The sequence below is a fragment of the Mesorhizobium neociceri genome, assembly GCF_013520985.1.
GTDB classification, from domain to species: domain Bacteria; phylum Pseudomonadota; class Alphaproteobacteria; order Rhizobiales; family Rhizobiaceae; genus Mesorhizobium; species Mesorhizobium neociceri.
In genome coordinates this window covers 283607-340747 of the sequence record NZ_JACDTY010000004.1, presented here as the reverse complement: position 1 = coordinate 340747, position 57141 = coordinate 283607, and the positions used below count along the sequence as shown (strand labels likewise).

At 63.3% G+C, this 57141-nt stretch carries 52 protein-coding genes (2 of these 52 only partly in view); 15 read left to right on the top strand and 37 right to left on the bottom strand.

Annotated elements, in window-relative coordinates; genetic code table 11:
* From H0241_RS11820 to H0241_RS11805, 4 genes are all read left to right on the top strand, one after another.
* Window positions 1-658: the 3' portion of a FecR domain-containing protein gene (locus H0241_RS11820; RefSeq protein WP_181057583.1), read on the top strand. 68 nt of this gene lie to the left of the window's left edge; only the last 658 of its 726 coding nucleotides appear in the window; its start codon lies off the left edge, out of view; it ends in the stop codon at window positions 656-658.
* Between the two features lie 60 nt (window positions 659-718).
* Entirely contained in the window at window positions 719-2719 is a 2001-nt protein-coding gene (locus H0241_RS11815; protein ID WP_181057582.1) for a CHASE2 domain-containing protein, read from the top strand.
* A gap of 127 nt (window positions 2720-2846) precedes the next feature.
* Window positions 2847-3506 carry a L,D-transpeptidase gene (locus H0241_RS11810; protein ID WP_181057581.1) on the top strand — a complete coding sequence of 220 codons (660 nt, stop codon included), beginning with the start codon at window positions 2847-2849 and terminating at the stop codon, window positions 3504-3506.
* A gap of 10 nt (window positions 3507-3516) precedes the next feature.
* Entirely contained in the window at window positions 3517-4029 is a 513-nt protein-coding gene (locus tag H0241_RS11805) for an OmpA family protein (protein ID WP_181057580.1), read from the top strand.
* 75 nt (window positions 4030-4104) lie between these two features.
* Here the strand turns inward: H0241_RS11805 and H0241_RS11800 are convergent, their stop codons facing one another.
* From H0241_RS11800 to H0241_RS11785, 4 genes are all read right to left on the bottom strand, one after another.
* Window positions 4105-4863 carry a bestrophin-like domain gene (locus H0241_RS11800; RefSeq protein WP_235984233.1) on the bottom strand — a complete coding sequence of 253 codons (759 nt, stop codon included), beginning with the start codon at window positions 4861-4863 and terminating at the stop codon, window positions 4105-4107.
* 170 nt (window positions 4864-5033) lie between these two features.
* Window positions 5034-5552 (bottom strand): 4-vinyl reductase, encoded by a 519-nt coding sequence (locus tag H0241_RS11795; protein WP_181057578.1) that lies wholly within the window; start codon window positions 5550-5552, stop codon window positions 5034-5036.
* Between the two features lie 11 nt (window positions 5553-5563).
* Window positions 5564-6838, bottom strand: a complete 1275-nt coding sequence (locus tag H0241_RS11790; RefSeq protein ID WP_181057577.1) for a metal-dependent hydrolase family protein — start codon at window positions 6836-6838, stop codon at window positions 5564-5566.
* Between the two features lie 27 nt (window positions 6839-6865).
* Window positions 6866-7750 (bottom strand): fumarylacetoacetate hydrolase family protein, encoded by an 885-nt coding sequence (locus H0241_RS11785; protein ID WP_328824663.1) that lies wholly within the window; start codon window positions 7748-7750, stop codon window positions 6866-6868.
* Window positions 7751-7895: 145 nt separating this feature from the next.
* Between H0241_RS11785 and H0241_RS11780 the strand changes: the two genes are divergently transcribed.
* Complete coding sequence (locus tag H0241_RS11780) at window positions 7896-8597, top strand: GntR family transcriptional regulator (RefSeq protein ID WP_181057575.1); 702 nt, start codon at window positions 7896-7898, stop codon at window positions 8595-8597.
* Window positions 8598-8669: 72 nt separating this feature from the next.
* Here H0241_RS11780 and H0241_RS11775 read toward each other — a convergent pair whose 3' ends face one another.
* The 10 genes from H0241_RS11775 to H0241_RS11730 all read right to left on the bottom strand — a co-directional run bounded on the left by H0241_RS11775 (window position 8670) and on the right by H0241_RS11730 (window position 18840).
* Window positions 8670-9716: an extracellular solute-binding protein gene (locus H0241_RS11775; RefSeq protein WP_210284860.1), complete on the bottom strand. Its 1047-nt coding sequence runs from the start codon at window positions 9714-9716 to the stop codon at window positions 8670-8672.
* A gap of 27 nt (window positions 9717-9743) precedes the next feature.
* Window positions 9744-10547, bottom strand: coding sequence for an ABC transporter permease (locus tag H0241_RS11770; protein ID WP_181057574.1), 804 nt, complete (start codon window positions 10545-10547; stop codon window positions 9744-9746).
* Window positions 10544-11413 carry an ABC transporter permease gene (locus tag H0241_RS11765; RefSeq protein ID WP_181057573.1) on the bottom strand — a complete coding sequence of 290 codons (870 nt, stop codon included), beginning with the start codon at window positions 11411-11413 and terminating at the stop codon, window positions 10544-10546. The genes H0241_RS11770 and H0241_RS11765 overlap by 4 nt, the downstream gene beginning before the upstream one ends.
* Before the next feature lies 1 nt (window position 11414).
* Complete coding sequence (locus H0241_RS11760; protein ID WP_181057572.1) at window positions 11415-12413, bottom strand: ABC transporter ATP-binding protein; 999 nt, start codon at window positions 12411-12413, stop codon at window positions 11415-11417.
* 178 nt (window positions 12414-12591) lie between these two features.
* Window positions 12592-13683, bottom strand: a complete 1092-nt coding sequence (locus H0241_RS11755; protein WP_181057571.1) for an ABC transporter ATP-binding protein — start codon at window positions 13681-13683, stop codon at window positions 12592-12594.
* A gap of 4 nt (window positions 13684-13687) precedes the next feature.
* The gene (locus H0241_RS11750; protein WP_181057570.1) at window positions 13688-14617 is read right to left on the bottom strand and encodes an ROK family protein; all 930 of its coding nucleotides are present in this window, start codon (window positions 14615-14617) and stop codon (window positions 13688-13690) included.
* Entirely contained in the window at window positions 14617-15660 is a 1044-nt protein-coding gene (locus H0241_RS11745; protein ID WP_181057569.1) for an SIS domain-containing protein, read from the bottom strand. Before H0241_RS11745 ends, H0241_RS11750 begins: the two co-directional genes overlap by 1 nt.
* 40 nt (window positions 15661-15700) lie before the next feature.
* Complete coding sequence (locus tag H0241_RS11740) at window positions 15701-16576, bottom strand: carbohydrate ABC transporter permease (protein ID WP_181057568.1); 876 nt, start codon at window positions 16574-16576, stop codon at window positions 15701-15703.
* Between the two features lie 8 nt (window positions 16577-16584).
* Window positions 16585-17439: a carbohydrate ABC transporter permease gene (locus H0241_RS11735; protein WP_235984232.1), complete on the bottom strand. Its 855-nt coding sequence runs from the start codon at window positions 17437-17439 to the stop codon at window positions 16585-16587.
* Between the two features lie 132 nt (window positions 17440-17571).
* On the bottom strand, window positions 17572-18840 hold the full coding sequence (locus H0241_RS11730; protein WP_181057566.1) for an ABC transporter substrate-binding protein: 1269 nt from the start codon (window positions 18838-18840) through the stop codon (window positions 17572-17574).
* A gap of 176 nt (window positions 18841-19016) precedes the next feature.
* Between H0241_RS11730 and H0241_RS11725 the strand changes: the two genes are divergently transcribed.
* The 3 genes from H0241_RS11725 to H0241_RS11715 all read left to right on the top strand — a co-directional run bounded on the left by H0241_RS11725 (window position 19017) and on the right by H0241_RS11715 (window position 22155).
* The gene (locus tag H0241_RS11725) at window positions 19017-20051 is read left to right on the top strand and encodes a Gfo/Idh/MocA family protein (protein ID WP_181057565.1); all 1035 of its coding nucleotides are present in this window, start codon (window positions 19017-19019) and stop codon (window positions 20049-20051) included.
* A 5-nt stretch (window positions 20052-20056) separates the two neighbouring features.
* Window positions 20057-20818 (top strand): GntR family transcriptional regulator, encoded by a 762-nt coding sequence (locus tag H0241_RS11720; protein ID WP_235984249.1) that lies wholly within the window; start codon window positions 20057-20059, stop codon window positions 20816-20818.
* A gap of 470 nt (window positions 20819-21288) precedes the next feature.
* Window positions 21289-22155: a hypothetical protein gene (locus H0241_RS11715; RefSeq protein ID WP_181057563.1), complete on the top strand. Its 867-nt coding sequence runs from the start codon at window positions 21289-21291 to the stop codon at window positions 22153-22155.
* Window positions 22156-22232: 77 nt separating this feature from the next.
* Here H0241_RS11715 and amaB read toward each other — a convergent pair whose 3' ends face one another.
* From amaB to H0241_RS11675, 8 genes are all read right to left on the bottom strand, one after another.
* Window positions 22233-23747: an L-piperidine-6-carboxylate dehydrogenase gene (amaB, locus tag H0241_RS11710; protein WP_181057562.1), complete on the bottom strand. Its 1515-nt coding sequence runs from the start codon at window positions 23745-23747 to the stop codon at window positions 22233-22235.
* 200 nt (window positions 23748-23947) lie between these two features.
* The gene (locus H0241_RS11705) at window positions 23948-25222 is read right to left on the bottom strand and encodes an RNA polymerase sigma factor (protein ID WP_181057561.1); all 1275 of its coding nucleotides are present in this window, start codon (window positions 25220-25222) and stop codon (window positions 23948-23950) included.
* A complete protein-coding gene (locus tag H0241_RS11700; protein ID WP_181057560.1) occupies window positions 25219-25593 on the bottom strand; it encodes a YciI family protein in 375 nt (124 codons plus the stop codon). Before H0241_RS11700 ends, H0241_RS11705 begins: the two co-directional genes overlap by 4 nt.
* Before the next feature lie 81 nt (window positions 25594-25674).
* Window positions 25675-26775 (bottom strand): DNA topoisomerase IB, encoded by a 1101-nt coding sequence (locus H0241_RS11695; RefSeq protein ID WP_181057559.1) that lies wholly within the window; start codon window positions 26773-26775, stop codon window positions 25675-25677.
* Between the two features lie 98 nt (window positions 26776-26873).
* Window positions 26874-27758: a transglutaminase family protein gene (locus tag H0241_RS11690; RefSeq protein WP_181057558.1), complete on the bottom strand. Its 885-nt coding sequence runs from the start codon at window positions 27756-27758 to the stop codon at window positions 26874-26876.
* 50 nt (window positions 27759-27808) lie between these two features.
* Complete coding sequence (locus tag H0241_RS11685) at window positions 27809-30220, bottom strand: circularly permuted type 2 ATP-grasp protein (protein WP_181057557.1); 2412 nt, start codon at window positions 30218-30220, stop codon at window positions 27809-27811.
* A 6-nt stretch (window positions 30221-30226) separates the two neighbouring features.
* Window positions 30227-33586, bottom strand: a complete 3360-nt coding sequence (locus H0241_RS11680) for a transglutaminase family protein (protein WP_181057556.1) — start codon at window positions 33584-33586, stop codon at window positions 30227-30229.
* Window positions 33587-33961: 375 nt separating this feature from the next.
* A complete protein-coding gene (locus H0241_RS11675) occupies window positions 33962-35158 on the bottom strand; it encodes an acyl-CoA dehydrogenase (protein WP_181057555.1) in 1197 nt (398 codons plus the stop codon).
* A gap of 108 nt (window positions 35159-35266) precedes the next feature.
* On the opposite strand from H0241_RS11675, the gene H0241_RS11670 reads away from it, so the two are divergent.
* The 3 genes from H0241_RS11670 to H0241_RS11660 are packed head-to-tail and all read left to right on the top strand — an operon-like array spanning window position 35267 to window position 36787.
* On the top strand, window positions 35267-36163 hold the full coding sequence (locus tag H0241_RS11670; protein WP_181057554.1) for a LysR family transcriptional regulator: 897 nt from the start codon (window positions 35267-35269) through the stop codon (window positions 36161-36163).
* 54 nt (window positions 36164-36217) lie between these two features.
* On the top strand, window positions 36218-36472 hold the full coding sequence (locus H0241_RS11665) for a type II toxin-antitoxin system ParD family antitoxin (RefSeq protein ID WP_181057553.1): 255 nt from the start codon (window positions 36218-36220) through the stop codon (window positions 36470-36472).
* Between the two features lie 3 nt (window positions 36473-36475).
* Window positions 36476-36787 carry a type II toxin-antitoxin system RelE/ParE family toxin gene (locus H0241_RS11660; protein WP_181057552.1) on the top strand — a complete coding sequence of 104 codons (312 nt, stop codon included), beginning with the start codon at window positions 36476-36478 and terminating at the stop codon, window positions 36785-36787.
* A 40-nt stretch (window positions 36788-36827) separates the two neighbouring features.
* On the opposite strand, the gene H0241_RS11655 is transcribed toward H0241_RS11660, so the two are convergent.
* The 8 genes from H0241_RS11655 to H0241_RS11620 form a co-directional block, all read right to left on the bottom strand.
* Window positions 36828-39149 carry a Tex family protein gene (locus H0241_RS11655; protein WP_181057551.1) on the bottom strand — a complete coding sequence of 774 codons (2322 nt, stop codon included), beginning with the start codon at window positions 39147-39149 and terminating at the stop codon, window positions 36828-36830.
* 122 nt (window positions 39150-39271) lie between these two features.
* Window positions 39272-40453 (bottom strand): serine hydrolase domain-containing protein, encoded by a 1182-nt coding sequence (locus H0241_RS11650; protein ID WP_181057550.1) that lies wholly within the window; start codon window positions 40451-40453, stop codon window positions 39272-39274.
* A 33-nt stretch (window positions 40454-40486) separates the two neighbouring features.
* Window positions 40487-41683, bottom strand: coding sequence for a serine hydrolase domain-containing protein (locus H0241_RS11645; protein WP_181057549.1), 1197 nt, complete (start codon window positions 41681-41683; stop codon window positions 40487-40489).
* A gap of 61 nt (window positions 41684-41744) precedes the next feature.
* Window positions 41745-42779, bottom strand: a complete 1035-nt coding sequence (locus tag H0241_RS11640; protein ID WP_181057548.1) for an ABC transporter substrate-binding protein — start codon at window positions 42777-42779, stop codon at window positions 41745-41747.
* A gap of 23 nt (window positions 42780-42802) precedes the next feature.
* Window positions 42803-43603 carry an ABC transporter permease gene (locus tag H0241_RS11635; protein ID WP_181057547.1) on the bottom strand — a complete coding sequence of 267 codons (801 nt, stop codon included), beginning with the start codon at window positions 43601-43603 and terminating at the stop codon, window positions 42803-42805.
* Window positions 43596-44516 (bottom strand): ABC transporter permease, encoded by a 921-nt coding sequence (locus tag H0241_RS11630; protein ID WP_181057546.1) that lies wholly within the window; start codon window positions 44514-44516, stop codon window positions 43596-43598. The genes H0241_RS11635 and H0241_RS11630 overlap by 8 nt, the downstream gene beginning before the upstream one ends.
* Window positions 44517-44518: 2 nt before the next feature.
* Window positions 44519-45619 (bottom strand): ABC transporter ATP-binding protein, encoded by a 1101-nt coding sequence (locus H0241_RS11625; RefSeq protein ID WP_181057686.1) that lies wholly within the window; start codon window positions 45617-45619, stop codon window positions 44519-44521.
* A gap of 156 nt (window positions 45620-45775) precedes the next feature.
* A complete protein-coding gene (locus tag H0241_RS11620; RefSeq protein ID WP_181057545.1) occupies window positions 45776-47449 on the bottom strand; it encodes an amidohydrolase in 1674 nt (557 codons plus the stop codon).
* A 246-nt stretch (window positions 47450-47695) separates the two neighbouring features.
* Between H0241_RS11620 and H0241_RS11615 the strand changes: the two genes are divergently transcribed.
* Together H0241_RS11615 and H0241_RS11610 are read left to right on the top strand one after the other, a co-directional pair.
* Window positions 47696-48349: a TetR/AcrR family transcriptional regulator gene (locus tag H0241_RS11615; RefSeq protein ID WP_181057544.1), complete on the top strand. Its 654-nt coding sequence runs from the start codon at window positions 47696-47698 to the stop codon at window positions 48347-48349.
* A gap of 24 nt (window positions 48350-48373) precedes the next feature.
* Window positions 48374-49405 (top strand): histone deacetylase family protein, encoded by a 1032-nt coding sequence (locus H0241_RS11610; RefSeq protein ID WP_181057543.1) that lies wholly within the window; start codon window positions 48374-48376, stop codon window positions 49403-49405.
* Between the two features lie 40 nt (window positions 49406-49445).
* Here the strand turns inward: H0241_RS11610 and H0241_RS11605 are convergent, their stop codons facing one another.
* Entirely contained in the window at window positions 49446-50639 is a 1194-nt protein-coding gene (locus H0241_RS11605; protein WP_181057542.1) for a TMEM43 family protein, read from the bottom strand.
* A 474-nt stretch (window positions 50640-51113) separates the two neighbouring features.
* Between H0241_RS11605 and H0241_RS11600 the strand changes: the two genes are divergently transcribed.
* Both H0241_RS11600 and H0241_RS11595 read left to right on the top strand, forming a co-directional pair.
* Entirely contained in the window at window positions 51114-51824 is a 711-nt protein-coding gene (locus H0241_RS11600) for a helix-turn-helix transcriptional regulator (protein ID WP_181057541.1), read from the top strand.
* Window positions 51821-52591: a helix-turn-helix transcriptional regulator gene (locus H0241_RS11595; RefSeq protein WP_181057540.1), complete on the top strand. Its 771-nt coding sequence runs from the start codon at window positions 51821-51823 to the stop codon at window positions 52589-52591. The genes H0241_RS11600 and H0241_RS11595 overlap by 4 nt, the downstream gene beginning before the upstream one ends.
* 55 nt (window positions 52592-52646) lie before the next feature.
* On the opposite strand, the gene H0241_RS11590 is transcribed toward H0241_RS11595, so the two are convergent.
* The 6 genes from H0241_RS11590 to motA form a co-directional block, all read right to left on the bottom strand.
* Window positions 52647-53084, bottom strand: a complete 438-nt coding sequence (locus tag H0241_RS11590; protein ID WP_112559347.1) for a hypothetical protein — start codon at window positions 53082-53084, stop codon at window positions 52647-52649.
* Window positions 53081-54163, bottom strand: coding sequence for a flagellar biosynthesis protein FlhB (gene flhB / locus H0241_RS11585; RefSeq protein ID WP_181057539.1), 1083 nt, complete (start codon window positions 54161-54163; stop codon window positions 53081-53083). The genes H0241_RS11590 and flhB overlap by 4 nt, the downstream gene beginning before the upstream one ends.
* A 12-nt stretch (window positions 54164-54175) precedes the next feature.
* Window positions 54176-55195: a flagellar motor switch protein FliG gene (locus H0241_RS11580; protein WP_181057538.1), complete on the bottom strand. Its 1020-nt coding sequence runs from the start codon at window positions 55193-55195 to the stop codon at window positions 54176-54178.
* A 108-nt stretch (window positions 55196-55303) separates the two neighbouring features.
* Complete coding sequence (gene fliN / locus H0241_RS11575) at window positions 55304-55693, bottom strand: flagellar motor switch protein FliN (protein ID WP_181057537.1); 390 nt, start codon at window positions 55691-55693, stop codon at window positions 55304-55306.
* A 33-nt stretch (window positions 55694-55726) separates the two neighbouring features.
* Window positions 55727-56656 (bottom strand): FliM/FliN family flagellar motor switch protein, encoded by a 930-nt coding sequence (locus H0241_RS11570; protein WP_181057536.1) that lies wholly within the window; start codon window positions 56654-56656, stop codon window positions 55727-55729.
* Window positions 56657-56691: 35 nt separating this feature from the next.
* Window positions 56692-57141, bottom strand: partial view of a flagellar motor stator protein MotA gene (gene motA / locus H0241_RS11565; protein ID WP_181057535.1) — the 3' portion only. It continues 426 nt past the right edge of the window; the window shows 450 of its 876 coding nt (coding positions 427-876); its start codon lies beyond the right edge, outside the window; its stop codon occupies window positions 56692-56694.

Here is a 57141-nt window from a genome sequence, read left to right as displayed (position 1 = left end):
ACTCGGCGACCAGCTGCGCAGCGATCCCACCGGTCTTGGAATGCTGGTGTTCCGGGATGAATCGAGCGCCAAGATAGGTCCGAACACCAGCCTGACGATCGATGAATTCGTCTACAATCCGGGCTCCGGATCGGGAAAGATCGACATCGGCATGAACAGCGGCCTGGCCCGTTTTTATGGCGGCCAGGTTTCGAAACGGGGCGTCATGCAGGTTGCGACGCCGCATATGGTGCTCGGCGCGAGGGGCGGCATCATCGAAGTGCTGGTGGCAGCCGGCCAGACCGTCGGCATACTGCGCGCCGGCCGTATGACCTGCACGATCAATGGCAAACGGCTGGTCATCACAAACCCGGGCTACGCCTGCACGTCGGAAGATGGCAAGCTGCTGGCCGGCTACGGCGGAATCGACACCTTCCCGATATTGGACAGTATCGACCGGATAGCCGGCACCGGCCTGCCAGGCGCACCGGGTCCTGGATTGGACGTAAGCGCAATTTGTGCGTCGGCACTCGGCGGCTCGCTCAAAGTCTGCGACTCCACGGACGGCGCATTGCCAGGAGTGGTGATGGAATTCCCTGACAGCCCAACGCCACCTGTGGGCAGCGGGGGGCGGAGGGGCGATGGCGACGGCGATGGCTGCTCCCGCTTCTGCAATTAAGCCCGGTCGTCCGGTATGAGCCCCTGGGCTGATTGGCGCTGGGCCGATTGGCGCTGGACCGTGAGGCGCAAGATATCCGGTCTCGTGCTCATTCTTTTGCTGCTCGCTTGCCATTTGGCTTTCGACGGGCCGCTGTCGCGCCTGCGCGAAAGCACGTACGACTTCTACCAGTTTCTCGCCCCACGCCAAGCGACGAGCAATCCTGTCGTGATCGTCTCGATAGACGACCCCAGCCTCAATGCACATGGGCGATGGCCCTGGAACCGTGGCCTCTTGGCCGATCTGGTCGATGGCATCACCCAATCCGGCGCGTCGGTGGTCGGGCTTGCGCTGGTACTCCCCGAAGCCGACACCTCGCCTGAGGGCATCGCCGGAGACAAGCGCTTGGCCGCAGCGCTGGCCAAAAATCGGACGGCGCTTGCCGTCAGCCTGGGCAACGAGGCGACGGTTTCAGAAGCAGAACCCAAAGCCGGCTGGTCGATCGTCGGGCAAGTCCCGAATACACTTCCCGGCTTCACCGGCCTGACCGGTTCGCTTGCCGAATTCTCGAACGCGGCCGTGGGCCTCGGCGTGATTCGCACCTTGCCCGATCCCGACGGCGTACTGCGCCATGTGCCGCTGCTCTGGATTCGCAACACCGCTCAAGGCGTGCAGCTGTGGCCGTCCTTCTCACTCGAGCTCCTGCGCCTTTACGCCGGACAGGACGGTTACATAGCCCGCATGAATGCAGCCGGGTTCGACGCGCTCAGGATGGCCGGCGCCATTGTGCCACTCGAGCCGGAGGGGGGCATCCGCCTCTGGGAAACCGTCACCGATACGCCCCGCCTGTCTGCCAGCACCATCCTTTCGGGCCATGGCGATCCGCGGCTACGGAACGCTATCGCCATTGTCGAGCTGTCGGCTGTGGGACTGACGCAGTACCTGCCCACGCCGACGCATCCAACGCGACCAGGCGCGGACATCCACGCCGATGCGATCGCCCAGATGCTTGCCGGGCGCTACCTGGCAGAGCCAACGCACGCGCGAATGCTCGAGCGGCTCTGGTTTCTCCTCAGTGCCGTCGTTTTCATCGGGCTTTCCGGAGTGCTCGCCGGGCGTGTCGTGGTTGGCGCCCTCGCCCTGACACTGCTGGCCGTCACGCCGTTCGTGTTCGGCGCTCTCGAGTACAGCCTGCAGGGCGCACTCTATGACCCGCTGCAGCCGGCGCTTGCAACGATCATGGTTGCGGGCTTCGAAGGCTATGTCCTCTACAGGCGCAGCGAGCAGCGCCGGTCCACCCTGACGCGACAGTTCTCGCAATATCTTTCGCCCTCCGTGGTACAGCGCCTCGCAAGCTCGGACACAGAGGCAATCCTGTCCGGCGAAAAGCGCGAGATCACAATCCTGCTCAGCGACATACGCGGCTTCACGACGATGAGCGAACAGCTCGACAGCCAAGAAATCGCCAAGGTGGTCAACCATTTCCTCGGCATTGCTACCGATGAGATCCTCAAGCGCGACGGAACCATCGACAAGTTCATGGGCGATGCGGTGCTGGCCTTCTGGAACGCACCGCTTGATCAACCCGATCATCGCGAGCGTGCGCTCGACGCGGGCCTTGCCCTGATCGAGCGGGTGAAGCGCGAAGACGCCGCCTTCACCGCGGATGGCCATCGCTCCATCGAAATTGGCGTCGCCATCGAGACCGGCATCTGCTCGGTAGGCAATTTCGGCTCCGAACGGCGCTTCGATTACACCGCGATCGGCTCCCCGGTGAACCGCGCGGCACGGCTCGAATCGACGACCAAGAAGCTGGGCATCCCCCTGGTGCTTGGACCCGGCTTTGCGGCAGGAGCATCGATGCCGGTTGTCCAGGCAGGCGCCTTTGAGCTCCAGGGTTTCAAGGGCGAGGTACCGGTTTTCACCGTTCCGGAGATGCAAACTGCTCCCCAAGGTATGAGCCGCGAAGCAGAGAGCCAACGTGGTGAGCAATCTGGCGCCCCCGCCGGGGTGGTTGGTTCGCCGCCATCCGTGCAAATGGCACCGCCTGATGTTGCACCCGGGACCCGAAGCACCCGCTGACCGGATCCAGGCCAACTTTCGATCCCGAAAGCTGCCGGTCCGCTCTCGGCCAACTGCAGCATTTTCCACTTTGAGGCGAAGTAATTCCCAACTATGATCCGCCAGCTTAAGGCATGGGGGATTGCCGATGGTTTTGTCACGCAGGGGTGTCGTGATCGGTGGCCTGGCGCTGGTCGCGGCCGGTGCAACCGGCAATATTGCTCAAGCCGCGACGGCAAAATCCTTTTTCGCCGGTACCGCCAGCGACAACGATTTTGTCTATCGCAAGACCAACTTCGCCAAGATCGACAAGAGATGGCATCGCCAGATCGTCAAGTATTTCAGCAGCGAGTCGGTCGGCACGGTCGTGGTCGATACCCGTCACCACTTCCTCTACCTCATCATGGAAAACAAGACCGCTATCCGCTACGGCGTCGGCGTAGGCAAGGAGGGCTTCAAATGGTACGGCCGCGCGACGATCGACCGCCGCGCGCTGTGGCCGCAATGGGTCCCGCCCCCCGAAATGCGCAAGCGCAGGCCGGAACTACCGCCCATGATCGCAGGCGGCGCGTCCAACAATCCGCTCGGGCCGCGCGCGCTCTATCTGTACCGCGACGGCGCCGACATCGGCTACCGCCTGCATGGCACGCTGGAGCCATGGAGCATCGGCACCGACGCTTCCAGCGGCTGCATTCGCATGTTCCCGGAAGACATCATCGACCTCTACCAGCGGTGCCCGATCGGCACCGCGGTGGAGGTCCTGCCGCACATCGCCGACCAGGCGCCCGCTTCCACCACTGTCGAATGATTGGCGCATCATGAACCGCATGATTGAAAACACGCGCCGGCTGCTCGCCGCCAGCCTGCTGGTGCTGACCGCATCCTGCTCGACCAGCAACACGCTGGCCCCTTCCACGCCCGACGTCACCAACGCCGAGATTGCCGGCTTCCAGAACGTGCAGCCGGGCAGCGAGGAGGATTTTATCCTCAATGTCGGCCGCCGCACCTATTTCACGAAAGGTTCGGCCGCGCTCGATTCTGTCGCCAAGGCCACCCTCGACACCCAGATCGCCTGGTTGGCAAAGCATCCGCGCTGGCTGCTCAAGCTGCAGGGTTTCGCCGACGATCCCGGCGCAAGTGAAACGGCGCTGTCGCAGCAGCGCGCCGATGCGGTGATGGACTACCTCGCCGCCGGCGGCATAGACCGCAACCGCATGTGGGCCAAGGGCTACGGCAAGGACAGGCTCGTCCGAGATTGCCCCGACGCCGCCTGCAGGTCGCAGAACCGCCGCGTCGTGTCTAATTTGCGCGATGAGAGGGACGAGTCGTAGGGGCTGCTGTTTTGCTTGTCACCAAATCAGAGTCTCACGCGCGACGGCGGCATGGCCGCTTCGCACCTGCCTGTATCATCCGTCGCCGCCTGCGTTGGCTTCCGGCATAACTTGGAGCAACGGTTGCGGCGATACTGCGATCTCTCCCGTGAAGGGCCGATCGTGGGCGAGAATCAAGAGAACGGATGCCGCCACGCCGGTCGCAAAACTCCCAAGAGCGATCGCTGATGCCATTCGGTTATCACTATGAACGACCGCGATCGCGAGAAGAGCACAGAAGGCTTGCAGGATCAGGCAGGCCCACTTCGTTGGGTTGACTTGTGCGGAGCTGACGAGAACCCGTTGGCGACGCGCCTCGAACGCGTCTTCAAGCCACCTCGTAATCTCGCGCTGCGCGATCTCCTGGCCGGGATTGCTTGGCGTCAAGGCCAGCGTCGTCCGCAGCGCCTCGTTAAGCGCCGGCGGTATTATGGTGAGGGTCGCCGCGCTCTTGGCCATCAGCGGCCACTCCTGGCTCGTCGTTTCCTCGATATAGCTGCGCACCAGCGTCCGTAAGCGCGCCTCGGGCTCCCCGGGAAAGCTGCTCGCCAGAACCACGACCGACCGCAATGCACTGGCCTCGCGATTGACTGCCGCATTGGCGTGATCGTTGTCGCTCCAGACCTGAGCCGCGGTGAACGCCACAAATAGGCCAAAGATGATACCGAGCGGCGGCAACATGCCAGGCGAAAGCGCCTTGAATGACCGCGCCGTGGAGCCCACAGAAAGAGCGGCGATGCCCTGGTGCAAGATGAACGCGACGATATAGGTGGCCCCGAACACGACGAGAGCCATCCAAGCGATTGGAAGAGTATGCAACCAGCCACTCATAGTAGCCCCTGCCCTATCCTGAGAATTCGTCGTCAGGCGTTTGTAGGGCCGTCGTTCCACTCGTGGCAATGCCACTGTGTTCCATCGTGTCAACAAACTCTATGCACGGGTGCAATCGGCTGACAACCGGCGTGTTACGCCGCGAAGTCGAAACGGCAATGGCCCTGCCGGCCATCGCAGGCGCAGTAGGTCTCCTCGCATTCGACCTGTGTTGAATCCGCAAGGCCGAGCAGGAACGAGAAGGCGCCGGTGACGAAGCCTTCGAACATGTAGCAGACTCGCTGTTCCCTCTGCTGGCCTGCTTCCAGGGCGAAGATGGAATTCTTCAGGCTGATGCTGCCGCGGCGCTTGGCGACATCCAGCACGTCGATCGAGAACTGGCCCCAGCCGCGTTGCGACAGGCGCTGGAAATAGTGGCGGAAGGTTGCCTCTGGGTCGAGGCCTTTGACCCGCACCTGCGCCTCGCACCATTCGATGGCGGATTTCGCTGTCGATGCGCGCAGGATGGCGCGATACGCCTCGCGGCCGAGGGCTGCCTCGACCGCGAGATGGTTGTTCACCAGGAAATGCCTGGGCAAATAGACCATGGGCAGCCCGTCGGTCCGCCAGATGCCGCTGGTGTCATCGACATCGATCGGAACCGCGGGCTGCATGATGCCTGGGCCTAAGCCGCTTGCCGCTGCGAAGCGACGGAGGCCGACTGGTCCTTGTAGAGCTCGCCATCCTTCATGATGACGATGAGGTTCTTCTCATGCACCATCATGTCGAGGTCCTTCAGCGGGTCGCCATTGACCAGCAGAAGGTCGGCGATGAAGCCTTCCTTGACCATGCCGAGTTCGTCGCCGAGACCCATCACCTGGCCGCCGAGCCGCGTGCCGCACTGCAAGGCTTCGCTCGGTGAATAGCCCAGCAGATCGACGAAGTGTTTGAGATCGCGCGCGTTGGTGCCTTGTGGCGTCTGTGCGAAACCATAGTCGCCGCCGATCAGCGCCCGCACGCCGCGCTTGCGCAATTCGGTGTAGACCTTGCGGCTGTCGTCGAGGATGCGCTGCATGCCGAACTTCACCGCCATCTCATGCGTGAAGCCGAAGGGCTCGCCCTCGTAGAGCGTGCCGTAGATGATGCCGATGGCCGGGCCGACGAAGATGCGGTCCTTGGCTGATTCCAGCGCGTCGAGCGCTTCTTCGTCGGCGGATTCGCAGTGGTAAATGACGTCGACGCCGCATTTCACCGCGCGCTTCACCGAACCGGCGGCTCGGGCATGGCAGTTGATCTTCTTGCCGAAGTCGCGCGCCACCGACACCGCCGTCATCACCTCGGCCTCGCTCATGACGGTCAGGCCGCCATGCGCCGCAGGGCTCAGATCATCGCCGGAGATGTTGATCTTGATGTTATCGGCGCCTTCGCGGCAGCACAGCCGCACCGCCTTGGTGATCTCCTCGATGCCGTCGGCGATCATGCCGAAGCTCTCGTGATACATATGCTGCTGGCGCTCGTCGCCGAGGCCGCCGGTGACCGTGATCTCCGGACTGCCGGCACGCATGCGCGGGCCTGGCAGGCGGCCGGCATTGATCTCGTTGCGGATGACGATGTCGAGCCTCAGCTTCGAGGTCGCGGCGCTGTAGGCGCTGGTGAAGCCATGGTCGAGCAAGGTCTTGGCGTTGCGCATGGTGAGCAGAAGATGTTCCTCGGGCGGGATCAGGCCGAGATCGGAATCCTTGATCGCGCCGCCGAAGGAGATATGGGCATGGCCTTCGACCAGGCCCGGCATCAGCGTCATGCCGCGGCATTCGACGGTCGTCGCGCCCTCGCCCGACAATTGGCCGGGTGTACGCGCGATGGTGACAATGCGGCCATTGTCGACCAGCAGATCGGCCGGAAAGGCATCGGCGCCGGTGCCGTCCCAGATCATGGCATTTCGAAACATCACTCTTGTCATGACTTCGTCCTTTCGGAGTTGGCGGGGTTATTGGTTGACGGCTCGGGCCGCAGTGACGTCGTCGGCCACGACATTGGACAGGATGCCGACGCCTTCGAGCTCGATTTCACAGACATCGCCATGCTTCATGAACAACTGCGGCTTGCGCGCCATGCCGACACCGGCAGGCGTGCCGGTGACGAGAATGTCGCCGGGCTCAAGCGTGATGGCTTCGCTGATGATCGAGATCAGCGAGGCGACATCGAAGATCATGTCGTTGGTCGAGGCGTTTTGCACGATCTCGCCATTGAGCCGTGTCTGGATGCGCAGGCCCTTGCCGCCGGGCGGCAACTCGTCCGCCGTGACGAAGATCGGTCCGAACGAGCCGGTGCCGTCGAAGTTCTTGCCGACCGTCCATTGCGGCGACTTGGTCTGAAAGTCGCGGATGGAGGCATCGTTGAAGATGGAATAGCCGGCGACATGGCTGAGCGCTCTATCCAGCGCGATGTGCCGGCCGGCCTTACCGATGATCGCCACCATCTCGCCCTCATAGTCGAGCTGGATCGAGGCTTCGGGACGGCGGATGGCCGCGCCATGGCCGATCAGGCTGGTCGAGAAGCGGGCGAACAAGGTCGGATAGGCCGGCGGCGTAAAACCGCTTTCGATCGAATGGTCGACATAGTTGAGGCCGACGCAGATGATCTTGCCGGGCGTCGAGATCGGCGGCAGCCATTCGACCGCGTTCGCATCGATGCGCCGCCCGCAGGCCAGCCGCTCGGCTGCCAGCTGCAGCGCCTGACCGCCCTCGGCGATCAGTTCGTCGAGCCATCCCGGAAACATCGCATCGCTGGCGTCGATGCCGCGGAACTCGCCTGCCGGCAAGGCAATCGCCAGCCCAGGTCCCCGCGGCGATTTATAAGCTGCAAATCGCACTGGCCACATCCTCGTTGGTGAAGGCTGGACTTTGTTGAGAAATTATATATCTGTCAACAGAGAATATATTATTTTGCATTCTGATTTCTGGCTGAGATAATGTATCAAGGCTCCTCAATGAACGGATTCGGCCGCGGGCAAGCGAATGGCTAGGGAAGGCTCGATCAATCTCACTCAGGGCGCGTATGAGGATCTGCGTGCCGACCTGTTGTCGTGCCGGATCGCGCCCGGCAGCCGGCTCAAGGTCCAGGAACTCTGCGACAGGCTGTCGGTCAGCCTTGGCGCCATCCGCGAGGCGCTGTCGCGGCTGACCTCGGAAGGCCTTGTCGTGGCCGAACCGCAGCGCGGCTTTCGTGCCGCACCTATCTCGGCAGAGGACCTGCTCGACCTCACCAAGACGCGCATCCAGATCGAGACTTTGTGCATCCGGCGCGCCATCGAGGTCGGCGACGTCGCCTGGGAATCGCAACTGGTCGCAGCACTCCACCGGCTGTCGCGCACGCCCGAACACACGCCCGACGATCCGGTGCATTCGAGCGACGAATGGGCGACCGCGCATGCCGCCTTCCACAAGGCGCTGGTTGCCGGCTGCGACAGCCACTGGCTGCTGCGCCTGCGCGACCAGCTTTATGACCAGAGCGAGCGCTACCGCCGCCGATCGGTCTCGCTGGCGCCAAGAGCTCGCAACATCAGCAAGGAACATCAGGACCTCGCCACTGCCGTGCTCGATCGCAACGCCGAGAAGGCGGCCGAATTGCTGGCGGCGCATCTGGCTGTCACCACCGACATCCTGCTGGCAGCGGAGGTCTCCGACCTGCCGGCGGCAAAGACGACGGTGCGGGCGTAGCGTTTCATCTCGAATTCCTCCCGAGAAAAACAAAACGCCGCCCATGCAAACGAGCGGCGTTTTGCGTCACAACTACTGGCGCAGATTGGTCCAGATCCGGTCATAGGCGCGGATCGCCTTCTCGTCGCATGACGGCGCGAACGAGATCTTCAGATCCGCAGGCGGATTGAACTCCGGCGAGCCGCCAATGTCGGCCGCCAGGAACTTGTTCGATCCGGCGATGGCGCTCTGGTAGCCGGTGTATTTCTGCTGCAGCGCGATGTTTTCCGGGTCCATCAGGAAGTTGAGAAATTTTTTCGCGTTCTCGACATTGGGTGCGCTGGTCGGCACGGCGACATTGTCCATCCAGCCGACAACACCTTCCTTGGGATAGACATATTTGACGGTTGATTTCTGCTGGCGTGTCGCCAGCGCCTTGCCGGACCACTGCTCGTGCATGACCGTCTCGCCGGCAACCTGGCGCTCGACGATGCCGTCGGAATTGTAGACTTTGACAAAGGGTTTCTGCGCCTCGAGCAAGGCGTTGAGTTCCTTGAGGTCAGCCGGATTGCTGTTGCACTGATCCTTGCCGAGATAGACCAGCGCCAGCGACATCACCTCGGTCGGCGAACCGAACATGCCGACCTTGCCTTTCAGCTCCGCGGGCGGATCGAACAGCGGCTTCAAACTGTCTGTCGGCCCCTTGTAGATGGCGGTATCGACGGAATAGGAGGTGGTGCCCCACACCCATGGCACGGTGTATTTCGCATCCGGATCCCAGGGCCGGTGCTGCCACTTCGCATCGACGTTCTTGAAGTTCGGCATCGCGCCTGCGTCGACCTCCTGGAACAGCTTCTGCTTGACGAAGATCGGCACGAAGTCGTTGCTGATGATCATCACGTCATAGCCGGCAGCGCCCGAACTCAGCTTGGCAAGTGCGGTCTCGTTGGAATCATAGGTGTCGATGGTGACCTTGATACCGGTCTCGGCCTCGAACTTCTTGATCATCTCGTCCGACGTGTAGTCGGTCCAGTTGTAGATGTGCAGCTCGCCGGCATCGGCGAGCGCGCTGGTGCTGATAGCTCCCAGCATGGCTGCAGCAAGGGCTAGTGACGAAAATCCTTCTTTCCATTTGGTCATGGTCGTTCTCCTCTGGTTTTCTTATTTCTAGGCAAGCTTGTTTCGTCGTCCGATGAGCAGGGCCGCGGCGACGAAGACGATGGAAACAGCAAGCAGGATGGTGGAGATGGCGTTGACCTCCGGCGTCACGCCAAGCCGCATCATGCCGTAGATGTAGACGGGCAGCGTGGTCGAGCCCGCGCTCGATACCATCATCGAGATCAGGAAATCGTCGAGCGAGACGACGAAGGCCATGATGGCGCCGGCCGAGATCGCAGGCAGCAGCAAGGGCAGCGTGACGCGTCGGAACAGCCGCCACTCGTCGGCATAGAGGTCGCGTCCCGCCTCTTCCAGCGTGCCGCCCATGTCGCGCAGCCGCGCCTGGATCGGCAGCAGCGCGAACGGGATGCAGAAGACGGTGTGGGCGATCATCAGATTGAAGAGCCCATGATGCATGCCGAGCCCGGAAAAGAAGATCAGCGTGGTGATCGCCACGACGATCTCGGGCACCACCAGCGGCATCGCGATCAGCGCGGTGGCAGCGCCTCGCCCGAAGCGCAGCCGGCCGCGTTCCAGCGCGATCGCGCCGGCCGTGGCGATCGCCGTCGACGCGATGGTGGCGACGATGGCGATGATGACGCTGTTGTAGGCAGCGTCGCGGATCGCGCCATTGTTGGCGACTGCGACGAACCATTTGAAGCTGAAGCCGGCCCACACCGTGACAAGCCGGCTCGAGTTGAAGGCATAGATCACCAGGATCAGCAGCGGCGCGTAGAAGAACAGGAATATCAGCGCTGTGTAGGCAGACAGGCCGGGCGTATGGCGCCAGTCGAAGGGCTTTGCACCGTTCATCCCCGTTCCTCCTGTGCCCGGCGCGAGCGGATGACGAAGACGGTCAGCACGACGACCGTCACCACCGTCGAGAGTGCCGCGCCAAACGGCCAGTTGCGCGACGAGGTGAACTGCATCTGGATCAGGCTGCCGATGAGCAGCTTCTTGCCGCCGCCGAGCAGGTCGGGCGCCAGGAACGAACCCAGTGCCGGTGCGAAGACCAGCGTGGCGCCGGCCAGCGCGCCGGGCCGCGCCAGCGGCCAGACGATGCGGCGGAAGACGGCGGCGCGGCTGGCATAGAGATCGTGCGCGGCCTCGATCAGCCGGGCATCGATGCGCTCCAGCGTCGAATAGATCGGCAGCACCATGAAGGGCAGGAAAGTGTAGACGAGGCCGAGCAGGATCGAGCCGTCATTGTAGAGCAGCGGCAGCGGATCGGAGATGATGCCGGCATGGCGCAATGCGCCATTCGCCAGCCCTTCATCGCGCAGGATCAGGATCCAGCAATAGGTGCGGATCAGCGTGTTGATCCAGAACGGCAGCGTGACGGCAAATAGAAGGATGCGTCTGCGCTCCGGTGTCTGGCAGACGATGTACCAGGCAACCGGCAGGCCGAGCACGAGGCAGATCAAGGTGGTGGCCATGGCGAGATAAATCGAGCGCAGGATGATCAGCGCGTAGCTCGGCGAAAACACCAGGCTGTCGTCGAAATCGCGCTGATAGAGGAACTGCAGATAGGCATCGAAGGTCGCCGGCGCGGTGACGCCGCCATAGGGATTGGCGGTCATGAAGGAATAGCCGACCGCCAGCAACAGCGGCAGCACCATGAAGATGCCGATGACCAGCATGGCCGGCGCAATCAGGAGCCAGGTGCGGTTCGGACCCATCTCAGTTCGCCAGTTCGCGTTCGACGCCGCGCGCCCAGTCGACGATCACCCTGTCGCCTGTCGAAAGCGCGGCGCCACCGCGCGAGCGCGAATGCAGCTTCGCCCCCTCCTCCAGTACGACCTCATAGAGCGTGTCGGAGCCGAGGAAGGTGATGGCGGAGACAGCGCCCGTGGCGTGTCCCTTGGCACCGTCCGATACCGGCGACACCACGATGTGTTCCGGCCGCACGACGATGGTTTTGGCCGGATCGCGGCCAAGGGCAGCGCCGGGCAAAAGGTTGGACTCGCCGATGAAGTCGGCAACGAAGCGATCCTGCGGATTGTCGTAGATGTCCCTCGGCGTGCCGACCTGCAGCACATCGCCGCTGCGCATCACCGCGATGCGGTCGGACATGGCCAGTGCCTCTTCCTGGTCGTGCGTAACCAGCACGAAGGTGATGCCGGTCTCGCGCTGCAGCCGTTTCAATTCGCTCTGCATGCCCTTGCGCAGTTTGAGGTCGAGCGCCGACAGCGGCTCGTCGAGCAAAAGCACGCTGGGCTTGGGAGCGAGAGCCCGCGCCACCGCGACGCGCTGCTGCTGGCCACCGGACAATTGTGCCGGACGCCGCGTGGCGAAGCCTTCCAGCCGCACCATTTCCAGCGCTTCCCTGACGCGCTCGTCGATCAGCGATTTTGGTGCGTTCTGCATTTCCAGCCCGAAGGCGACATTCTCGGCCACGCTCATATGCGGGAACAGCGCGTAGCTCTGGAACACCGTGTTGACCGGCCGCTTCTGCGGCGGCAGGGCAGCGACATCATTGCCGGCGATGCGGATGGCGCCGGAGCTCGGCGCCTCGAAGCCGGCGATCAGGCGCAAAAGGGTTGTCTTGCCGCAGCCCGATGGTCCGAGCAGCGTGAAAAACTCATTGTCGTAGATTTCGAGGCTGACCTGGTTCAGCGCATGGACGGGATCGGCGTCCCTGGTCACGAAGGATTTTGACACACTGTGGATGTCGATCATGACCGGCACATTCCTGGGACTGCATGGAGATGACCCCGAGGGCCATCACGGTTGTCTGGCGCCGCACCTAAAAATTCGCTCCAAAATTATATTTGTCAACGGATAATATATTGTTTTTACATTTCGACACGCGAATGTGTGGCCGACCGGTTATGGCCGGCGTCTGAGCCTTCGCATTTCAGAGCACCTTGCCGCTTTCGGGATCGAGCAGATGCATATGCGCCATGGCGAGCGCTAGCGTCGCCGTCTCGCCGGGCTTCGGCGTCGCTGCGGGATCGATGCGAGCCGTTGCCTCGCCGCCGGCAATCAGCACATGCAGCAGCGTCTCCATGCCCATCGGCTCGACCACTTCGACACCGGCCTTGATGTCGACGACATCGGGCCGCTCGCGCCGTTCGGTGATGTGCTCCGGACGCAGGCCGAATTCCAGTTCGCGCCCGACATGGCCGGCATAGCGCGCGGTGCGGGCAGCCGGCACCGCGAGTTCGGTTCCGTCCGCCAGCACCACCGCCAGCCTGTCGCCGTGCGCCTCCAGCCGGCATTTGAAGAAGTTCATGCCGGGGCTGCCGATGAAGCCGGCGACGAAGCGGCTGGCCGGTTCATGGTAGAGATCGTTGGGCGGCCCGATCTGTTCGATGCGCCCCTTGTTCATCACCACGACGCGGTCGGCCAATGTCATCGCTTCGACCTGGTCGTGGGTGACGTAGACCGTGGTGGTGGCGACCATCTGGTGCAGCCTTTTGATCTCGGCGCGCATCTTGCCGCGCAGCTTGGCGTCGAGGTTGGAAAGCGGCTCGTCGAACAGGAACACTTTCGGCTGGCGCACCATGGCGCGGCCCATGGCAACGCGCTGGCGTTGCCCGCCGGACAGCTGGTGCGGCTTGCGCTGCAAAAGCTCGCTGAGATCGAGCATGTCGGCGACACGGGCGATGCGTTGTGTTACCTCCGCGTCCGGCACTTTGCGGATGCGCAGGCCGAAGGCCATGTTCTGCGCCACCGTCATCTGCGGATAGAGCGCGTAGCTCTGGAAGACCATCGCGATGTCGCGATCCCTGGCCTGGATGTTGTTGACCAGCCTGCCGCCGATAAGGATCTCGCCGCCGCTCGGCCGGTCCAGTCCCGCCACCATGCGCAGCGTCGTCGACTTGCCGCAGCCCGAGGGGCCGACGAGGACGACGAACTCGCCCTCGGCGATCTCGAGATCGATATCGTGCACGACCTTCAGGTTCTGAAAGCTCTTGGAAATCTTGCGCAGTTCGACATCGGCCATGGCGCTATTCCTTTGCCGTAGGCGCGAACATATCGAGCGCCAGTGCCGCCGTGCCGATCACGCCGGCATCGTTGCCATGCTCGGCCGCCACGATCACCGGCGGCCGGCCGGGCTTGAGCAGGACGAAATCCCTGACATTGCTCGCAATGCGATCGATGAAGAAGGGACCGGCCAGCGACAAGCCGCCGCCGATGATCGCCGCCTCGATGTTGAGCATGTTCGACATGATGCCGATCATCTGGCCGAGCCAGCGCGCCACCTCGTCGACGACCTGCAGTGCGATCGCATCACCTTGCTTGGCGAGATCGACGACGGTCTCGGCGTCCTTGGCGTCGGTGTCCGGTTTCAGCTGGCGATAGCGGTTCACCAGCGCGCGGGCGCTGGCGAGGTTCTCGACCATGCCCGGCACGGGATCGGCGATGTCGGTGCGGGCCGGGTCGAGCGAGATGCAGCCGAACTGCGGCGGCAGTCCGTCCGGACCGTCGATGACCTTGCGGTCGATGACCATGGACCCGCCAATGCCGGTGCCGAGCGTCAGCAGCGCGAAGCGCGAAAACGGACGCCCGGCGCCGTGGCGCATTTCGCCATGGGTGGCGCTGACCGCATCATTGCGGACAACGGCCGGCACGCCGAAGCGAATGGCGAACAGCTTTGACAGCGATCCCTTCAGCAGCGCCGGGATCGCCGGGCAGCGTCCGTTGAGCATACCGGTCTCGGGATTGGGCGTGCCGGGCACACCGATGCCGATAGCCGCGATATCGGGATACGCCTTTCTCAGCGCTTCGGTCGCCTCGGTGACCAGATGGACGAACTCCGCGAACTCGATATCGCGATGCACAGGCACAGCACCGCGCGCTAGGACCTTGCCTGAACCGTCGACGACGCCAAGTTTGACTAGGCTGCCGCCAATGTCGATTCCAACAGCGGTTACCATCACGCCTCCTTGCGGATGCGCACGTTGAGCCGCCGTCCGAGGTTGGGGTAGATCATCTTGTCGGGATCGATGCCGCGCGCGATCGCCAGCTCGCAGCCATACCATTGCAGCGGCATCGGCGCCCAGCAGCCGGCGAGCCATTGCTGCTCCGGCGCTGTCGGCCAGCTGACATCGAGATCGAAGGGCGTCGGATATCCCGAGAGGTTGAGGACGACGGTGCGCGGCCCAAGTTCGGCCAATGCCTCGCCGAGATTGGCGGCGACTTTCGCCTCGGTCTCGGTCTGCGCGATGGCGATCACCAGGCTCTTGTCGGTCGTGCCATAGACATGGCCGTGCAGAGCCTCTTCGGTGTCGAAGGCCGAGGTCGGCACGCCACTGATTTCGGCGATCTTAAGCGACGCTTCGAGCGCCGTGCCAAGATGCGTCGCCTGCCCGGCGACCAGAATGTAATCGGGAACGCCGAAGCGGGCGACCAGATCTTTCGCAGCCACAAGACCGGTTTCAGCCGTCTGCTCCAGCTGGGCGATCAGTCTCGACACATCGACCGTCTTGTTGGCGAGCTTTGCGGCGACCGCCAGCACCGAAATAACGGTCGCGGTGTAACCCATGGTCTTGGGACCGACCGTCTCCGGACCGATCGGCATGACGATGATCTCGGCGCCGGTCTCGGTAATCAGGCTGCCGGCCTCGCCGGTGATGACAAGCGTCGGGAATCCGAGTTGCACCGACAGGCGCACCGCTTCGATCGTGGTGATGCTCATGCCGGACTGCGACGCCGCCAGAACCAGCGTGCGCTGGCCCGATGCCCTGGGCGGCAGGCGCAGGAAAGCCTCCGGCTCCTTGGCGATCACCGAGGCGCCCGTGCCCTCTTCCAGCGCCTCGGCGCCGGCCAGCAGCGCATTCATCGACGAGCCGGTGCCAAGCAGCACGATCCGCTCCGGCGTCTGGCGCAGGCCGGAAAAACTGTCGAGTTCCGCGCCGATTGCCGCTGGCAGGCTGGTGAGTGTCGCGGGCTGCCGGCGAATGTAAGTGCCTATCTGCATCTCAATGTTCCATCAGTTCGAAATTGGTGCGCGTGGAAAATCACTTGCTGTAGCCCTTGCTCAGGCCGCTGATGAATTGCCGCGAGAACAGGGTGAACAGCAGCACCAGCGGCACCGCGCCGAGCGTCAGTGCGGCAAGCAGTGCCGGATAGTCGTTCATGAACTGGCCGACGAATTGCTGCACACCGAGCGTCACCGTCTGGTTCTGCCGGCTTGGCGCCAGGATCAGCGGGAACCAGAGGTCGTTCCAGACCGGCAGCATGGTCAGTGCCGCGACCGCGGCGAGGCCCGGTCTGACCAGCGGCAGCACGATCCAGAAGGTGCGCAATTCGCTCGCGCCATCCATGCGCGCCGCTTCCTTGAGGTCTGTCGGAACGGTGCGAAAATAGGTGACCATCAGCGTCACCGCGATCGGAATGCTCATGGCGGTGTAGACGAGGATGAGCGCCGCCAGCGTGTCCATCAGCCGCCAGGCCAGCATCATCTGGATCAGCGGGATGGTGCCGAGCCGGATCGGCAGCATGATGCCGAGCACGAACAGGCCGCCGAGCAACGACGCCAGCCGCACGCGGTACTCGACCAGTGCGAACGCGGCGAGCGTCGACAGCACCACGGTCAGCCCGATCGTCGTCACGGTAACGACAAGGCTGTTGCGGTAATTGACGATGAAATTGCCGCGGGTGAAGACGCGCTTGTAGCCTTCGAGGCTGAAGGTCTTGGCCGTCGGCAGGTCGAACGGCCCGCCAAAAATCGCCGGCGTTGTCTTCAGCGAATTGATGATGACGATCAGCACCGGCCCGATGGCGAGCAGAACGAAAACGATCAGCAGCGCATGCACGATGATGCGCTCGACCGTCCACGGTTCGCGGTCCTGGCGGCGGCGAGAGGCTGAGATAGTGAGATCCTGGGCGCTCATCTCAGCTCCTAGACCGAATAGGATTTCAGGCGGCGCTGGATCAGCCAGAAATAGGCCGCGGTAACCAGCAACACCGTGAGGAAGATGACCGTTGCAACCGCGCTACCCAGATCGAGATCGGCAAGCTGGCCGCTCGAGCCGAAGAAGGTGCGGTAGAAATAGGTGCCGAGAATATCGGTGCTGTAGTTCGGACCGGGCGCTGATCCGTTGAGCGCAAACACCAAGTCGAAACCGTTGAACGTCCAGATGTAGGTGAGGATGGCGATCAGCCCGAATTGCGGCGCGATCAGCGGGAACTTGATCTTCCAGAAGGTCGTCCAGCCGCCGGCGCCGTCGATGTTGGCGGCTTCGACCAGCTCGTTGGGCACGGCCAGCAAGGCGCTGTAGAGGAAGACCATCGGGATGCCGAAATACTGCCAGACCGACATTAGCGAAATGGTGGTGAGCGCCGTCGATTCCGTGCCCAGCAGCGGGAAGCCGACCAGGCCCCAGAGCGGGTTGATGATCAGCCGCCAGACAAAGCCGACAATGACCACCGACAGCGTCGCCGGGATGAACAGCAGCGTGCGGTAGATGCCTTCCGATCGCGCCAGTTTTCCCGACGTGAGCAATGCCGCCAGCAGCAGCCCCATCGGCACTTCGACAATCAGATGGATGGCGAAATACTGCATGTTGTTGAGCAGTGCATTCCAGAAACGGGCGCTGATGGTCGGGTGCGTAAACAGCCGCTCGTAATTGGCAAGGCCGACAAAGACGTCACCCGAGGCGCCGCTGGTCTGGAAGAAGCTCATGACGATCGAGGTCGCCAGCGGCAGCACGGCAAAGACCAGATAAACGGCCAGCGCCGGCAGAACGAACAGCAACAGGTTTCGATAAGCGGCAGCGGGAGATATCAAAGCAAAACCTCATCTTCATGCCGGCACGAATGCGCCGGCATGTCGTCAGGCTTGCGCATGCCCCGCCTCATGGCAAGGCATGCGCGAAGCGGTGCCGGATTACTTCTTCTGCGGTCCGTACCAGGAGGCGAGCCCGGCCTGGAGTTCGGTCGCAACCTGCTGCGGCGTGACATCGGACTTGGTGAACATCACCTGCAGCAGGCGCCAGGTCTCGTCGTCGAGCGGCGGCGTGCCGGCACTCAGGCGATCCAGCGCCAGGCGCGGCGTCAGTTCGGCGCCTTTCTTCAGGTCGGCAAAGTCTTGCGCCAGCTTGTTCTTGTAGGTCACCGGCTTCGAGCTCATGGCAAAGAAGCCAGGCGCGGCGTTGACATAGAGCTCCTGGAATTCAGGACCGGCAACCCAGTCGAGGAAGGTCTTGGCCGCGTCCTTGTGCGCGCTCTTGGCGTTGATGCCGATGCCCATGTCAGGCATTTCCTGGAGGTAGCGCTTGTCGCCAGCCTTCGGCACCGGCGGCCCGAACACGCCGACGTTGAGGCCGGTCGAGGTCGCCTGGTTGATGTCCCACGAACCGTCGGGAAGGATGGCCGCCTTGCCGAGCGTGAACAGCTGCGTCATGTCCGCATAGTTCAGGCTTTCCTGACCCGACGGCAGGAACGGCTTCCAGGCTTCGAAAGCAGCAATGGCGTCGACGAATTCCGGATCGGTCAGCTTCTTCTTGCCGTCGATCAGGCCGAGCCGACCCTCCTCGCCTTTCCAGTAGGCAGGGCCGATCGAGTACAGACCGTTATAGGCGAGCTGCCAGGATTCGGCCGAACCATAGGCGAGCGGCGTGTAGCGGCCGTCCTTCTTGATTGCCGTGAGCACGTCGATGAACTCGGCGCTGGTGGTCGGCACCTTCAGGCCCAGTTCCTTGAAGATGTCGGCATTGTAGTAGAAGCCGGCGAGCACGGCGGCGACCGGCAGGCAGTAGGTCTTGTCGTCCGCACCCGACCACGCGGCGCGCGAGGTCTTGTCGAAATTCGCCAGGCCCGGCAGGCCTTCCAGCGATTCGAAATAGCCGCGCTTGATCCATTCGCGGTTCACGTCGAACGGGCGACAGGTGATCAGGTCGCCACCGGCGCCGCCTTCGATCTGCGACTGTACCGCGGCGTTATACTCGTTGGTGTTGATCGGCGCGAACTCGACCTTGATATCAGGGTGCTTGGCCTCGAAGGCCGGCAGGATGGTGTCCTGCCACACCGCGATGTCCTCGGTGCGCCAGCTGTTCAAGGTGATGGTCACCGGGTCGGCAAATGCGGCGCCGACGCCGCTTGAAAACATCACGCCAAGCGTCGCCGCCAGCGGGATCGATACACGTATGGAACGCATTGTCCTGCTCTCCCTCAAGATGGTGCCTCGTGTGGATTCACGATTTTGCACTGTTGCCTCGGACCATACCTACTGATACATCTTGTGACAAGTGGTATTGTGTTGTCTTTTCTCATCGAGAGGTCGCTGTCCGGCTGGCAGCATCGGATTGACGGCAAAAAATCTGGGAGGACTGTATGATTGGAGTTGGAATTCTGGGTTCGGGCTTCATTGCGGAGACCTACGCGGACTCGCTGCTCGACGTGCGCAATGCCGAGCTCGTGGCCTGCTCCTCGCGCAGTTTCGAGCGCGCCACGGCCTTCGCCAAGAAATGGGGTCCCAAGGTCACCGCCCACCGGGATATCGACGCGCTGTGCGCCGATCCCAAGGTCGGTCTGGTGGTAATCGCGCTGCCCAACGAAATCCATCTCGAAGCCGTCAGGACGGCCGCCAAACACGGCAAGGCCGTCATCTGCACCAAGCCGCTGGCGCGGACCGGCAAGGAGGCGCAGGAAATCCTCGACATCGTCCAGCGCGCCGGCATCTGGCACGGCTATGCCGAATGCGCGGTGTTTTCCCCCAACATCGCCAAGGCCCACCAGATGATCCAGGCCGGCGGCATCGGCAATCTCTTGACCATGCGGGCGCGTGAGGCGCATTCCGGGCCGCACGCGCCGCATTTCTGGAACGCCGAGTTGGCCGGCGGCGGCGCCCTGCTCGACATGGGCTGCCACACCGTCGAGAGCGCCCGCCACTTCTTCGGCAAGGACAATGAGATCACCGAAGTGATGGCCTGGGGCGCAACACTCGTCCACGGTGATAAGACAACCGGGGAAGACACCGCAATCGCGCTGTTGAAGTTCGCAGGCGGCCAACTCGCCACGATCGAATCCTCATGGATCGAGAAAGGCGGCATGCAGCTGCGCCACGAACTCGTCGGCTCCGCCGGCCGCATCGTCACCGACACGTCGGTCGGCCCGGTCTGGGGCTTCATCGAGAAGCCGGTGGGCTATCTCGTCGAAAAGGCCGATGCCGAGACCGGCTGGGTCTATCCGGTGCCGGAGGAAACCCGCGCCTATGGCTTTTCGCAACAGATGCGCCATTTTGTCGATCACTTCGCGGCCGGGACAACGCCATTGGAAACCTTCGAGGATGGCGTCATCGTCAACCACATAATTGACGCCTGCTACCGTTCGATGCGAACGGGCGTATGGGAAAAGATCAAGGGGTGACCGTGATGGAGGGCTCGCCACTGCAGTCGGACGGACCCGAACCACTCTGGCGGCAGGCCGCCGATGCGATCCTGCAGGAGATCGCGTCAGGCAAGCTTGCCTCCGGCGCGCGCCTGCCGGCCGAGCGCGACCTGTTCACGCGCATGTCGATCTCAAGGGTGACCTTGCGCCGGGCCTTGCAGAGCCTCGTCGAGGAAGGCGTGCTGACGCCCTCGCACGGGCGCGGCTGGTATGTCTCGTCCAAGGTGCCGAAGGAGTTTCCCAACACGCTGGAATCCTTCAGCGAGACCGCCAAACGCCTCGGCCTGACGCCCTCTTCCAACGTGTTGCGCGCCGAACAGGCGCCGGCCTCGCTTGACGAGGCCGAGGAGCTTTCCATCGCGCCGGGTGCGACGCTGTTTCACCTCGAGCGTATCCGCCGCCTCGACCAGGTCCCGGTCGCCGTCGACACCTCGTTCTTTGCAGCAAGCCTCGTTCCCGATCTCAGCCGCATCGACTTCAGCAATGCGTCGCTGTTTGGCCTGCTGATCGATGCCGGTGTCGACCTGGCACGCGCCGAAACCACGATCGAGGCGCATGATGCCGATCCTGTTCTGGCGCGGCACCTCGACATCGACGTCGGCAAATCCACTTTGGTGATGCGCCAGCTCATCGTCGACACCGTCGGCCGGCCGCTGCTGTCCTCGACCATCCGCTACGCCGGCGACCGCTACCGCCTGCGGACATCATTTTCGCGCACGGGCAGGCCTACAGGCCGCAATCCCTGAAACAAATCGGCGGCCTCGCTACCGCCGCTCATTGGGCCGACGCGACGACACACACCACGGCAACTGTCGCCATGCTGCGGCAGAGCGCTGCCTTGTCGAAGTGCGGGTCTTCGATCAGGGGTCTGCGCATCCCCATTCACGGCGAAGCCGGTGAAGAAGACCGGCAGCGGCACTCCGCTACCAAGGGCATCGGCATTCTGCGCGACGATGCTGGCTGCGCCGTCGGCCGGGCGCGAACGGACAAGAGCAATCGCGGGAAAAGTGTGAAACGGTTTTCCTGGGAAAAGCGCGTGGCGCTTTCCCCGAGCAATTGCCCCAAAATCAAAGAGATGGGGCGGTTTCAACGTGTCTGTGGAACCATCGACAGCTCTAGGCCTTTTGTCCGGGTTGGCATGGCTGGACACGGGCGGCTAAGGCTGGAAATGTGGTTGCGTCTTCGCTGCCGGGGGGCTGGCCGGAGGACGAGGAGGATGGCGCTGAATTTCGAATATATTGCCGGCCATCCGGCGCTGCATCGTCATGTCCAGGCGCAGTCGAAAGCGCTGCTGCACATCTATGAAACGAGCCCGCGCCTGGCCGCCGTATTCGCCACGCAACAGCGCTGGCTGCTGGCCCACACCGGCCTTGCCCTGCATTTCGCTCGCGATCCGCGCGATCCTCGCACGGAACTGACACTGGCCCGCTTCATCGATGACGTGCTTCACTATTCAGTCGCCAGCCGCAACACGGCCGAGGCCTTCATCAAGGAGATGCTGCACTATCACATCATCGAATACCTGCCGCATACCGGCGACGGACGAGCCCACCCCTTTCAGGTGACGGCGGCGACGCTGAAGGAATTCGATGGCTGGGTGGTCGCACATCTGCGCACACTCGACGGTCTCGACGGCGGCAACCGCCTCACCGTGTTTCTCGAGCAGCACGGCATGATCGCCAGGCTGCAGCCGATGGTGGCGGAAGGCCTGCTTTCCTCCAACCCGGTGCGCGAACCCAAGCAGACCTTTTCGCTGTTTATCTGGCTCAACAATGGCGGCATCGTCATGGATTGGCTGATGTCCGGCATCGACCCGGACAATGCCAGCCTCGACCGGATCCCGACCAGCGTGGTTTCGATCGGCGAATTCGCCAGTTGGTTAAAACTCTCGCGCACCCATCTGGCGCGCAAATTGCGCGACGCCGAAAAGCTCGGCAGCGTCGGCTGGATGGGCCGGCGCGGACATTCGGTGATGTGGGTCTCGAACAGCTTCTACCAGGAATATATGACCGTACAGGCCGCCAAGCTTGCCGTCATCGATGCCGCTTTCGAGGCCTGTCGTCCGACCCAACGGGCTGGCTGAACCTCCGCGCTCACGATAGCGATCCACCCCGACTGAATCGGGATGGATCAACTGGTCAGGGAAGCTGGCGCAGCGCCTCAGTCGATGTCGAACGACACGCCCTGGGCCAACGGCAGCGCCTTCGAATAGTTCACCGTATTGGTGGCGCGGCGCATATAGGCCTTCCAGGCGTCCGAACCGCTCTCGCGGCCGCCGCCGGTTTCCTTTTCGCCACCGAACGCGCCGCCGATCTCGGCGCCCGACGTGCCGATGTTGACGTTGGCGATGCCGCAATCCGAACCGTCGACGCCGAGGAAGCGCTCGGATTCCTGCAGGTCGCGGGTGAAGATCGACGATGACAGGCCGGCGCCAACCGCATTGTGCTCGTCGAGCACGGCGTCGAAGTCGGAATATTTCATCACATACAGGATCGGCGCGAAGGTCTCTTCCGTCACCGGCGAGACTTGCTTCGGCATTTCGACCAGTGCCGGATGCACGTAATAGGCGTCCGGGTGGCCATTCTCGACCCGCGCGCCGCCGGTCACCTTGCCGCCATGGGCGCCGGCTTCCTTCAGTGCCTTCTGCATGGCGTCGAAGGCCGCCTTGTCGATCAGCGGACCGACCAGCGAAGAGGTTTCCAGCGGATTGCCAACCGAGACGCTTTCGTAGGCCTTCTTCAGGCGCGGCAGCAGCGCGTCATAGACGCTGTCATGCACGAACAAGCGCCTGAGCGTCGTGCAGCGCTGGCCGGCCGTGCCCATGGCGCCGAAAGCGATGGCGCGCAGCGCCATGTCGAGATCGGCGGTCGGGCAAACGATACCGGCATTGTTGCCGCCGAGCTCCAACACGGCGCGGGCAAAGCGCTTGGCCAGCCTTGGGCCGACATCCCGGCCCATGCGCGTCGAGCCGGTGGCCGAAACCAGCGGCACCTTGGGATGATCGACCAGGATCTCGCCGATGGCGCGATCGCCGATCAGCACCGGCGCCAGGCCCTGCGGCGCATCCGCGCCGAAGCGCTTGACCGCACGTGCAAAGATCGCTTCGCAGGCAAGCGCCGTCAGCGGCGTCTTTTCCGACGGCTTCCACACCACGGCATCGCCGCAGACCAGAGCAAGGGCAGCATTCCAGGACCACACCGCGACCGGGAAGTTGAAGGCCGAGATGACCCCGACGACGCCGAGCGGATGCCAGGTCTCCATCATGCGATGGCCGGGGCGCTCGGTGGCGATGGTCAGGCCGTAGAGCTGGCGGGACAGGCCGACGGCGAAATCGCAAATGTCGATCATTTCCTGCACTTCGCCAAGGCCCTCGGACGGGATCTTGCCGACCTCGATCGACACCAGCCGGCCAAGCTCGGCCTTGTGGGCGCGCAACTCCTCGCCGAGCAGCCGCACCAGTTCGCCGCGCCGGGGACCCGGCACCATCCGCCAAGCCTGGAAAGCCGTGTGCGCGGCGTCGATGGCTTTGGCCGCCTCGGCCGGTGAAATCGTCTTCAGCGCCGCGATCTGCTCGCCCGTCACCGGGCTGCGCACGATGAGGTCGCCGCCGGTAAGCGCGTCCTTGGCCACGCCAAGTTTCGCCAGAAGTTCAGCCGTTTCCTTCGCTATCGTCATTTTTATCCCTTTCAGATCCGCTCGCCATCATGTGGCGGCGGTCGAGCCTTCGCACCATGTCGCCTGCGTGCCGCAGGCACGTCAGGCGCCGTCATGGCGTGGCATTACTCGTTTCAGGGGAAAATCGCCACCCCGGCATGGTCCAAGCCCAAGCTGCACGATTGAGCCAGACTCGAATGAACCAGATGGGCAGATGGCGCTCAGTTTGCCTTTTGCACCGTGGGACGCACGGCGCCGTCTCGCATAAGCCGGTCGATATGCATGCGGATATGGGCGGCTTCCGCCGCCGTATTGGCAAGTGCAATGGCGCGGTCGAAAGCGACACGCGCCTCCTCGCCACGGTCGAGTTGCATCAACAGCCCACCCTTGAGGCCGAAGAAGTGGAAATAGCCGGAGAGCCTTTCGCCGAGCGGCTCGATCATCGCAAGGGCAGCTTCGGGGCCGCGCACCTTGGCGACCGCGACGGCGCGGTTCAGCGTCACCACCGGCGATGGCTGCATCCTTTCCAGAAGGCTGTAGAGCAGATCGATCTCGGTCCAGTCGGTATCCTCGGGCGTTGCCGCCCGCGCATGCAGAGCGGCGATTGCCGCCTGGACCTGGTAGGGCCCTGGTTTCTGGTGGCGCAGCGCCTTGTCGACGAGCGCCAGGCCCTCGTCGATCATCTTGCGGCTCCACAGCGAGCGGTCCTGGTCGTCGAGCAGCACGATCTCGCCATTCTCGTCGAACCGGGCCGGGGCGCGGGCATGCTGCAGCAGAAGCAGCGCCGTCAGGCCCATAATCTCCGGCTCGGTCTGGAACAACCTGAGCAGCAGGCGCGCCAGCCGGATCGCCTCCTCGCAGAGCGGGGCGCGGGCCGGCGCCTCGCCGCTGTTGGTCGAATAGCCCTCGTTGAAGATCAGATAGACCATGGCCGCGACGGCCGCGAGCCGCTCCGAGCGCTCGACCGCGCCCGGCGTCTCAAAGGCCACGCCGGCGTCGGCAATGCGCGCCTTGGCACGGGTGATGCGCTGCTCCATGGCGCTTTCGCCGACCAGGAAGGCGCGCGCGATCTGCTTGACGGTGATACCGGAAACAATGCGCAGCGCCACCGCGATCTGTTGTGTCGGCGGAAGATCGGGATGGCAGCAGATGAACAGCAGCCGCAGAATATCGTCGCGGTAATGCGCGCCGTCCAGCCGTTCGGCGATATCGCTCTCGGCATCTTCGAGGTCCGATATCTGGTCCTCTTCCGGCATCGGCGCCTGCTTGGCGCGTTTGCGCACCGCGTCGATGCCGCTGTTGCGGCCGACAAAGATCAGCCATGCAGCCGGATCGCGCGGCGGCCCGTTCTGCGGCCAATTCTTGAGCGCCCTCAGGCACGCATCCTGGAAAGCCTCTTCCGCCGTATCGAGATCGCGGAAGTAGCGCAGCAACGCACCCATCGCCTGCGGGCGGGCGGCTGAGATCGCGGAGCTGATCCAGGAAAGGTCGGTCATTTCAAGACTCTGGTTGGGTCGAACACGGAAACCGGTCGGATCTCATAGGATCCGCCGCTCGGATTGACCTCGGAAAGCTCGCGCGCGAAGTCGACGGCCTCGTCGAGATCGGCGCATTCGAGCGTGTAGAAGCCGAGGAACTGCTCCTTGGTCTCGGCAAACGGCCCGTCGATGACCACCGCTTCGCCCTTGACCCTGCGCAGCGTCGTCGCGGCGGTGGTCGGCAAAAGCCGCGCCACCGGGCCAAGCCGGCCGGCCTTGGCGTATTTTTCCTGCACGTTCAGGAGTTTCGCCATCACCTCGTCATCCTGTGCCTTGCTCCAGGAGGAGACGACATCTTCGGAGGCATAGCAGAGGATAGCGTAGAGCATGAGACGTCCTTTTCTGTATCAAAGGACGAAACAGTAGGGCCTATGCCGACATGGCGTCGACAAAAAAGTTAGGGCAATTTTTCAAGCTTCGCTGGCCTTCAGCCACCGCAGCACCAGCGCCTCTTCGTCGTCGAGACCGTCTATCGATCGCTTGCGCTTGTTGGCCTCGGTTATTTCGCTGAGCAGCCGTCCTTGCGACCACGCTTCGAACACCTGCGGATGGATATAGCATTTGCGGCAGACGGCACGCGTGTTGCCCAACCGCTGTGCCACCTTGTCGATGACGGTGTTCGTCACCCGCTTCACTCCGGCCTGGCTCTCGGGAAGCTCCGTCTGCGCAAACAGCGAGGCGGCATGGATGGTGCCACCCCAGGTGCGGAAGTGCTTGGAGCTGAAGTCTTCTCCGACGGCGTCGCGTATATAGCGATTGACGTCGTCGGAACGCACCGGATGCCTCGCCCCGTCCTCGTCCAAATATTGGAACAGCTTTTGCCCCGGAATATCCTGCGCGCCGCGCACGACCCGGGCGATGCGGCGGTCGACCAGCTTCAATTTCCATTCCTTGCCGGACTTGCCCTTGAAGGCAAAGCGCAGGCTCGATCCCTTGATGTCGACGTGGCGGTCGCGCAGCGTGGTCAGCCCGAAACTCTTGTTGTCGCGGGCATAGGCGGCATTGCCGACCCGGATCATCGTGTTGTCGAGCAGCCAGACGATTGCCGCCACGACGCGCTCTGCCGGCAGGCCGTGGCGACGCAGATCGGCATCGATGCTGCGGCGCAATTCCGGCAGGCTTTCGGCAAAGGCGACAAGGCTCGAATATTTGGCGCCGTCGCGCTCCGCCGCCCACAGCGGATGGTAGCGATACTGCTTGCGCCCGCGCTGGTCGCGTCCGGTCGCCTGGATATGGCCGGTGGGATCGGGCGAAATCCACACATCCGTCCAGGCCGGCGGTATCGCCAGCGCCTTGATGCGGGCGATGGCTGCCGCACTGAGGGTCTGCCCCTTCGCGCCTTTGTACGAAAATCCCTCGCCCGCCTTCAGGCGGCGGATACCGGGCTCACTGTCGCTGACATAGGTGAGCGAGGCCTGATCGGCAGACGTCTGCGCGCCGTTTTTCGGTGCCCCATTGTCTCCCTGCCCGGCAGCCGATCGGCCGGATGGCGCTCCGGATCTGTCCAGCATGCCCCCTCCACGAGATTTTGCTCAGAGATAAGCACCGGAATGGCCGCTGGTTCCGTCACGCCATCAGAATCGCGTCAGGCCCACAGGCTTCGAGGCCGTCAGGCCTTTTCGAGGGCGACCGGAATGACATCGACCGCCTGGTCGCCGACCTGTCCGCCGGTGGTTTTCAGCACTCCGACGATCGGCGCCACGTCGGAATAGTCACGGCCATAGCCAACGGTGATGTGGTCGTTGCTCGCCCGCATGCCGTTGGTCGGGTCGAATTCCTGCCAGCCGGCATCGCGCCCGCACCACACCTTGACCCATGCATGCATGGCGTCGGCGCCTTCGAGCCGCGGCTTTCCTTTCGGCGGAATGGTGCGTAGGAAGCCGCTGACATAACCGGCGGGGATGCCCAGCCCGCGCAGGCCGGCGATCATGATGTGGGAGAAATCCTGGCACACGCCCCGCTTCAAACGGAAGGCGTCGGTGGCCTTGGTATGAACGGTGGTCGCCTCACCATCATAAGTGAAGTCGCGGTGGATGCGGTTGCACAGATCGATGGCCGTGCCAACCGTCGAGCCGCTGGCGCTGCCGCGTGCATAGGCGGTGATCGCCGCATCGATGCCGACATGATCGCTGGCCGTGAGAAAGTGATGCGGGGCGTCAGGCGCCAGTGACCGCACCGCGCCGAGTTCTTCCCTCAGGCGTTGCAAGTCGGGCGACACGTCGAGCCCAGGCTCAGGCCGCGACACCGACACGCGCGCGCTCATTCTGATGTCGAGCCCGTCATGGACATCGCGAAAGGCGATCGCGGTGACATTATTGCCGAAGAAATCGGCAAAATCCGTGCGCTCCGACGGGGTCGGCACAAACGAAAGCGAGGCGGCGACGACGCGTTGCACGCCGGCAATAGTCTGCGGCAACACACGCACCTGATGTCGGCTGCCACCGGCCGCGGCGTCATAATCGTAGCTGAGATGAAGCCTGATATCGTACAGCATGCCCTACTTTTCTAGTTTTGGCGCAGGCTCTTCTCGCAAAACCGCGCTGCTTAGCCGAAATACGCTTTGGCGAGGCTGTTGTAGAGGTTGCCGATTTCAGTGGCGAGATCGTCCAGCACCTCCGCCGACATCTCCGATGGCTCCATGACGGCAATGGCCGTGTTGAGCTGCAGGATTTCCTTGGCCGCCACCGACATATGTCCCTCCGGGCCAACCGAGGGCAACAGCCCGATCTCCGCCTTCAGCCGCTCGAGCTGGAACAGGATCGAGCGCGGGTTGAGCGGGTCGAGCGCCAGGAGGTCGATCACCGTGCGTCGCCCGGCCCGCACCGGATACTGCCGGCGGTGGGTCATGACGCTGTCGCCGATCTCCAGCATCATGTCGAGCGAACCATCCGTCGCGCCGGAGCGGGTGAGACGGGCAAGCGTGCGGGCGATCTGGATGCCGCGTTCGATGCGCCGGCCGATCTCGAGGAAACGCCAGCCGGTGAAACGGTACATGTTCTCGTGCAGCAGGCCGGAAAAGCCGGCGAGCTTGCGCAGCATCACCGTCATCGCCCTCGTCGCATCGTCGCCCGGCGCCACTGTCGTTGCGAATTGGTGGATGGTCTTCGACAGGTCTTTCAGCGCCAGCCAGCCATCGGGCGAAAACCGGTCTCTGATCTGCCCGGCGCTGTAGACGGCGCTGTCCAGCGTACCGATCAATGCAGGCGGAATGGCCGCTTCGAGGTCGATGCCGAACGGTTCGAGATAGTCCCTGACATCGGCGAGCAGCGGCATGTCCGGATCGGACGTTTCGGCCAGCCGCACATGATAGGCGCGCAGGATGCGCACCGTGTCTTCCGAGCGCTCGATGTAGCGGCCGAGCCAGGTCAGGTTTTCCGCCGCACGGCTGGGCAGGCTGCCCGGCATGGTGCGGGCAAAACTGTCATGCTCCTGCGGCAGCAGCGTCTCGCGCTCGACCGGCCGGTCGCTGACCACCCAGACGTCGGCCGCCTGGCCACCGCGCTGCATGGCGATGGCCGTCGGGTCGAGCGACAGGCCGACGCGGGCGAAACCACCCGGCATCACAGTCCAGCCCTCCGACGTGCGCGCCAGATAGACGCGCAGGCTCGCCGGCCGTGGCTCCAGCCAGCCGCCGACATAGACCGGTGTCGTCGACAGCGTCACCGCTTCTTGGCCAACGAAACCGCCGCTGTCGCTCTCGATGCGCGCAATCAGCGCGGCACGTTCGTCAGCCGTAAGTGCCGAACCGAGTCTTGTCTGGTCGTCGTCTTCGAAGGCAAGCCGCGTCGATAGCGCCGGGCCGACCACCATGCGGTCGAGATTGGCGAGCACATGCCGGCGTTCGCTGTCCTGCCCGCACCACCAGGTGGCAACGCTTGGCAACAAAAGCTCTTCGCCGCGCAATTCGCGCGAAATTTTTGGCAGGAAGGCGAGCAGCGCCCGCGTTTCCATTAGGCCCGAACCCAGCGCGTTGACCGTCGAAACGGCGCCTTGGCGGATCGCCTCGACCAGCCCCGGCGTGCCGATCTGCGAGTCTGGTCTAAGTTCCAGCGGATCGGCGAAGGCGGCATCGAGCCGCCGCCACAGCATGCTGATCGGCATCAGACCGGAAACCGTGCGCACCATCAGTTTGCCACCGGAGACGGTCAGGTCCTCGCCCTCGAGCAGCATGATGCCGAGATAGCGGGCGATATAGGCATGCTCGTAATAGGTCTCGTTGAGCGGCCCCGGCGTCAGGATGGCGACGCGGCCATCGTTTTCCTTGGCCATGCCGATGAGCGCGTCGCGAAAGCGGCGGAAGAAGCCGGCGAGACGGTGGACATGCATCTCGCCATAGATGTCGGACAAGGCGCGTGTCGTGGCGACGCGGTTTTCCAGCGCGAAGCCGGCGCCCGACGGCGCCTGTGTACGGTCGCCCAGCACCCACCAGCTTCCGTCTGGCCCACGGCCGAGTTCGAAGGCGCAAAAATGCAGAAAATGGCCACTCGCCGGCACGGTGCCGACAACAGGTCGCAAATATTCCGGGCTCGCCGCAATCAATCCCGCCGGCAGGATGCCCTTCTCAATCAGCCGGTTCGGCCCGTAAATGTCAGCGACTATCTCCTCGAACAGATCGGCGCGCTGGATGAGGCCGGCGCTGATCTCAGCCCATTCCTTGTCTTCGATCAGCAGCGGAACATGCGCCAGCGGCCATTCGCGCTCATTCGCGCCGGCCTTGTCGTAGACGCGGTAATAGACGCCGGCATCACGGAGATACTGGTCGGCGCGGGCGAAGCGCTGGCCGAGCTTTTCGGGGCCAAGCTCTTCCAGCGCATCGATGAAGTTCTTCCATACCGGGCGCGGATTGCCTGCCGCATCGACCATCTCGTCGACGACGCCGTCAATCGGCTGGTAGTGCTCCAGCAGACTGTGCCTCAGCGGGTTGCCGCGTATCTTTTTCTGATTCCCCTTTGCCATCGCTGATCAGAGTCTTGATGGCCGCCTGAGGTCAAGGGTCATCGGGAAGTCTTCAGAGGCTTCTTCGTTGCGCAGCACATAGGCCGACGGGGTGTGGCCGCGCGGCTCGAAGCGGGCAAGCCGCCGCGCCTCGGCCTCGTTGCCGTTGACCGGGAAGGTATCGTAGCTGCGCCCGCCGGGATGCGCGACATGGTAGACGCAGCCGCCAACCGCCCGACCCGACCAGCGGTCGTAGATGTCGAAGACCAGCGGCGTGTTGACCGGCAGCGCCGGATGCAGGCCCGACGCCGGCTGCCAGGCCTTGAAGCGCACGCCCGCCACCGCGACCTCCCTGTTGTCGGTCACCTTCATCGGCACGACGCGGCCGTTGCAGACGATGGCATGACGCTCCGGATTGAGGCCTTCGGTCCTGACCTGCAGCCGTTCGACCGAGGAATCGACGAAGCGCACGGTGCCGCCAATGGCGCCCTGTTCGCCCATGACATGCCAAGGCTCCAGCGCCTGCCGCAGTTCCAGCTTGATGCCGGCATGCTGGACTTCGCCGCAGAACGGAAAACGGAACTCGAGCTGGGCGTCGAACCATTCCGGGCGGAACTCGAAACCGTTGAGCTTGAGGTCGTCGAGCACGTCGAGAAAATCCGCCCAGACATAATGCGGCAGCATGAAACGGTCATGCAGCGAGGTGCCCCAGCGTACGAAGCGGCCGTCGAGCGGGCTCTTCCACGCGCGGGCAATGATGGCGCGCACCAGAAGCTGCTGCGCCAGCGACATGCGCGCATTCGGCGGCATTTCGAAGCCGCGGAACTCGACCAGGCCGAGCCGGCCGGTCGGCCCATCCGGCGAGAACAATTTGTCGATGCAGATTTCCGAGCGATGCGTGTTGCCGGTGACGTCGGTGAGGAGATTGCGGAACAACCGGTCGACCAGCCACGGCAGTGGTGCATTGCCCTGGTCCGGATGCGGCACCTGCGCCATCGCGATCTCAAGTTCGTAAAGCGAGTCATGCCGCGCCTCGTCGAAGCGCGGCGCCTGGCTGGTCGGGCCGATGAACAGGCCGGAAAACAGATAGGACAGTGACGGGCGCCGCTGCCATTGCAGCACCAGGCTCTTCAATAGATCGGGCCGGCGCAGGAACGGGCTGTCATTAGGCGTCGCGCCGCCAACGACGACATGGTTGCCACCGCCGGTGCCGGTGTGGCGGCCATCGATCATGAACTTGTCGGCGCCAAGCCGTGTCTGCCGCGCTTCCTCGTAGATCGCCGTGGTCGTCGCCACGCAGTCCTGCCAGTTGGCGGCCGGATGGATGTTGACCTCGATGACACCGGGATCGGGCGCGACGCGAATGACGTTGAGGCGCGGATCGTGCGGCGGGCCATAGCCTTCGATGTGCACAGGAAGACCTATCGCCTTGGCCGCGTTTTCGGCTGCCGCGACCAGTTCGAGATAGTCTTCCAGCGCCTCGACCGGCGGCATGAACACGCAAAGGCGCCCGTCGCGCGGCTCGACCGAAAGTGCTGTGCGCACCGCGCCGCCGATCTCGGTGATCTCCTGCTCGACCCGGTCCTGCTGACCGGTCGTCGCGGTGAAAGAAATCGCCTGCTGGCGGCGCGCCATTTCGTCGGCGCCTTCCAGTTCAGCCGGAGCGGCGGAAGGCAAGATCGCCTCTCGCGCCGGCAGCCCGCCGCGTGGCAGCGACGGATCGACCGGTACGATATAGGGGAACTGCGCCGGCGGCACATAGGGCAGCGTACCCAGCGGCAGGCGATAGCCGACCGGCGAATCGCCCGGCACCAGGAACAGTCGGCCGCGCCGCGTCTTCCACTTTTCCGAGCGCCAGCGCGGATCAGAAGCCTGGCTGTTCCAGCGCTGCACCGGCAGCACGTAACCCGACGGCTTGGTCAGCCCGCGCTCAAACACTTTCGCCATGCGGCTGCGCTCTTCCGGGTCCTCCAGCTTAGAGTTGGAAGGATCGACATTGTCGGGCAGCTTGCCTTCCTTGAGCAGCCATTCGGCCGGGTCTTCATAGGCTTCGCTGACCATCGCCTTGTCGATGCCGAGCTCGCCGGCGATTGCCGTCAGCAGGCTTTCGGCCTGCTGCGGTCCAACCTTCGCATCGCTCTTTTCGCGTGCGATCAGCGACGGATCGCTCCACACCGGCTGGCCGTCGGTGCGCCAATAGAGCGAGAAGGTCCAACGCGGCAGGCTCTCGCCTGGATACCATTTGCCCTGGCCGTAATGGAGAAACCCGCCCGGCGCGAAACGTTCGCGCAGCTTTCTGATCAGTGCATCGGCCTTTTCGCGCTTGGTCGGGCCGACGGCGGCGGTGTTCCATTCGGCCGACTCGAAATCGTCGATGGAGACAAAGGTCGGCTCGCCGCCCATGGTCAGCCTGACGTCGCCGTCTGTCAGCGCGGCATCGACCTTGTTGCCGAGTGCATCCAGCGCCTGCCAGCTTTCATCCGAGAACGGCTTGGTGATGCGCGGATGTTCGGCGAGGCGGTCGACCCGCATGTCGAAGCCGAACTCGACATTGGCGAAGCTCGCCATGCCGGAGATCGGCGCGGCGTTGCGGAAATGCGGCGTTGCCGCCAGCGGCACATGGCTTTCGCCGGTGAGCAGGCCCGAGGTCGGATCGAAGCCGATCCAGCCGGCGCCCGGCAGATAGACCTCGCACCAGGCATGCAGGTCGGTGAAGTCGACGGCCGTCCCGGCCGGACCATCGAGCGCCACCAGATCGGGCTTCAACTGGATCAGGTAGCCGGAGACGAAGCGTGCGGCGATGCCGAGGTTGCGCAGAATCTGCACCAGCAGCCAGCTCGAATCCCGGCAAGAGCCCTTTTTCGCGGCCAGCGTTTCCTCCGGCGAGAACACGCCGGTTTCCATGCGCACGATATAGGCGATCTCGCGCTGCAGCCGCGCATTGAGGTCGACAACGAAATTGACGGTGTTGGTGGCGCTACGGTCGATCGTTGCGAGGAAGGCCGACAGCAGCGGCCCCGCCGGCTCCGGCGTGCGGTAGATGGTGAGATCGTCCCTGATCTCTTCGGGATACTCGAACGGGAACGTCTCGGCCGACGGCTCGACGAAGAAATCGAACGGATTGTAGACCGTCATGTCGGCGACGAGGTCGACCTCGATCTTCAATTCGGTCACCGGCTCCGGAAAGACGAAGCGGGCAAGGAAATTGCCGTAGGGGTCCTGCTGCAGATTGACGAAGTGGTTTGCCGGCCCGATCTTCAGCGAATGGCTGAGCACCTTGGTGCGGGAATGCGGCGCCGGCTGCAGCCTGATGACCTGGGGGCCGAGAACCACGGGCCGGTCATATTTGTAATGGGTCAGGTGATAGACGGCTGCCAGAATTGCCATGGGGCCCCGGAGATCGGCGTTTAACTCGTCGAACCCTGACACATCTGCTGGGCATTCTCCAAGCACAGATGTTGCGGTGCACCTAATTTAAGCAGCTAAGGAACGAGCAATCGCGCTTGGCGACCGGTCATCGCCGTGCCTGCCTTAGGCGTCGGGGATTGGCGAAGGCCTTTCGCGCCTTCGTCATCCTGGGGCGGAGCAAGGAGCGAAGCGACGCGGCGCAGACCCCAGGATCCATGCCGTTACGCTTGCCGAAGCTCGCAGCGGAGCAGAACGCTCTGCCGAACCCTGCCCTGAATATTCTTCACCGTGGCGGCGCCTTGACGTCGCGGCATGGATCCTCGGGTCAAGCCCGAGGATGACGAACCGTAGGGCTCAGAAAAACGCCTGGATGCCCGTCAGGGCCCTTCCCAAAATCAGCGCATGCACGTCATGCGTGCCTTCATAGGTGTTGACGGTCTCGAGATTCTGCGCGTGGCGCATGACGTGGTAGCCGATCTGGATGCCGTTGCCGCCATGCATGTCGCGGGCCTGGCGGGCGATGTCGAGCGCCTTGCCGCAATTGTTGCGCTTGACTATGGAGATCATCTCCGGGGCCATCTTGCCTTCGTCCATCAGCCGCCCGACGCGCAGCGAGCCCTGCAAGCCCAGCGCGATCTCGGTCTGCATGTCGGCGAGCTTCTTCTGGAACAGCTGCGTGCCGGCCAGCGGCTTGCCGAACTGCTTGCGGTCGAGGCCGTATTGCCGCGCCCGGTGCCAGCAATCCTCGGCCGCGCCCATCGCGCCCCAGGAAATGCCGTAGCGCGCCCGGTTGAGGCAGCCGAACGGACCGCCGAGGCCCTTGGCGTTGGGCAGCAGCGCGTCTTCGCCGACTTCGACGCCTTCCATCACCACCTCACCGGTGATCGACGCGCGTAGCGACAGCTTGCCGCCGATCTTCGGCGCCGACAGCCCCTTCATGCCCTTTTCCAGCACAAAGCCGCGGATCTCGTCCTTGCCGTTCTCGCCCTTCAACTTCGCCCAGACGACGAACACATCGGCGATCGGCGCGTTGGAGATCCACATTTTCGAGCCGGAGATCTTGTACCCGTCCGCCGTCTTCTCGGCCCGCGTCTTCATCCCGCCCGGATCGGAGCCGGCGTCCGGCTCGGTGAGGCCGAAGCAGCCGATCCACTCGCCGGAGGCGAGCTTCGGCAGGTACTTTTTGCGCTGCGCTTCCGAGCCATAGGCATGGATCGGATACATCACCAGCGACGATTGGACCGACATCATCGAGCGATAGCCTGAGTCGACGCGCTCGACTTCCCGCGCCACCAGCCCGTAAGTCACGTAATTGGCGCCGAGCCCGCCATATTCCTCAGGGATGGTGATGCCGAGCAGACCGGCCTCGCCCATCTCGCGAAAGATGCCGGCATCGGTCTTTTCCTCGAGATAGGCTTCTTCAATCCGCGGCGCGAGTTTATCGGCGGCGAAAGCGGCGGCACCGTCGCGCACCATGCGCTCGTCCTCGGAGAGCTGGTTCTCGATCAGGAAAGGGTCTTCCCAGACGAACGCGTTCTTATCGGCGGCCATGGCTCTCGGTCTCTCCCAGCAAAATATTGATTGCCGGGCTTATCGGCCTCCATCCCGAGAAAATCAAACGAAATTGCATAACCGATCAATGAGCTGTAGTAATGGATCATGAACGTCCAGCGCCGCCTTTTGCCAAGCACCAGCGCCCTTGCCGCCTTCGAAGCGGTGGCTCGTCTCGGCTCTTTCACCGCCGCTGCGCAGGAACTCGACCTGACCCAGGGCGCCATCAGCCGGCAAATCGGCCTTCTGGAAGAGCAGTTCGGCCGCCGGCTGTTCGAGCGCGACAGCCGCAATGTCCGGCTGTCGACGGCGGGCGAAATCTATGCCGAAGCGGTGCGCGCGGCACTTGGCCAGTTGCGCGACGCAGCACTCGGATTGATGAGCAATCGGCATAGCGGCATCCTCAACCTCGCCATACTGCCGACCTTCGGCACGCGCTGGCTGATGCCGCTGATCCCGGATTTCGTCTCGAAGAACCCCGACATCACCATCAACTTTGTCACCCGCATCGGCCGTTTCGATTTCGCCCGCGAACGGCTCGACGCCGCCATTCATCACGGCCTGCCCGACTGGCCGGACGCCGACTCCACGCTTCTGATGCGCGAAACCGTGATGCCGGTAGTTTCACCCGAATTCCTCGCCAGCCGCCATATCGCAACGGCAGCAGACATCAGCCGCCTGCCGCTGCTGCACATGGCGACGCGTCCCGGCGCCTGGAGCGAATGGTTCGAGGAACAGGGTCTGAGCGCGCCGACCGGGCCGGGCATGCAGTTCGAGCAATTCGGCACCGTCGCCCAGGCCTGCATGGCGGGGCTTGGCGTCGCGCTCCTGCCGCAGGTTCTCATATCCGGCGAATTGCAGCGCGGTCAGCTCGTTCCGGCCCCCGGCCAGCCGATGCAAAGCCGCAGCGCCTACTACCTCGTCGTGCCGCACGACAAGCGCGGCCATCCACCGGTCGCCAGTTTTCGCGACTGGCTGCTGGGCCAGGTTCCCAACCAGATTTAACTTGGCAGGTTTATCAAAAATTGATAATTTTGGATAAATCGAAAGGAAAATGTCATGCCTGCAAGTTACAGCATCGGCCCCCGTTATGAGACATTGGTGCGCGAGTTGGTCGAGAGTGGCCGCTATGCCAGCGCCAGTGAAGTGGTGCGCGATAGCCTGCGCCTACTGGAAGAACGCGAAGAGCAGCGCGAGGCAAAGCTGGCGGCGTTGCGAGAGGATATCCGCAAAGGCGTGGAAAGCGGTCCGGGCATTCCAGCCGACCAGGTGTTCGAGCGGCTGGAAGCAAAATACAGCGGCGGAAAGCCGTGACCAATGGCGGTCATATTTGCGCCAGCGGCTGCGCAGGATGTTGAAGAGATCGGCGACTACATCCACGCCGAAAATCCAGCCGCGGCTCGACGCTTCATCATTGCGCTCAGGGAGCGATGTGGCCGGATTGCAGATGCGCCACGTGGCGGTGTTCCTCGTCCAACCCTTAGGCCTGGCCTGCGCTCCATCGCATTTCAGCGCTATGTCATATTTTACACCGCCGAGGGCGATGAAGTGCGTATCGAGCGTATTTTGCATGGCGCTCGCGACATTATGGCAATTCTCGAGGGAGAGGGTCCGCTCAATGATCCTTGAACCCTTTGAAGCGAACTGCTTACGGTCTGCAGTAGAATAGCTACTTCCGCTTCAGCGCATCGGCCAACGCAGCGCCGAACGCGCCTTGCTGAGCCGGCCGTTCCGGCTGACGCTGCAGCGCCGGCGAACGCGGCGCAGGCCTGCCGCCGCCATTGTCGCGTGGCCCTTTCGATGCACCGCCCTCGCCGCCATCCTTGCGCATCGACAGTGCAATGCGTTTGCGTTTGATGTCGACATCGACGACCCGCACCTTCACGACATCGCCGGCCTTGACCACCTCATGCGCGTCCTTGATGAAACGGTCGGCCAGTTGCGAGACATGCACCAGCCCGTCCTGGTGGACGCCGATATCGACGAAGGCGCCGAAGGCGGCGACGTTGGTCACCGTACCTTCCAGCTGCATACCGGGCTTCAGATCCTTGATGTCGTCGACACCGTCGGCGAAGGTCGCGGTCTTGAAGCCGGGCCGAGGGTCGCGGCCGGGCTTTTCCAGTTCGGCAATGATGTCGCGCACCGTCGGCAGGCCAAAACGCTCATCGACGAAGATGCGTGGGTCGAGCGCCTTGAGAGCGGCGCTGTCGCCCATCAGCGAGCGCAGATCACGGCCGCAGGCGGCGACGATCTTCTTGGCCACGCCATAGGCTTCCGGATGCACCGACGAGGCGTCGAGCGGCTCACTGCCATTGGCAATGCGCAGGAAGCCGGCGGATTGTTCGAACGCGCGCGGTCCGAGTCGCGCTACTTTGAGCAGCTCCTTGCGGCTGGCGAACGGCCCGGTCGCATCGCGATGGGCGACGATGGCATCGGCCAGCGATGCGCCAAGGCCGGACACGCGTGCCAAGAGAGGCGCAGACGCCGTGTTAAGGTCGACGCCGACGGCGTTGACCGCGTCCTCCACCACCGCTTCCAGCGAGCGGCCGAGCCGGTACTGGTCGACATCGTGCTGGTACTGGCCGACGCCGATCGACTTCGGCTCGATCTTGACCAGTTCGGCGAGCGGATCCTGCAGGCGCCTGGCGATCGACACAGCACCGCGAAGCGACACGTCGAGGCCGGGAAACTCAGCAGCCGCCGTCGCCGAGGCCGAATAGACTGAAGCGCCGGCTTCGCTGACGATCACCTTGAGCGGCTTTGGCCCGCCTTCCGCCGGCATGTCGGACAGCATGTCTGCGACCAGCTTCTCGGTCTCGCGGCTGCCGGTGCCGTTGCCAATCGAGATCAACTCGACCTTGTGCAGGCGGATGAGCCTGGCCAGTTCCGCCTGTGTGCCGCGCACATCGTTCTTCGGCGGAAATGGATAAACTGTCGTCGTTGTCAGCACCTTGCCGGTGCCGTTGACCACCGCGACCTTGACGCCGGTGCGGATGCCGGGATCGAGCCCCATCGTGGCGCGCGATCCGGCAGGTGCCGCCAGCAGCAAATCCTTGAGATTGCGGGCAAAGACGTGGATTGCCTCTTCCTCCGCCCGTTCGCGCAGGTCGCGCATCAAATCGAGCGTCAAATGCAGCGACAGTTTTATGCGCCAGGTCCAGCCGGCGACGTCCATCAGCCAGCGGTCGCCCGGTAGGCTGCCGCCGATGGCATAGGCATTGGCGATCATCCGCTCGACCGGCTTTACCGGCGAGGCATCGTCGGCATCGACCTCGATGTCGAGCGACAGCACCTCTTCGTTGCGGCCGCGCAGCATGGCCAGCGCACGGTGGCTCGGCACATTGGCCCAGCGCTCGACATGGTCGAAATAGTCGGAGAACTTTGCGCCAACTTCCTGCTTGCCGTCGACCATGCGGGCACGCATGAAAGCGCGCTCCTTCATGTAGGTCCGCAATTTGCCAACCAGATCGGCATTTTCCGCAAACTGCTCCGACAGGATGTCGCGCGCGCCCTCCAGAGCGGCCTTGGCGTCCGCCACTTCCTCAGTCACATAGGCCAGTGCCAGCTCAGCCGGCACCAACGAACGGTTGGCGAGGATCGCCTCCGCCAGTGGCCCCAACCCGCGCTCCCGGGCGATCTCCGCCTTGGTGCGGCGCTTGGGCTTGTAGGGCAGATAAATGTCTTCCAGCTCGGCCTTGGTGATGGCGGCGACGATCTTGCCTTCAAGCTCCTCGGTCAGCTTGCCTTGCTCGCGGATGGAGCCAAGAATGGTATCACGGCGCGCATCGAGCTCGCGCAGATAACCCAGCCGCTCGGCAAGGTCGCGCAATTGCGTGTCGTCGAGCCCGCCGGTGACCTCCTTGCGGTAGCGCGCCACAAACGGCACCGTGGCGCCCTCGTCGAGCAGCCCGATGGCCGCCGCCGCCTGTTCCGGCCGCGCGCCGATCTCGGCCGCGATGATTGCTGCGATGCGCTTGCTGTCCGATGCCATGCTGGTCCTTGTCGCAAAAGAGCGGCGACCATAGGCGCAGACGTCCGCGCCGCCAACTGCGGTGTTTTCATAGACGCGCTAGGTCCACAGGAACGCGCCGCGGCTCGGATGTCCGGAATGGGCTACATCAGCCGACTCAGCGCCTCGAAGAAGGCAACGATCTCGCCTTCCAGCGCATGGTCCTCAGGCACCGGCTGCGATCCCATTTTTGCAATCACCACCTCGTCCCTGGGGCTGACATAGAGCCACTGGCCGTGGATGCCGATGCCGCAATAGGCGCCGTTTTCGTGACCCGTCTGGTACCATTTGTTGCGGTAACGGCCCTTCGGGAACAGCGACACCATCGTACCGCGCTGCCAGGCTTCCGCGCTGCCGCCTGCAACCGTCGTATCGCGCACCCAGGCTTCCGGCACGATGCGGTGGCCATTGGCGGTGCCGCCCTGCCGCATCATCTCGCCGATACGTGCGAGATCGCGCGGCGTCACCGAAATGCCGCCGGCGGTGCGCGCCGTGCCTTCCATGTCGACACCGATCGAGGCCTCGCTGACAGTACCCAGCGGCAGCCATAGTTTCTCGCGCATCAGGTCAGGGAAGCGCTGTCCCGAAGCGCGCTCGAGCAGAATGCCGAGCAGGTCGGAATTGGGCGAGCGGTAGCGGAAGGTCTCGCCATGCGGTTCGGCGAGCCGCTGCAAAGTCAGGATGAATTCGCGCAGGCTTTCCGTGCCGCCGCCGGGATTCCACAGCGTGGCGCGACGGTAGCGGGCAAAGGCGCTTTCCGGATCGAGATAGGCCTCCTCGAAATCGAGGCTGACGCTCATGTCGAGCACATGCCGGCAGCTCGCATCGGCATAGGCCGAGCCGGCGGCTTCCGGAAAGTACTGTGTCACCGGCGCTTGCGGATCGAACACGCCCTCGCCTTCCAGTATTCCGGCGATGATGGCGGTGACCGACTTGCTGATCGAAAAGATGATGTGACGAGCGCCGAAATCCATATGCGGCGCGAACCAGTCGCCGATAACCTTGCCGCCTTTCATCACCGTCAGCGCGTCGCTGCTCGAACGTGTGAGGAATTCTGCCACCGTTTCCGGCGCGCCGGCGATCGAAACCTTTTCGGCTAGCAGCCCGCCGAGATCCCGCGCAGGCGCCTCGACGCTTCCCGGCGTCGCCGCCACACGGGCGGTCGGCACCAGTTCGCCAAGGTTCTGGAACGACCACCGGTTGAACGGGTTTTCGCGCCAGTTGGAAAGCAGCACCTCGTCACGGCGAAAGCCGTAGCGGGTCTCGAACGCGGTCTTGCCGGTCATGAACGTTTCCTCAAAAGGATGGTTTGTTTGGGATCAGCCAAGCGCCTTGGCGATGGCGTGCACCGCCTTCAGCGTCGCCACCGAATAGGCGACATTGCTGAAATCCGGATAGGTCGAGAGCTTGACCACGACCATGCTGGTATCCCAGTCGATATGGATCACCTGCCCGAACACGCCCCGGCACATCAGCGCGCGCGAGCGCGGGTTCTCGATCCAGAACTGGTTGCGATAGCTGCCTTCCGACAGGCTCGGATTGAAGACCGGTCCATGCTTGCCGTTGCGCGTCGCATCGATCCAGTCGGCGGGCACGATGCCGCGGCCCTTGTCGAGGATCAGCTGGCCGAAGCGGGCGTAGTCGCGTAGCGTCGCGTTGAAGCCGCCATCGGCCAGCGCATAGCCGGCGCTGTCGACGGTGAAGCAGGCGCTCTCGTCGGCGCCGAGCTTTTGCCAGAGTTCCTCCGAGACCAGCTGAGCCAGCCGCTTGCCGGTCACCCGCTCCATGATGAAGGCCAGCACGTCAGTCTCGATCGAGCGGTATTCGAATTCAGCACCATGCGGCCGCACCTTGTCCTTCAGCCGCAGGATCAGTTCGAACAGGTGCGACGGCCATTGGAAATCCGGATCGCTGCCCGGCGGCACCGGCTTCCAACCGGTGGCGACATCGACCTGGCCGATATCGGAATAACGGTCCGTGTATTCCTCGGAAAAGCGCACGCCGGTGGTCATATCCAGCACATGCTGAACGCTCGCGCCGACCCAGCCGGTTTCGCCGAGTTCCGGCAGGTAGGCGGTCACCGGTTTGGCCGGATCGATCAGTCCTCGGCCGACCAGTATGCCGAACACAGTGCCGGTAATCGACTTCGCCATCGACTGCGACAAATGCAGCGTGCGCTCGTCCATGCCGTTGAAGTAGCGCTCATAGGCGACCTTGCCGCCCTTGAGCACGAGGAAGCCGTCGGTGTAGGTCTCGTCGAGCAGACCGGCGAGCGTCGTCGCACGGCCCTCACTGTCCTCCACAGCCAGCCCGTCGAGATCGGTCTCGGCGCGTTCGAGACGATGGCGATGACCATTGCCGCGCCAGACCTCGATGGTCGGCAGGAATTCGCGGATATGCTGGAAGGCCCAGCGGTTCCATGGCGGCCGGTCCCAATCGAGCTTCGGCAGCGCCATTTGCGGCGGCGAGCCCTGCATGATCGGCGGCCGCGGATCGGAATTGCGGTAAGGGTCCATAATGCCATTCCGGAAAAGAAAAGACCCGGCGGCATGGGCCGCCGGGTCCTTCGCGAAGCGATTACTTCTGCAGTTCGGTCCAGATCTTGGTGTAGATGTCCTGGATCTCCGGCGCGCACATCGTCTGGAATTCGCCCTGTGCCTTCGCAGCCTCCGGAATGACGACTTCCGGCGCGTCTTTCATGTCCGCCGGCATGTACTTGTCCGAGCCGGTGATGGCGTTGGCGTAGCGGTGGAAAGCCGAGAGGCCCGCCGCATTTTCCGGATCCATGATGAAGTTCTGGAACAGCTTGGCGTTTTCGACGTTCTTGGCTTCCTTGAGAACGACGACGTTGTCGCTCCACAGGCCGTAGCCTTCCTTCGGATAGTTGTAGTGGATGGCCGGATTGGCCAGCCGCTGGCGCAGCGCCGAACCATTCCAGTCGCTGGTCGCCTTGAAGTCGCCGGCGCCCATCTTCTCGATGGTGTTGTATTCCATGGCGATCCAGTTCGGCTTGGCCGCGACAAGCGTATCACGCACCTTCTTCAGCACCGTCTTGTCGTCGGTGCACTGTTGGCCGCCGACATATTTGATCGCCGCGAAGATAACGTCATTCATCTCCGGAACGACATTGACCTTGCCCTTCAACTCATCTGGCGTGTTGAAGATGATGCCCCAGCTGTCGGCCGGCCCCTTGTAGGCATCGGTGTTGACGACGACGCCGACGGTGCCCAGCGCCCACGGCACCGAATATTTGCGGCCGGGGTCGAAGTCGGGATTGGCCCATTCCGGCGCCACGTTCTTGAAGTTCTCCATCTTGCCCGGATCGGTCTCCTGGACGAGACCTTCCTTGATCCAGATCGGCACATAGGTCTGCGACGGCACCGCGATGTCGAAGCCGGTGCCGCCCTGGCGCACCTTGGCCAGAGCTGTGTCATTCGAATCGTAGTCGGTGATGGTCACCTTGATATTGTACTTGGCTTCGAACTTCTTGATCACGTCGGGGCTGGTGTAGTTGCCCCAGTTGTAAATGTTCAGCTCGCCGTCGGCGCGGGCCAAGCCCGACGTTGCGAGCAGCGCCAACCCCATGGCGGCCGTCGTTGTTTTCCAGTTCATGGTTTTAACTCCCATTTGTAGGTTCAGTCTCGCTTCCTGCTGACAAAGAAAAACAACGTGACGATCGCGACCGAAAGCAGCAGGAAGGCGGTCGATATCGCGTTGATCTCAGGCGTGATGCCGCGGCGGATCTGGCCGAGCATGTAGGTGGGCAGCGTGTCCTGGCCACCGGATTTGACGAACTCGGTGATGACGACGTCGTCGAGCGAGATGACGAAAGCCAGCATCAGTCCGGCAAGGATGCCGGGCCACAAAAGCGGCAGCGTGATGCGGCGGAAGGTCTTCCACGGCGTCGCGTAGAGATCGGCCGCGGCGCGTTCCAGCGTCAGGTCCATGTTTTCGAGCCGCGCCCGGATCGGCAGATAGGCGAAGGGAATGCAGAACGCAGTGTGCGCCGCGATCAAATAGCCGAGGCCGGAATAGCCGGTGAAGATCTTGATGCGCGAGAAGAAGATCAGCAGCGCCACGCCGGTGACGATCTCGGGCACCATCAGCGGCTGGTTGATCGCCGCATATTTGAAGGTCAGGCCCGGATAGGACGCCGTGCGCGTGGTGGCGAGCGCCGCCATGGTGGCAAAGATGGTCGACAGCATCGCCGCGACGGCGCCGATCTGGAACGAGCGCAGCGTCGCGTCGATGACTTGCACGTTCTGCCACGCCGACTGGAACCATCGCATCGAAAAGCCGCCCCATTCGGACGTCGAGTTCGCCGCGTTGAAGGCGTAGGCGACCAGCACGATGATCGGCAGATAGAGCACGATGAAACAGGTCGCGGCGATCGCAGTGAAGCCGGTCTGGTGCTTGATGGAAAAGTTCTTAGCCATGCCGCACCCCCGACTTGCCGGCATTGCGCACATAGGCAAGCAGCGCCACCATGACGATGATCATCACCGTGATCGACAGCGCCGAGCCGAGCGGCCAGTTGCGGCCCTGCCCGAACTGCAATTCGATCAGATTGGACAGCATCATGTTCTTGCCGCCGCCAAGCACGCTGGGCGTCACGTAAGCGCCAAGGGCGGGAATGAAGACCAGGATGGAGCCGGCGATGACGCCGGGCTTGACCAGCGGAAAGATGATCTTGCGCAGCACCTTGAAGCGTGTCGCGTAGAGATCGTAGCCCGCCTCGACCAGCCGGAAATCAAGCTTCTCCATGCTGGCATAGATCGGCAGCACCATCAGCGGCAGGTAGACATAGGCCATGCCGATCAGGATCGCGGTGTCGGTGTAGAGGATCTGCACCGGGGCCGAGACGATGCCGAGCTTGAGCAGGATGGTGTTGATGATGCCTTCGTTGCGGATGATCTGCAACACGGCGAAGGTGCGGATCAGGAGGTTGGTCCAGAACGGAATGGTGATCAGGAACAGCCAGAGATCCCTGGTCTTCTCACTGCGCGTCGCCATGAAATAGGCGGTCGGAAACCCGAGCGCCAAAGTGGCGATCGTCGTCACCACCGCAAGCTTGATCGAGCGCCAGAAAATGGTGACATGCGCCGCCGCAAGCGAAAGCGTATCGTCGAAAATGTCGCGTTCCATGAACACCGACAGCCAGGCATCGGGCGAAAACTGCCACTTCACGTCGCCATAGGGGCCAGGCGTCAGGAACGAGTAGATCAGCACGATCAGCAAGGGGCCGGTCGCGGCGAGGAAAATCACCAGCAATGCTGGCGCTGACAGCAGCCAGCGGTCGCGCACATCGCGCCGCTCCGCTGCCTTGGCGACTTCTTCCGCGGTCGCCATGATCAGTCCTTCAGCACTTGCGCGGCGTCGTTGCCGATCATGATGCCGACCTGACCGCCCTGCACGATGCCGTCACCGGCGCCGCGGCTGTTCTGGCGCCGCACGATGAACGGTTCGCCACCGGCAAGGCGCAGATGGAAGTGCGTATCGGTGCCGAGATAGACGATGTTCTCGACGGTGCCGGACAGCGAGGCGCTCGGGCTGGCCGCGCCCAACTGCGCATGCTCGGGACGCACGACGATGGTGACCTTGCCGCTGGGGCTGAAGCCTTCCGGCAGCGAGGCCGGAATTTCCGTTCCCGACGACAGTTTCACCGTCGCACGGCCACCAGTCGCGCCAACCACATCCGCCTTGAGGAAGTTGGACTCGCCGATGAAGTCGGCGACGAAGCGTTCGGCCGGCCGGTCGTAGATGTCGCGCGGCGAACCGACCTGCAGGATCTTGCCCGACGACATCACGGCGATGCGGTCCGACATGGTCAGCGCTTCTTCCTGGTCGTGGGTGACGAAGATGAAGGTGATGCCGGTCTCGTGCTGCAGCCGCTTCAATTCGATCTGCATTTCCTTGCGCAGCTTGTAGTCGAGCGCCGAGAGCGGTTCGTCGAGCAGGAGCACCTTGGGCTGTGGCGCGAGTGCACGGGCGAGCGCCACGCGCTGCTGCTGGCCACCGGAGATCTGGCTGGTGCGCCGGCCCGCCAGCGCCTCCATCTTCACCAGCTTCAGCATCTCGGCGACGCGCGCCTTGATCTCGGTCTTCGGTTTGCCCAGCATTTCGAGGCCAAAGCCGATATTGTCGGCGACGGTCATATGCGGGAACAGCGCATAGGACTGAAAGACGGTGTTGACCGGCCGCTTGAAGGGCGGCAGCGGTGCGATATCCTGGCCGTAGAGCAGGATTTCGCCGGCGGTTGGAAAGTCGAAGCCGGCAATCAGCCGCAGCAACGTGGTCTTGCCGCAACCTGATGGGCCCAGCAGGGTGAAGAACTCGTTCTCGCGGATGGATACCGAGACCGTGTCGAGGGCCGCGACCTGCCCTTCCCCTGATCCGAAAATTTTACTGACGTTTACGACTTCAATTGCATTCCGATCCGGTTTTTCCGGCACGATACGCCTCACTGTTGACCCCGCTCTTTTCGGCGGAGTTTTTCCCCTGTTCGATGTGACCACACGGCCGGTAGGTTGGCAAGTCCGGCATTGAATCACAGTTCAGTCAGTCAATTCGTCTTGCAAGCCGGAAGCTTCGCAAGCCGCATGCCATTCTCAGACCTGGTAGGTGACCTTGCCACCGCAGACCGTCGTCACCGGGCGAACCTTGTGCAGGTCCGCCGGCGCCGTCTTCTCGATATCGGCCGACAAAACCACCAGATCCGCCATGTAGCCGGGGTTCAGAACCCCTTTGCGATGCTCTGCGAATTCGGCATAGGCGCCCTCGACCGTGTAGGCGGCGAGCGCTTCCTGCAGCGAGAAACTCTGGTCGGGATCGCCTTCTGCCCATGGTTTGCGCAGCAATGCCGCCTGAATGCCCAGGATCGGGTCGATCGGCGACACCGGCCAGTCCGACGCGAACACAACATGGGCGCCGGCACTTTTCAGAGTGCGCCAGGCATAGCTCAGCGGCCAGCGAGCCGGCCCGATGCGCGACACGGTCGGCTCCAGCGGAAAATCCATCGCGCCGGGCGGATGCGGCGGCTGCATGGAGGCGATGACGCCGAGTTCGGCGAAACGGGGCACGTCAGCCGCAGTGGTGACCTCGATGTGCTCGACCCGGTGCCGGCTGTCGCGCTTGCCGTTGGCCTTCTGCGCCGCCTGATAGCCATCAAGCACTGCGCGCACCGCGCCATCGCCGATCGAGTGCACGGCGATCTGCAACCCACGCTTGTCGATTGCCACAGCAAGATCGATGAATTGCTGCGGCGTGAACAGCGGCTCGCCGACCCAGTCGGGACGATCGGCATAGGGCTCGACCATGACAGCCGTCCAGGAATCGAGCACGCCGTCATAGAACACCTTGACCATGCCCGATGACAGCCACTCGTTGTCGTAGCGCTCGGCCATGACGGAGGCCTTCTCCAGCATGTCGATCGTCATGAAATTCTTGTAGTGGAACGGAATCTTGACACGGCAGGGCAAGCCTTCCTCGGCCTCGATCTCGGAAAGCAGTTCGAGCTGGTAGAGATTGCCGTCCATGTTCTGGATCGAGGTGATGCCGTGGCGCGCGCACCAGGCAAGCCCGCGCCGCATGATGTCGCGGTCGGCGGCCCGCTCTGCGGCCGACGGCATCGGGTCGGGTTCGCCGCCGGTCGAAAGCCCCAGCCGCACCCGGCTTTCGCCGGCTAGGTCGAGCACCGGACCGAACGCCTCGCCCTCACGCAATTCGCCGGCGGCCAGGCCGTCGTCGCCCATGACGATCTCATTGCCCGGACCAAGCGTGCGTCCCTGCAGGATGCCGGCCATCTCCAGCGCCCTGGTATTGGCCCACATCGTGTGGTGATCTGGCGCCGCCATGCAAAAGGGACGGTCCGGCAGGATGGCGTCGAGATGGTGGCGCGTCACCCGCTCGTCGCCGAGCACGGTGTAGTCGACGCCTTGCCCGACCAGCATCTTCGCCTCGGGCCGTGTCGATGCGTAATCGCGGATCGCCTTTTGCAGCGCCTCGAAGCCGTGGATACCGCCAAGCTGAAGATGCGCGAGTTCGGCCCCTCCCGAGAACAGATGCATGTGGGCTTCGATGAAACCAGGAATTACCGATCCGCCCTTGGCGTCGATAACCTTGGTGGCCGGTCCCTTGAGCGCTTCAATGGCGGCGCGGCTGCCGATGGCGATGATGGCGCCATCCCTGATGGCAATGGCCTCGGCGGCGGGATTGTCATCGTCCATGGTCTGCACGCGACCATTGATAACGATCAGATCAGCACCCGCACCCGTGACAGACATCGCGACTCCGCGCTTTTGACGACTGACTGAGACCGGCAACCCTCTTGTCCGACAACCTGCCACTCCGCTGGAGCGGCGCTATCGGGCGAAAACTGATGCCAGTGCGCTGTTTTGAAATTCCCCTTGTGATCTCCGAAAACAGCGTGGATAAAAGAATGCGACTAATTATTCGCGTTTGTCAACGTGCCGAATTTCGAATGTATTGTGGATAGCGTTGAGACCGGGTGGGAACGAGGACGTCGAGCCGTGAAGCGCAGCCTCAGCCGCGAAACCAGGATGGCGCTCGAACCGCGCAAGCAGCCGCGGCAGGAGCGGTCGAGCAAGGTGGTCGACCGGATTCTCGACGCGGCGCTGACCCTGACGCGCGAGCAAGGGACCAAGACGCCGACGACGCTCGCCATCGCGCGGCGCGCCGGCTTGTCGGTCGGGTCGCTCTACCAGTACTTTCCCAACAAGGAAGCCATCCTCCTCGACCTTGCCCGGCGCTGGCTGTCATCCTTTCCCGAGGTGATCGCCAGGCGCATCGAAGTGACCCCACCCACCAACCGCGACGAGTTTCGCCAGGAAGTGCGCAAGCTCTTCATCGATACCTCCAGGATTTATCTCGAAAACGCCACCCTGATGCCGGTGATCGAGGCTATCTCGGGCAATGCCGATCTCAGGCCGATCCAGGACGAATATGACGACCAGATCATCGCGCTCTACGCCGCATGGCTGCAGCATGTGAACCCGACGCTTGACGACAAGATCGCCAGCCGCCTCGGCGTGCTGATGATGGACGTCGGGCATGCTTGCCGGCTCGTAGGGTTGAAGCGAGACCGCAAGACATACGACCTCATCGAGGACGATGTCGAAAGAATGTGGCTCGCTCTGGTGACCCCCTATCTCAACCTTGACTGATTTCGCTATTTCGAGAGGAATTTCATGAAGACTGTCTATTCGCCGCTTCACGCCGGCCACGCCGGCCAGATGGAACTGGTCACATCAGCCATCGTACCCGGTTTCGAAAAACCGTCGCGGGCCGAGTTCATCAAGGCGCGGGTCGAGAGCGAGAAGCTTGGGCCGATCATCGGACCGGTCGAACATGATCTCTCCGCCGCCAAGCGCATTCATAGGTCGGACTACATCGACTTCCTGCCGACCGTCTGGCCGGCGTGGAAGGCCGCCGGTTTCGAGGGCACGGCCATGCCCTTCACCTGGCCGACGCGCGGCCTGCGCGGCGACGTGCCGCCCAAGCGCGTCGATGCGCTGCTCGGCTATTATTCCTTCGACGCCGGAGCCACCTTCGTCGAAGGCACATGGACCGCGATCAAATCGTCGTACGACGTGGCGCTGACGGCGGCCGCTTTGGTCAAGGGCGGCGAGCGGTCTGCCTTCGCGCTCTGCCGCCCGCCCGGCCATCACGCCGGCGCTGCCTTCATGGGCGGCTATTGCTTCATCAACAACGCCGCCGTGGCGGCACAGTGGTTCCTTGACCATGGCGCCAGGCGCATCTCGATCCTCGACGTCGACTACCACCACGGCAACGGCACGCAGGAGATCTTCTATGACCGGGCCGACGTGCAGGTTCTCAACTTGCATGGCGATCCGATGGTCGAATACCCATTCTTCCTCGGCCATGCCGATGAACGCGGCGCAGGCGAAGGCGAAGGCTTCAACATCAATTATCCCATGCCCTTCGGCACGAACTGGGATGCCTGGAATGCCTCGCTGGAGGATGCCTGCGCCAAGCTCGCCGCCTACGCGCCGGATATCGTCATCGTCTCGCTCGGCGTCGACACGTTCGAGAAGGACCCGATCAGCCAGTTCAAGCTGAAAAGCCCGGACTATCCGAAGATCGGCCATCGCATCGCCAAGCTCGGCCTGCCGACGCTGTTCGTCATGGAAGGCGGCTACGCGGTCGAGGAGATCGGCATCAACGCCGTCGGCGTGCTGACCGGTTTCGAGGATCGGTAGAGCGCCGAGGGGCGGCAGCAGCCGCCCCCTTAGCCCACACTTAGACGGCTGCGCCGGCCGTTGGCGTGGCCGCCGGAACGGCCGGTTTTCGCGACCGGCCGATCCTGTAGACAATCACCGCGGCGATCACGCCTGCCGCCAGGATAGCGACCGCCAGCAGCGGCCGATACCAGAACCAGGCAATCGCAATCGTCGTCGTGCCGACCAGGATCGCCAGGACGAAGGCGATGATTCCGGTGCCCATCCGCGCCATGCTGCCGAGGAACGGTATGACGTCGAGGATCACCCCGATCGGGCTGAGGAACAGCGCAAAGCCGATGGTCAGCAAAAGCAGGCCGGCGCCGCGCAGCAGCCAGGTGATCAGCGTGTTGGCGCTGACAGCGTCGGCGAACATCTTTTCGGCCGGCACATTGCCGGTGTCGACCATCAGCAGCGCATCGCCCGCTTGCGTCTGGTAGGGCTCGAACCGGCTGCCGGCCTGACGCGCGACGATGCTGACCACGCCAAGCGGCGCCAGTTCGTAGCCGATGCGATAGTCGCCCAAAGCGGGTGTCGTGTTGTCGTTGCCGAGATAGATCTTGCCATCGACGATGCTAAGCGGTTTCGTGCCGGTATAGGCAGCTTTTATCGCCGCTGATTGGCTGGATGAAAGCGAATATTCCTTGTCGCCCTCGATGCGATCCAGCACCGGCGTATCGAGATCGAAGGCGACAAGCTTGCCCTCAGGAATCTGGAAGGTCCGGCCGTGGATCGCCATCGACGGATTCTGATGGCCGTCCGGCTTCTTGAAGTCGGATGAATCGATCTGGCTATCGTCCCAGACTTTCGAGTAACTGTAGGTCGTCACCGTCTCTTCGCCGCCGCCGAGCTTTTTCGTCGTCTCCGACTTGGACTCTTCCTTCCACTGATACATCTCGACGCTGCGCGACAGCCGCAGCCCTTGCGCAGCAATGCCGAAATCTGGATCCGACAGGCCGCTATCCGCCGTCACCGGTCCGCTGACATGGACCAGCTTACCGTCATTGGCGGCATCGACGCTGTCGGCGCCGACCGAAACCACCGCTCCCGACCCCTCGGCCAGCGAGCGCGCCGTCTGCACGGCGCGGCCCTCGTTCCAGAACAGCCCGATCACCATCAGCACGATCAGGATAAGGCCGAAGATGACCCCGCCGACCGCGCGCTTGATCCGCCCAAACCACGAGACGGATGTGACTTCCCGAAATGAATCGCTCAATTTTGCCCCCAGAACCGATATTCCACGAAATCGATCGCGAGGATGCCCATCTCTCGCGATGGCCTCAATCTATCGGAAGCGGTGATTCGCCGATACGGCTTCACGGCAACAAGCACGGCTTTTCGCGCCTCGGCGCGTGCCCGAACTTCGCGAAACGCAGCTTCTGAGTCGCAACGAGTCCAGAGATATCGAATTTGTCAAATCGCGTTTGATGTCGGATTCATCTGCAGGTAGATTAGACCCGAATCAGCCGGTCCTTGGGGGGCGCGGCGACCACCCAAAGTCTCAAGTTCCGGCATCGTCCGGCACCAGACGCGGACGGCTTCGCGTTCCCTGAATGGATTCGGTGATCTGCGCGACACCGCGCAGTGTGCGTGCTTCGTAAACGTGATGCGTCTTCAAGTTCGGCCGCTGGTGACCCAGCATCCGGGCTCATGAAAAGATTCCGGCCATGACCTACAACCAAAGCATCCAATGAGCAGCTCCGCCGCGCTTCTGCAACCCGACACATTAGGTTCGCGCCTCGCGTCCCGCGGCGATCTCACCTCCTTTTTCATGCAGCTTGCCGCCGAGATCGGCGCCGACAGCTACATGCTCGTCGCCATCGTCCACGACCAGGACCGCAACGACGCCCGCATCGTCTCCTCAAACTGGATTTTCGACGCCATCGAACTCATCGGCAAGCGGCTGATCGCCGGCCTTGCCCAGGGGCCGCTGACCGTAGCACCCGGCATCCGCCCGAAGCCGCTGGTCGCGGCCGAAGCGCCCAACGCCGGCGGGCTGCTCACCGGCGAAGAGGCGCGCCTGCTCGACGTGCTTGGCCATGCGGAAGTCTATTCGCTGCGGCTCAATGTCGGCCGCCAGCGGCTGTTCGCGCTGTTTTCGGCGGCCGAGCCCGGGAAGATCGACCAGCCGGCGCTGATGAAGGCACAGCTGAAGTGCTGCTATGCGCTGTCCACCATTCCGCAATTGGTCGCCGCCGCCGCCATGCAGGACCCGCTGTCCGACCGCGAGCGAGAATGCCTGTTCTGGGTGTCGGAAGGCAAGACCACCGATGAGGTCGCGGTGATCCTCGGGGTCTCCTCCAACACCGTCAACAGCTACATCACCCACGCCATCCAGAAATTCGCGGCCTCGAACCGCGCGATGGCCATCGCCACGGCGATCAGGAGCGGCATCATTTGAAACACGCTGATATCAAGGCGGCTGCCGAGGCCCTTTTCAACGAGCAACGCAATCCATTCGGCGCCTTCTCCATCAGTTCCGAAACGCACCACGCCGTCACCATCCCGGACGCCGTGCGCCGCTGCCGCTGGATCGCCGTCGATATCAACGCGTCGGCCTTCGGCCTCTACTTCGTCAGCCCTTCGCCGGAACGCGCGCGTCTGGTGCCGAGCTTCGATTCCGACTATCCGGCCACGGCGGTAACGACCAAATTCATCGCCGGCGCCAATGGCGAGGAGATGGTGCGCCACAGCGGCACTTCCACGGCGCCGCGCTGGTGGGCCGATGACGGCATCGCCGGCTCGGACGCTGTCTTCCAGAACCTCACCTGGGCAGAGCGCACGGCGCCGCTGGCGCCGGGCACCAACGGCATTGCCTTTCCCGTCCACGCCGATCGCGGTCATTGCGGATTGGTGGTGTTCCTCGGCTCGACGATCGCTCTGCCGGAGGACACGCTCTACGAAATCCACGCTCGCTGTTTCTCGCTGTTCGCCGCTGTCGCCCGCATTCGTCCGAACGATGCCAGCCGGATGCGCTCGATCTCAAAGCGCGAGCTGGAGTGCCTGAAGCTGACCGCCAACGGCAACACCAGCGAAGAGATCGCCAGGCTGCTAAAGCTGTCGGTTCACACCGCCAACCAGTATCTCACCCAGTCGACCCAGAAGCTCAACGCTGTCAACCGTAACCAGGCGGTGGCCAAGGCGCTGCGGCTGGGGCTGATCGAGTGATGCCCGCCGGCCCTCAGGCCGGCGTGCTCAGACGATCGGGATAGCGGCCAAAAAATCAGCGGTAAGCCAGCGGCTCGGTCCTGCGGATGCGCGCCTCTTCGATCACCGTCTCCAGCAAGGCCGTGTTGTGCTCGGGGTCTTCGCCGGGCTTTTCGAACGACACGTAGTTGACGGCGACCGAAGACCTCTCCTCGCTCAGCGTCAGCTGAAAATAGACGGTGACGCCCGGCGGCCTGAGCTCGAGATCGAGCACGATGCGCGGGCTGCCGCTCCAGTCGACATGCGCTTCGCCGCCATGGCCGAGCCTGAGCGTGCCCGGCAGGAAATAAAGCTCCACCGCCGAATCCACCAGGTCCGACAGGCAAGCGAAATGCTCGAGCCGGATGAAGGCGATGTAGTCGGCGACATCGATCAGGCGCAACTCGTCCACCACCTGCTCGATGGCCTTGGCGACGATCAGTTCGCGGGATTTCGCGTGCGGTTGGCGGTTCATGAAATTTGTCTCCGCTCAGCCTTTTTCGAGTAGACGATCCGCACCAGTTCGGCGACGGCCTGATAGAATTGCGACGGGATCACGCTATCAACCGAAACTTGCTTGTACATGGAGCGGGCGAGCGCCACGTCCTCGAAGATCGGGATGTTGTGCTCCTTGGCGATTTCGCGAATCTTGAGCGCCACCAGGTCCTGGCCCTTGGCCAGCACTAGCGGTGCTGAATCCTCGTCGCGGACATATTTGAGCGCGATGGAAAAGTGCGTCGGATTGGCGATGATCAGCGTCGCGCGCGGCACCGCCGTCATCATCCGCTTGCGCGCACGGTCGCGCGCCAGAGAGCGCAGCCGCGACTTGATGATCGGATCGCCTTCGGACTGCTTGAACTCGTCCTTGACCTCCTGCTTGGTCATGCGCAGATCCTGCTTCCAGTGGAAGCGCGACCAGACGATGTCGACAGCTGCGATCAGCCCCATGACGAAGACGATCGACACCAATATATCGACGGTGATGCTTCTGATGACGAGGCCGAAGGCGACCGGATTGGTGATCATGCCGGCCAGCAGCTGGCGGTGATCTTGCGACAGCGTGAAATAGAGCACGATGCTGGCGAAGCCAAGCTTGCCCAGCGATTTCAGGAATTCGACCCAGCCCTGGACACCGAACGTCCGGGTCCAGCCCTTGGCTATCGAGATGCGTGACAGCTGCGGCCGGATCCGCTCGCCGACGAATTGCGGCATGTTCTGCAGCACCGAGGCGCCGATGCCGGCCACCACCAGCAGCACCAGCAGGCTGACGACGGCACGGCCGATCTCCATCATCACGGTCTTGTAGAGCGCGATGACGTCGGTCTCGGTGTCCATCGGCCACGCCTCGGGCTTTTCCAGGAACATGGACAGGAACATGCCGAGATCAACGACGGCGTCCTTGGCGTAGAAAACGGTGAACACCAATATGGCGATAAAGGACGCCAGGAGCGCCGCCTCCCGCGAATGGGGCAGCTTGCCCTGTTCGATGGTGTCGCGGATCTTCTTTTCTGTCGCGTCTTCGGTTTTGGAGTCTTTGTCCGCCGCTTCAGCCATTGTTGCTCAGCGTCAGGCCGCTTCGCTCTGCTGCGACGAGGACGGAAGTTCGAAAGCCCCCTCGCGCGAAAGCCGGATTGTCGCCACCGCAATGTTCTTGCGCGCGCCCATGATGTCGGCAAGCTGGATGCCTTCCGAACCCTGTCCGAGCTCGGACTCGATCATGCGTCGCGACCGGGCGCCGATCGCCGACAGCACCGATTCCGTCAATCCGGGCGGCGCGCCGCGCAGCGCCAGCGTAATCAGTTCGGTCGATAGCCCGTCGAACAGAAGCACCCTCGCCTTCTGCGTCAGAAGCGGTAGATCGTCGAAGGCAAACAGCCTGGAGCGGACGCCGCCGAGGTCAGGCGTGCCGGCCTCTTCCAGATCCTGCATGACCTCTTCCAGCTGCGGCTTGTCCATTTCGTTGAGCACACTGGCAACGCGCGCCTGTCCGGCCGAGATGTCCTTGGTCGCGGTCTGCGCCAGCACGCTGGCGCGCAGCTGGTTCTCGATGATCCTGGTGGCTGTGTCAGGAATGGTCGCCATCGTCACCATGCGCTTGATGATCTCGCTGCGCATCGGCTTTTCCAGGGTCAGCAGAATGTTGGCCGCGGCCTGCGGCGCAAGCTTCGACAGCACCATGGCTGCCGTTTGCGGATGTTCGCCGGCAAGGAACGCTCCCAGCCGCGTCGGTTCGAGCTTTTCCAGTTCCGGCCAGATCGGCGGCGGCCCTTCCGGCGCAACCTCGAAGCGCTTGTCGCCCATAATGGCGCTCATCTCTTCGGGCGACAGCGATTCGTTGAGGATGGTGTCCATCCGGTCGGCGGAATCGAGCAGGCCAGCACCCTCGGTGAATTCGGCCTCGAATTCGGCGACGATGCGTTCGAGATCGCTTTGCGGAATGGTGCGCAGCAGACGCGCCCCTTCGATCAGCGCCTTCAGCTCTTCCTGCTTGAAGAATTTCAGCAGGCGGCTGGCCGATGGCTTGCCCATCGCCACCAGGATGGCGGCGGCCTTTTGCGGGCGCGTGAGCGTCACCTGCGTCGTCATGGCATAAGCTCCGATCGCTGCTGAGACCGCATATCGTCTATCCCTTTGAAGCAATTCCAGGAAAAGTGTGTGCGGTTTTCCGTCCGGAATTGCGTAAAAACAAATACTCTACGCGCTCTTGGTAGCGGCGATGATCTCGGTCAGCCTGATGCCGAAGCGCGACGGATCGCTTTCGAGCACGGTGATCTCGCCGCGCGCGATCTTGCGGCCATTGACCACGACGTCGACCGGCTCACCGATGCGCCGGTTCAGCGCCACCGTCGAGCCCTTCTGCAGTGCCATCAGGTCCGACACCGGCATTTCCGTGCTGCCGAGGATGATCTGCACGTCGACCGGGATGCTCATGATGACGTTCGAATTGGTGCCGGACATGGCGGCCCGCAAGGCGACGTCGGGGCGCTTTTCCTCCTCCTGGAGGACGCCGCGCAATTCCTCGATGGCGCGGTCGAGCTGTTCGTCCGGCTGGTCGATATTGGCTTCCACCTTGGTCTTGGCCATAAGTCGTCTCCAAATGCTTGAGCTTGCGCGGCGTCAGCCTGGCATGAGCCCATCGATAAAATCCTGACCGGCATCGTAAGGATGCCGGATCCGGACGGTGTAATTCTGCCCGAGTTTGCCAAACTCGCAGACAAACAGCGTCTTGTCGCGCGCGCTTAGCCTGGCGTGCGACTGCGCCGTTTCCTCGAACTCGATGACCTGGCCCGGCTCGAAGCCGGCGATGTCGCCGAGCGTCAGGCGTGCCAACGGCATGGTCGCTTCGAGCGTCACCGTCGAGCGCATCACCTCTTCCGAAAAGCGTGCCCGCCAGTCGGTCGTGCCTTCGCTGTCATGGACATCGGCGATACCGCGGGTCGCCAGCAGGATGCGCTGCGGGATCATCACCGTGACCGTACCGCTATCGGTCGGCGTCGAGATGCCGAACACGATGCGCACCGCCGCGCCATCGCGCAGCACGCGGCGCCTGGCTTCGTTGCCCGAAAGCGCCCGCGGCACCGGCAGCCGCAATTCGAGCGAGCGGCGGCCCGAGCCGTTCAGCGCCTGCGCAACCTCCTGGAACACCGTCGTCGCCACATCCGTCTCGATCTGCGACAGCTCGCGCTCGATCGGCGCCACCGGCTGATCCGGATCGCCGCCGAACAGCGCGCAGACCATGACGGCGATGGCTGGCGCATCGATCACCAGCGTCATAGCATCCGACGATGTCGGCGATGGGATGATGGTCAAGGCAAAGCTCTCGCCCGCATGCACGCGCGCATCCGGCACGCGGCTGACCTCGACCGCGCGCAGGTCGACGGTTACTTGAGCGCCGAGCTCGCCGGCCAGGCTCTTCTGCAGCAGCGGCAGCGCGCGCTCGCCCATCGAGCGTCCTGTGCCGATGACGTGACCGGCCTCACCGCTGTCACCGACCAGACGCTCGATGATCAGCGAGCGGGCTTGCGAGGGGCTGCCAGGACTTGTCATGACGGCGTGCGGTCCTGTCTGTCGTCATGCATGGCTCAGGCCGCTTTCTTCTCGGCGGAGGCTGTGTTCATCGTGCTCTGCTCGACGGCGTCGATCGTTGGCCGCTCATAGGACGAGATGGTCTTGCGGCCGAACTCGATCGCCACCTGCGGCAGGGCGCCGTTCATGTAGGCGAGCAGCGTCTGCTTGACGATGATGTAGAGGCGGTTCTTCTTCTCGCGCACCGTCTTGATCTTGGTGGCGACCGGCCCGACCACGGCGTAGGACAGGAAGATGCCGAGAAAGGTTCCGACAAGGGCGGCGCCGATCAGGCCGCCGAGGATTTCCGGCGACTGGTCGAGCGCGCCCATCGCCTTGACCACGCCGAGCACGGCGGCGACGATGCCGAGTGCCGGCAGACCGTCGCCCACCGCAACCAGCGCGTGATAGGCCTTCATCTTGTCGGTCTTGATGGTCTGGATTTCCTCGTCCATCAGCGCCTCGAT

Excerpts from the sequence above, each read along its gene's own strand:
- H0241_RS11700 (WP_181057560.1), bottom strand. The coding sequence starts at position 25,593 with ATGCTCTACGCTATCCTCTGCTATGCCTCCGAAGATGTCGTCTCCTCC.
- fliN (WP_181057537.1), bottom strand. The coding sequence starts at position 55,693 with ATGGCCAAGACCAAGGTGGAAGCCAATATCGACCAGCCGGACGAACAG.
- H0241_RS11665 (WP_181057553.1), top strand. The coding sequence starts at position 36,218 with ATGCCTGCAAGTTACAGCATCGGCCCCCGTTATGAGACATTGGTGCGC.
- H0241_RS11730 (WP_181057566.1), bottom strand. The coding sequence starts at position 18,840 with ATGCGTTCCATACGTGTATCGATCCCGCTGGCGGCGACGCTTGGCGTG.
- H0241_RS11620 (WP_181057545.1), bottom strand. The coding sequence starts at position 47,449 with ATGTCTGTCACGGGTGCGGGTGCTGATCTGATCGTTATCAATGGTCGC.
- H0241_RS11760 (WP_181057572.1), bottom strand. The coding sequence starts at position 12,413 with ATGATCGACATCCACAGTGTGTCAAAATCCTTCGTGACCAGGGACGCC.
- H0241_RS11690 (WP_181057558.1), bottom strand. The coding sequence starts at position 27,758 with ATGCTGTACGATATCAGGCTTCATCTCAGCTACGATTATGACGCCGCG.
- H0241_RS11705 (WP_181057561.1), bottom strand. The coding sequence starts at position 25,222 with ATGACCGACCTTTCCTGGATCAGCTCCGCGATCTCAGCCGCCCGCCCG.
- H0241_RS11695 (WP_181057559.1), bottom strand. The coding sequence starts at position 26,775 with ATGCTGGACAGATCCGGAGCGCCATCCGGCCGATCGGCTGCCGGGCAG.
- H0241_RS11685 (WP_181057557.1), bottom strand. The coding sequence starts at position 30,220 with ATGGCAAAGGGGAATCAGAAAAAGATACGCGGCAACCCGCTGAGGCAC.
- H0241_RS11670 (WP_181057554.1), top strand. The coding sequence starts at position 35,267 with ATGAACGTCCAGCGCCGCCTTTTGCCAAGCACCAGCGCCCTTGCCGCC.
- H0241_RS11780 (WP_181057575.1), top strand. The coding sequence starts at position 7,896 with ATGGCTAGGGAAGGCTCGATCAATCTCACTCAGGGCGCGTATGAGGAT.
- H0241_RS11610 (WP_181057543.1), top strand. The coding sequence starts at position 48,374 with ATGAAGACTGTCTATTCGCCGCTTCACGCCGGCCACGCCGGCCAGATG.
- H0241_RS11650 (WP_181057550.1), bottom strand. The coding sequence starts at position 40,453 with ATGACCGGCAAGACCGCGTTCGAGACCCGCTACGGCTTTCGCCGTGAC.
- H0241_RS11740 (WP_181057568.1), bottom strand. The coding sequence starts at position 16,576 with ATGAGCGCCCAGGATCTCACTATCTCAGCCTCTCGCCGCCGCCAGGAC.
- H0241_RS11715 (WP_181057563.1), top strand. The coding sequence starts at position 21,289 with ATGGCGCTGAATTTCGAATATATTGCCGGCCATCCGGCGCTGCATCGT.
- H0241_RS11635 (WP_181057547.1), bottom strand. The coding sequence starts at position 43,603 with ATGGCTAAGAACTTTTCCATCAAGCACCAGACCGGCTTCACTGCGATC.
- H0241_RS11640 (WP_181057548.1), bottom strand. The coding sequence starts at position 42,779 with ATGAACTGGAAAACAACGACGGCCGCCATGGGGTTGGCGCTGCTCGCA.
- H0241_RS11725 (WP_181057565.1), top strand. The coding sequence starts at position 19,017 with ATGATTGGAGTTGGAATTCTGGGTTCGGGCTTCATTGCGGAGACCTAC.
- H0241_RS11660 (WP_181057552.1), top strand. The coding sequence starts at position 36,476 with ATGGCGGTCATATTTGCGCCAGCGGCTGCGCAGGATGTTGAAGAGATC.
- H0241_RS11810 (WP_181057581.1), top strand. The coding sequence starts at position 2,847 with ATGGTTTTGTCACGCAGGGGTGTCGTGATCGGTGGCCTGGCGCTGGTC.
- H0241_RS11800 (WP_235984233.1), bottom strand. The coding sequence starts at position 4,863 with ATGGCTCTCGTCGTGTTCGGGGCCACCTATATCGTCGCGTTCATCTTG.
- H0241_RS11570 (WP_181057536.1), bottom strand. The coding sequence starts at position 56,656 with ATGACAAGTCCTGGCAGCCCCTCGCAAGCCCGCTCGCTGATCATCGAG.
- H0241_RS11630 (WP_181057546.1), bottom strand. The coding sequence starts at position 44,516 with ATGGCGACCGCGGAAGAAGTCGCCAAGGCAGCGGAGCGGCGCGATGTG.
- H0241_RS11720 (WP_235984249.1), top strand. The coding sequence starts at position 20,057 with ATGGAGGGCTCGCCACTGCAGTCGGACGGACCCGAACCACTCTGGCGG.
- flhB (WP_181057539.1), bottom strand. The coding sequence starts at position 54,163 with ATGGCTGAAGCGGCGGACAAAGACTCCAAAACCGAAGACGCGACAGAA.
- H0241_RS11680 (WP_181057556.1), bottom strand. The coding sequence starts at position 33,586 with ATGGCAATTCTGGCAGCCGTCTATCACCTGACCCATTACAAATATGAC.
- H0241_RS11755 (WP_181057571.1), bottom strand. The coding sequence starts at position 13,683 with ATGGCCGATGTCGAACTGCGCAAGATTTCCAAGAGCTTTCAGAACCTG.
- H0241_RS11770 (WP_181057574.1), bottom strand. The coding sequence starts at position 10,547 with ATGAACGGTGCAAAGCCCTTCGACTGGCGCCATACGCCCGGCCTGTCT.
- H0241_RS11790 (WP_181057577.1), bottom strand. The coding sequence starts at position 6,838 with ATGACAAGAGTGATGTTTCGAAATGCCATGATCTGGGACGGCACCGGC.
- H0241_RS11675 (WP_181057555.1), bottom strand. The coding sequence starts at position 35,158 with ATGGCCGCCGATAAGAACGCGTTCGTCTGGGAAGACCCTTTCCTGATC.
- H0241_RS11775 (WP_210284860.1), bottom strand. The coding sequence starts at position 9,716 with ATGACCAAATGGAAAGAAGGATTTTCGTCACTAGCCCTTGCTGCAGCC.
- H0241_RS11590 (WP_112559347.1), bottom strand. The coding sequence starts at position 53,084 with ATGAACCGCCAACCGCACGCGAAATCCCGCGAACTGATCGTCGCCAAG.
- H0241_RS11795 (WP_181057578.1), bottom strand. The coding sequence starts at position 5,552 with ATGCAGCCCGCGGTTCCGATCGATGTCGATGACACCAGCGGCATCTGG.
- H0241_RS11580 (WP_181057538.1), bottom strand. The coding sequence starts at position 55,195 with ATGACGACGCAGGTGACGCTCACGCGCCCGCAAAAGGCCGCCGCCATC.
- H0241_RS11765 (WP_181057573.1), bottom strand. The coding sequence starts at position 11,413 with ATGGGTCCGAACCGCACCTGGCTCCTGATTGCGCCGGCCATGCTGGTC.
- H0241_RS11805 (WP_181057580.1), top strand. The coding sequence starts at position 3,517 with ATGAACCGCATGATTGAAAACACGCGCCGGCTGCTCGCCGCCAGCCTG.
- H0241_RS11600 (WP_181057541.1), top strand. The coding sequence starts at position 51,114 with ATGAGCAGCTCCGCCGCGCTTCTGCAACCCGACACATTAGGTTCGCGC.
- H0241_RS11750 (WP_181057570.1), bottom strand. The coding sequence starts at position 14,617 with ATGGTAACCGCTGTTGGAATCGACATTGGCGGCAGCCTAGTCAAACTT.
- amaB (WP_181057562.1), bottom strand. The coding sequence starts at position 23,747 with ATGACGATAGCGAAGGAAACGGCTGAACTTCTGGCGAAACTTGGCGTG.
- H0241_RS11645 (WP_181057549.1), bottom strand. The coding sequence starts at position 41,683 with ATGGACCCTTACCGCAATTCCGATCCGCGGCCGCCGATCATGCAGGGC.
- H0241_RS11745 (WP_181057569.1), bottom strand. The coding sequence starts at position 15,660 with ATGCAGATAGGCACTTACATTCGCCGGCAGCCCGCGACACTCACCAGC.
- H0241_RS11655 (WP_181057551.1), bottom strand. The coding sequence starts at position 39,149 with ATGGCATCGGACAGCAAGCGCATCGCAGCAATCATCGCGGCCGAGATC.